The sequence below is a fragment of the Micromonospora sp. WMMD975 genome, assembly GCF_029581215.1.
GTDB lineage: Bacteria > Actinomycetota > Actinomycetes > Mycobacteriales > Micromonosporaceae > Micromonospora.
The window spans coordinates 5,730,757-5,788,427 of sequence record NZ_CP120739.1; the positions used below are offsets into that span (position 1 = coordinate 5,730,757).

General features: G+C 71.4%; 51 protein-coding genes (2 of these 51 only partly in view). 27 read left to right on the plus strand and 24 right to left on the minus strand.

What is annotated here, in order from left to right; genetic code table 11:
* Both O7613_RS25480 and O7613_RS25485 read left to right on the plus strand, forming a co-directional pair.
* Positions 1-59: the 3' portion of a zf-TFIIB domain-containing protein gene (locus O7613_RS25480; RefSeq protein WP_281585834.1), read on the plus strand. Its footprint begins 328 nt before the window's first position; the window shows 59 of its 387 coding nt (coding positions 329-387); its start codon lies beyond the left edge, outside the window; it ends in the stop codon at positions 57-59.
* A 94-nt stretch (positions 60-153) separates the two neighbouring features.
* Positions 154-834: a maleylpyruvate isomerase N-terminal domain-containing protein gene (locus tag O7613_RS25485; protein WP_282290384.1), complete on the plus strand. Its 681-nt coding sequence runs from the start codon at positions 154-156 to the stop codon at positions 832-834.
* Positions 835-845: 11 nt separating this feature from the next.
* Here O7613_RS25485 and O7613_RS25490 read toward each other — a convergent pair whose 3' ends face one another.
* Together O7613_RS25490 and dnaB are read right to left on the minus strand one after the other, a co-directional pair.
* Complete coding sequence (locus tag O7613_RS25490) at positions 846-1,784, minus strand: helix-turn-helix domain-containing protein (protein WP_282290386.1); 939 nt, start codon at positions 1,782-1,784, stop codon at positions 846-848.
* Positions 1,781-3,184: a replicative DNA helicase gene (dnaB, locus tag O7613_RS25495; protein WP_281585831.1), complete on the minus strand. Its 1,404-nt coding sequence runs from the start codon at positions 3,182-3,184 to the stop codon at positions 1,781-1,783. The genes O7613_RS25490 and dnaB overlap by 4 nt, the downstream gene beginning before the upstream one ends.
* A gap of 394 nt (positions 3,185-3,578) precedes the next feature.
* On the opposite strand from dnaB, the gene O7613_RS25500 reads away from it, so the two are divergent.
* Positions 3,579-5,123 (plus strand): hypothetical protein, encoded by a 1,545-nt coding sequence (locus O7613_RS25500; RefSeq protein WP_282290389.1) that lies wholly within the window; start codon positions 3,579-3,581, stop codon positions 5,121-5,123.
* Between the two features lie 130 nt (positions 5,124-5,253).
* On the opposite strand, the gene rplI is transcribed toward O7613_RS25500, so the two are convergent.
* From rplI to rpsF, 4 genes are all read right to left on the minus strand, one after another.
* A complete protein-coding gene (rplI, locus tag O7613_RS25505; protein ID WP_281585829.1) occupies positions 5,254-5,700 on the minus strand; it encodes a 50S ribosomal protein L9 in 447 nt (148 codons plus the stop codon).
* Positions 5,701-5,714: 14 nt separating this feature from the next.
* On the minus strand, positions 5,715-5,954 hold the full coding sequence (gene rpsR, locus O7613_RS25510; RefSeq protein WP_007073789.1) for a 30S ribosomal protein S18: 240 nt from the start codon (positions 5,952-5,954) through the stop codon (positions 5,715-5,717).
* 41 nt (positions 5,955-5,995) lie between these two features.
* Positions 5,996-6,532 carry a single-stranded DNA-binding protein gene (locus tag O7613_RS25515; protein ID WP_175441301.1) on the minus strand — a complete coding sequence of 179 codons (537 nt, stop codon included), beginning with the start codon at positions 6,530-6,532 and terminating at the stop codon, positions 5,996-5,998.
* Positions 6,533-6,613: 81 nt separating this feature from the next.
* On the minus strand, positions 6,614-6,904 hold the full coding sequence (gene rpsF, locus O7613_RS25520) for a 30S ribosomal protein S6 (RefSeq protein WP_088643630.1): 291 nt from the start codon (positions 6,902-6,904) through the stop codon (positions 6,614-6,616).
* A gap of 621 nt (positions 6,905-7,525) precedes the next feature.
* Here rpsF and O7613_RS25525 point away from each other — a divergent pair.
* Positions 7,526-8,305, plus strand: a complete 780-nt coding sequence (locus O7613_RS25525) for a deoxyribonuclease IV (protein ID WP_281585828.1) — start codon at positions 7,526-7,528, stop codon at positions 8,303-8,305.
* Positions 8,306-8,373: 68 nt separating this feature from the next.
* Positions 8,374-10,665 (plus strand): hypothetical protein, encoded by a 2,292-nt coding sequence (locus tag O7613_RS25530; protein ID WP_282290390.1) that lies wholly within the window; start codon positions 8,374-8,376, stop codon positions 10,663-10,665.
* An 83-nt stretch (positions 10,666-10,748) separates the two neighbouring features.
* On the opposite strand, the gene O7613_RS25535 is transcribed toward O7613_RS25530, so the two are convergent.
* The 4 genes from O7613_RS25535 to O7613_RS25550 all read right to left on the minus strand — a co-directional run bounded on the left by O7613_RS25535 (position 10,749) and on the right by O7613_RS25550 (position 16,457).
* Positions 10,749-11,225, minus strand: coding sequence for a hypothetical protein (locus O7613_RS25535; RefSeq protein ID WP_282290391.1), 477 nt, complete (start codon positions 11,223-11,225; stop codon positions 10,749-10,751).
* Positions 11,226-11,284: 59 nt separating this feature from the next.
* Complete coding sequence (locus O7613_RS25540; RefSeq protein ID WP_282290392.1) at positions 11,285-12,847, minus strand: glycosyltransferase 87 family protein; 1,563 nt, start codon at positions 12,845-12,847, stop codon at positions 11,285-11,287.
* 122 nt (positions 12,848-12,969) lie between these two features.
* Entirely contained in the window at positions 12,970-15,816 is a 2,847-nt protein-coding gene (locus tag O7613_RS25545; protein WP_282290394.1) for a transglycosylase domain-containing protein, read from the minus strand.
* Between the two features lie 194 nt (positions 15,817-16,010).
* Complete coding sequence (locus O7613_RS25550) at positions 16,011-16,457, minus strand: DUF5318 domain-containing protein (RefSeq protein WP_282290396.1); 447 nt, start codon at positions 16,455-16,457, stop codon at positions 16,011-16,013.
* A gap of 176 nt (positions 16,458-16,633) precedes the next feature.
* Here O7613_RS25550 and O7613_RS25555 point away from each other — a divergent pair, with 176 nt between their 5' ends.
* A complete protein-coding gene (locus O7613_RS25555; protein ID WP_281585823.1) occupies positions 16,634-17,272 on the plus strand; it encodes a PadR family transcriptional regulator in 639 nt (212 codons plus the stop codon).
* Between the two features lie 23 nt (positions 17,273-17,295).
* A complete protein-coding gene (locus tag O7613_RS25560) occupies positions 17,296-18,375 on the plus strand; it encodes an inositol-3-phosphate synthase (protein WP_281585822.1) in 1,080 nt (359 codons plus the stop codon).
* Between the two features lie 214 nt (positions 18,376-18,589).
* Here O7613_RS25560 and O7613_RS25565 read toward each other — a convergent pair whose 3' ends face one another.
* Positions 18,590-19,069, minus strand: a complete 480-nt coding sequence (locus tag O7613_RS25565; RefSeq protein ID WP_281585821.1) for a methylated-DNA--[protein]-cysteine S-methyltransferase — start codon at positions 19,067-19,069, stop codon at positions 18,590-18,592.
* Positions 19,070-19,136: 67 nt separating this feature from the next.
* Here O7613_RS25565 and O7613_RS25570 point away from each other — a divergent pair, with 67 nt between their 5' ends.
* The 4 genes from O7613_RS25570 to O7613_RS25585 are packed head-to-tail and all read left to right on the plus strand — an operon-like array spanning position 19,137 to position 22,857.
* Positions 19,137-19,646, plus strand: a complete 510-nt coding sequence (locus tag O7613_RS25570) for a SigE family RNA polymerase sigma factor (RefSeq protein ID WP_281585820.1) — start codon at positions 19,137-19,139, stop codon at positions 19,644-19,646.
* Positions 19,643-20,740, plus strand: coding sequence for a hypothetical protein (locus O7613_RS25575; protein ID WP_282290399.1), 1,098 nt, complete (start codon positions 19,643-19,645; stop codon positions 20,738-20,740). The genes O7613_RS25570 and O7613_RS25575 overlap by 4 nt, the downstream gene beginning before the upstream one ends.
* Positions 20,741-20,782: 42 nt before the next feature.
* On the plus strand, positions 20,783-21,325 hold the full coding sequence (locus O7613_RS25580; RefSeq protein ID WP_282290401.1) for a hypothetical protein: 543 nt from the start codon (positions 20,783-20,785) through the stop codon (positions 21,323-21,325).
* A 26-nt stretch (positions 21,326-21,351) separates the two neighbouring features.
* The gene (locus O7613_RS25585) at positions 21,352-22,857 is read left to right on the plus strand and encodes an SPFH domain-containing protein (protein WP_281585817.1); all 1,506 of its coding nucleotides are present in this window, start codon (positions 21,352-21,354) and stop codon (positions 22,855-22,857) included.
* Between the two features lie 59 nt (positions 22,858-22,916).
* Here the strand turns inward: O7613_RS25585 and O7613_RS25590 are convergent, their stop codons facing one another.
* Both O7613_RS25590 and O7613_RS25595 read right to left on the minus strand, forming a co-directional pair.
* On the minus strand, positions 22,917-24,935 hold the full coding sequence (locus O7613_RS25590; protein WP_282290403.1) for a S8 family serine peptidase: 2,019 nt from the start codon (positions 24,933-24,935) through the stop codon (positions 22,917-22,919).
* Positions 24,936-25,096: 161 nt separating this feature from the next.
* Entirely contained in the window at positions 25,097-26,566 is a 1,470-nt protein-coding gene (locus O7613_RS25595) for a CCA tRNA nucleotidyltransferase (RefSeq protein ID WP_281585815.1), read from the minus strand.
* A gap of 132 nt (positions 26,567-26,698) precedes the next feature.
* On the opposite strand from O7613_RS25595, the gene murJ reads away from it, so the two are divergent.
* The 7 genes from murJ (at position 26,699) to O7613_RS25630 (ending at position 34,846) form a co-directional block, all read left to right on the plus strand.
* Entirely contained in the window at positions 26,699-28,444 is a 1,746-nt protein-coding gene (murJ, locus tag O7613_RS25600; RefSeq protein ID WP_282290404.1) for a murein biosynthesis integral membrane protein MurJ, read from the plus strand.
* A gap of 354 nt (positions 28,445-28,798) precedes the next feature.
* Positions 28,799-30,406: a protein kinase family protein gene (locus O7613_RS25605; RefSeq protein ID WP_282290406.1), complete on the plus strand. Its 1,608-nt coding sequence runs from the start codon at positions 28,799-28,801 to the stop codon at positions 30,404-30,406.
* Positions 30,403-31,107, plus strand: a complete 705-nt coding sequence (gene sigM, locus O7613_RS25610; RefSeq protein ID WP_282290408.1) for an RNA polymerase sigma factor SigM — start codon at positions 30,403-30,405, stop codon at positions 31,105-31,107. The genes O7613_RS25605 and sigM overlap by 4 nt, the downstream gene beginning before the upstream one ends.
* On the plus strand, positions 31,104-32,069 hold the full coding sequence (locus O7613_RS25615) for a hypothetical protein (protein WP_282290410.1): 966 nt from the start codon (positions 31,104-31,106) through the stop codon (positions 32,067-32,069). The genes sigM and O7613_RS25615 overlap by 4 nt, the downstream gene beginning before the upstream one ends.
* 144 nt (positions 32,070-32,213) lie before the next feature.
* Positions 32,214-33,167, plus strand: coding sequence for a thioredoxin-disulfide reductase (gene trxB / locus O7613_RS25620; RefSeq protein ID WP_281585810.1), 954 nt, complete (start codon positions 32,214-32,216; stop codon positions 33,165-33,167).
* 29 nt (positions 33,168-33,196) lie between these two features.
* Positions 33,197-33,520: a thioredoxin gene (trxA, locus tag O7613_RS25625; RefSeq protein ID WP_281585809.1), complete on the plus strand. Its 324-nt coding sequence runs from the start codon at positions 33,197-33,199 to the stop codon at positions 33,518-33,520.
* Positions 33,521-33,685: 165 nt separating this feature from the next.
* The gene (locus O7613_RS25630; RefSeq protein WP_282290412.1) at positions 33,686-34,846 is read left to right on the plus strand and encodes an N-acetylmuramoyl-L-alanine amidase; all 1,161 of its coding nucleotides are present in this window, start codon (positions 33,686-33,688) and stop codon (positions 34,844-34,846) included.
* A gap of 6 nt (positions 34,847-34,852) precedes the next feature.
* Here O7613_RS25630 and O7613_RS25635 read toward each other — a convergent pair whose 3' ends face one another.
* The gene (locus O7613_RS25635) at positions 34,853-35,518 is read right to left on the minus strand and encodes a GNAT family N-acetyltransferase (protein ID WP_281585807.1); all 666 of its coding nucleotides are present in this window, start codon (positions 35,516-35,518) and stop codon (positions 34,853-34,855) included.
* A gap of 292 nt (positions 35,519-35,810) precedes the next feature.
* On the opposite strand from O7613_RS25635, the gene O7613_RS25640 reads away from it, so the two are divergent.
* Positions 35,811-37,124 (plus strand): PLP-dependent aminotransferase family protein, encoded by a 1,314-nt coding sequence (locus O7613_RS25640; RefSeq protein WP_281585806.1) that lies wholly within the window; start codon positions 35,811-35,813, stop codon positions 37,122-37,124.
* Between the two features lie 7 nt (positions 37,125-37,131).
* The gene (locus O7613_RS25645) at positions 37,132-38,124 is read left to right on the plus strand and encodes a D-alanine--D-alanine ligase (protein WP_282290416.1); all 993 of its coding nucleotides are present in this window, start codon (positions 37,132-37,134) and stop codon (positions 38,122-38,124) included.
* Between the two features lie 80 nt (positions 38,125-38,204).
* Here O7613_RS25645 and O7613_RS25650 read toward each other — a convergent pair whose 3' ends face one another.
* The 9 genes from O7613_RS25650 to rpmH all read right to left on the minus strand — a co-directional run bounded on the left by O7613_RS25650 (position 38,205) and on the right by rpmH (position 46,669).
* Positions 38,205-39,167 (minus strand): hypothetical protein, encoded by a 963-nt coding sequence (locus O7613_RS25650; protein WP_282290417.1) that lies wholly within the window; start codon positions 39,165-39,167, stop codon positions 38,205-38,207.
* A 1,022-nt stretch (positions 39,168-40,189) separates the two neighbouring features.
* Positions 40,190-41,242 (minus strand): ParB/RepB/Spo0J family partition protein, encoded by a 1,053-nt coding sequence (locus O7613_RS25655; RefSeq protein WP_282290419.1) that lies wholly within the window; start codon positions 41,240-41,242, stop codon positions 40,190-40,192.
* Positions 41,243-41,269: 27 nt separating this feature from the next.
* Positions 41,270-42,616, minus strand: coding sequence for an AAA family ATPase (locus tag O7613_RS25660; RefSeq protein ID WP_282290420.1), 1,347 nt, complete (start codon positions 42,614-42,616; stop codon positions 41,270-41,272).
* Between the two features lie 243 nt (positions 42,617-42,859).
* Positions 42,860-43,636, minus strand: a complete 777-nt coding sequence (rsmG, locus tag O7613_RS25665; RefSeq protein ID WP_282294613.1) for a 16S rRNA (guanine(527)-N(7))-methyltransferase RsmG — start codon at positions 43,634-43,636, stop codon at positions 42,860-42,862.
* Between the two features lie 371 nt (positions 43,637-44,007).
* Positions 44,008-44,601: a R3H domain-containing nucleic acid-binding protein gene (locus tag O7613_RS25670; RefSeq protein WP_282290422.1), complete on the minus strand. Its 594-nt coding sequence runs from the start codon at positions 44,599-44,601 to the stop codon at positions 44,008-44,010.
* Between the two features lie 216 nt (positions 44,602-44,817).
* Positions 44,818-45,807: a membrane protein insertase YidC gene (gene yidC, locus O7613_RS25675; protein WP_281585800.1), complete on the minus strand. Its 990-nt coding sequence runs from the start codon at positions 45,805-45,807 to the stop codon at positions 44,818-44,820.
* 3 nt (positions 45,808-45,810) lie between these two features.
* Positions 45,811-46,050, minus strand: coding sequence for a membrane protein insertion efficiency factor YidD (gene yidD / locus O7613_RS25680; protein WP_091567651.1), 240 nt, complete (start codon positions 46,048-46,050; stop codon positions 45,811-45,813).
* 41 nt (positions 46,051-46,091) lie between these two features.
* Positions 46,092-46,502 (minus strand): ribonuclease P protein component, encoded by a 411-nt coding sequence (rnpA, locus tag O7613_RS25685; RefSeq protein ID WP_281585799.1) that lies wholly within the window; start codon positions 46,500-46,502, stop codon positions 46,092-46,094.
* A 29-nt stretch (positions 46,503-46,531) separates the two neighbouring features.
* A complete protein-coding gene (gene rpmH, locus O7613_RS25690; protein WP_091061882.1) occupies positions 46,532-46,669 on the minus strand; it encodes a 50S ribosomal protein L34 in 138 nt (45 codons plus the stop codon).
* A 576-nt stretch (positions 46,670-47,245) separates the two neighbouring features.
* On the opposite strand from rpmH, the gene dnaA reads away from it, so the two are divergent.
* The 5 genes from dnaA (at position 47,246) to O7613_RS25715 (ending at position 53,695) form a co-directional block, all read left to right on the plus strand.
* A complete protein-coding gene (gene dnaA, locus O7613_RS25695; protein ID WP_281585798.1) occupies positions 47,246-49,060 on the plus strand; it encodes a chromosomal replication initiator protein DnaA in 1,815 nt (604 codons plus the stop codon).
* Between the two features lie 804 nt (positions 49,061-49,864).
* Positions 49,865-50,998: a DNA polymerase III subunit beta gene (gene dnaN, locus O7613_RS25700; RefSeq protein ID WP_281585797.1), complete on the plus strand. Its 1,134-nt coding sequence runs from the start codon at positions 49,865-49,867 to the stop codon at positions 50,996-50,998.
* A 40-nt stretch (positions 50,999-51,038) separates the two neighbouring features.
* Positions 51,039-51,911 carry a phosphogluconate dehydrogenase (NAD(+)-dependent, decarboxylating) gene (gnd, locus tag O7613_RS25705; protein ID WP_281585796.1) on the plus strand — a complete coding sequence of 291 codons (873 nt, stop codon included), beginning with the start codon at positions 51,039-51,041 and terminating at the stop codon, positions 51,909-51,911.
* Between the two features lie 16 nt (positions 51,912-51,927).
* Positions 51,928-53,061 carry a DNA replication/repair protein RecF gene (gene recF / locus O7613_RS25710; RefSeq protein ID WP_282290426.1) on the plus strand — a complete coding sequence of 378 codons (1,134 nt, stop codon included), beginning with the start codon at positions 51,928-51,930 and terminating at the stop codon, positions 53,059-53,061.
* A 124-nt stretch (positions 53,062-53,185) separates the two neighbouring features.
* Positions 53,186-53,695, plus strand: a complete 510-nt coding sequence (locus O7613_RS25715; protein ID WP_282294614.1) for a DciA family protein — start codon at positions 53,186-53,188, stop codon at positions 53,693-53,695.
* A 29-nt stretch (positions 53,696-53,724) separates the two neighbouring features.
* Here O7613_RS25715 and O7613_RS25720 read toward each other — a convergent pair whose 3' ends face one another.
* Positions 53,725-54,297, minus strand: a complete 573-nt coding sequence (locus tag O7613_RS25720) for a hypothetical protein (RefSeq protein WP_281585794.1) — start codon at positions 54,295-54,297, stop codon at positions 53,725-53,727.
* A gap of 548 nt (positions 54,298-54,845) precedes the next feature.
* Here O7613_RS25720 and gyrB point away from each other — a divergent pair.
* Both gyrB and gyrA read left to right on the plus strand, forming a co-directional pair.
* Positions 54,846-56,792 carry a DNA topoisomerase (ATP-hydrolyzing) subunit B gene (gene gyrB, locus O7613_RS25725; RefSeq protein ID WP_281585793.1) on the plus strand — a complete coding sequence of 649 codons (1,947 nt, stop codon included), beginning with the start codon at positions 54,846-54,848 and terminating at the stop codon, positions 56,790-56,792.
* A gap of 130 nt (positions 56,793-56,922) precedes the next feature.
* On the plus strand, positions 56,923-57,671 hold the 5' portion of the coding sequence (gene gyrA / locus O7613_RS25730; RefSeq protein ID WP_281585792.1) for an intein-containing DNA gyrase subunit A. The gene runs 3,031 nt beyond the window's last position; only the first 749 of its 3,780 coding nucleotides appear in the window; the start codon lies at positions 56,923-56,925; the stop codon falls past the right edge of the window.

The window sequence follows — 57,671 nt, forward strand, 5'->3', positions numbered from 1 at the left end:
ATCACGGCCACTACCGCAAGAAGAAGAAGCACGGCTTCCTCGGCGAACTCTTCGACTGATGTGTAAGGAGGGGGCCCTTCTTAACGCCTAGGCGATAGGAAGGGGCCCCGCCTAACCGTGCCGACCACCGCGCGCCGTGGCAGGCTCACCCACATGAGCCCGATCCGGCCGCACGAGGCACTGGCCCAGGCGTACGCCGGCATCACCGCCGCCGTCACCCCGCTCGACGACGCCGGCCTGCAACGACCGACCCGCTGCCGGGGCTGGCTCGTCGCCGATCTGCTCGTCCACGTGCTCGGCGACGCCCAACGCGCGCTCGTGGCGCTGGCCAGCCCGGTGCCCGGCCCGGCCGACGTGGACGATGTCAGCTACTGGCGCGGGTTCACCCCCGGCGACGACGACGCCGGCGCGAAGCACGCCTGGTGGGTCCGCCGTTCGGCCGCCGCCTTCGACCGGCCCAGCGGCGTGGTCCGGATCTGGTCCGACACCGCCCCGGCCGCCGTCCGCGCCGCCGCCGCAGCGGACCCGGAGGGGTACGTGACCACCCAGGGGCACGTGCTGCGCGTACCCGATCTGCTTGCGACCCTGACCACCGAGGCGGTCGTGCACCACCTCGACCTGGTGCTGGACCTGCCGGACGCGCCGCTCCCGGCGGCCGACCCGACCCGGGTGGCGGTGACCACGATGGACGGCCTGCTCTGCGACGACGCGGTGCGACCGGCCGGCTGGGACGACCACGAATATCTGCTCAAGGCCACCGGGCGGGTGCCGCTGACCGACCGGGACCGGTTCGAGTTGGGCGAGGCGGCGGGCTGGTTCCCCCTCCTGGGCTGACCGGGCTCAGATCAAGCTCTTCCGCACTGCCGTGTGATCATTCGGGCTGCGATTTCCGCCTTACGGGCCAGCGCCGTGCCGGCGTCCTCATACAACAACTTGGCTATTCGCTCGGCCGGTCCGCACGTAGTCCCCACGCTGAAGATGCTCTGGTGCGGTCGCACCGAGAGTCCGACGATTCCTTCACACTCGAGGAATGCCACGAACGACTCCAGCAGGTGCCGCCGTCCCACGACCCTGAGTTGAGCAAGCGAGGCAGTGCTCGGGGCAGGCCGCTGATAGATGCCAAGCGAGCCGTCGCCATCGACAACGCCGCGCCAGAAGTCCCGTGAGGCCACCAGCCGTTCATCGAGCGTCTGCTGATACCGACCCAACTCGATGAGCCGGTCCGCCAGCCGCTGGGAGCGCACGGAGAACTGGCACGAGCCGTGAGTTGGACTCGTCGGCGAGATGCTGTTCTGACATCCGAGATAGTTCCGGAGCGCGACCAGGTGTTCCCGGTCCCGTGCGGCTAGACCGACCGAGATTTGCGGCAGGTGACCCGCCCGGTAGCTGACGCACCCATCGGCGAACAGGAACCCGAGCCAGTAGCAGGTATCTGGCTCGAAGCTGTCGAAGGCGTCGTGCCGCAAGCCGTGCGACACGGACTGGATCTCCACGCCCCTGCGCAAGAGCAGGCCACGCACCGACGGTGCCGTCACACCGAACTCAGCAGCGATTCGGCTGAGTGAGGCTCCACCGACGAACCTGCTCACGACCTCGTTTCGCTGGGCGTCCGTCAGCTTGCCCGTGCGACGCCCCGCTACTCCGTTGGCGCGGAGCACCGCCCGAACCGCCTGCCTTGTGACGCCAAAATGCAGGCCGATAGCTGTGAGGCTTTCACCACTGGCCGCGCGGCTGATGATCTCCTTCCGCTCGATAGGAGTCAGCCGGTGACCAACGTTGGTCATACGATCGCCATGTCCACGAATCGCGACAGGTGTAGCTGGGCAGCGACCGTCACCGTGTCGGTCGGACCGTTCCTGTGTTTGGCGATTATGAAGTCCGCCTCCCCCGCCCGGGGCGACTCCTTGTCGTAGTAGTCGTCACGGTGCAAAAGTATTACAACGTCTGCATCTTGCTCAATAGATCCCGATTCACGCAAATCGGACAACTGAGGGCGCTTGTCGGTGCGCTGCTCCGGACCACGGTTCAGCTGACTCACCGCGATCACCGGGCACTCGACCTCCTTGGCCAGTAGCTTCAGGCCACGGGAGAGGTCCGCGACCTCCTGCTGCCGACTCTCGGTGCGCTTCGGTGAGGTCATCAGCTGGAGGTAGTCGACGACGATCAGCTTCAGGTCGTGCTTCTGCTTGAGCCGGCGCGCCTTCGCCCGGATCTCCATCAGGTTCATGCTCGGCGTGTCGTCGACGAAGAGCGGCGCCTCGCTGATCTCGCCCATGCAGCGCGCCAGCTTGGTCCAGTCGTCGTCGGAGAGCTGCCCGCTGCGCAGCACGTGCAGTGGCACGCGAGCCTCGGCCGAGAGCAGTCGCATGACGATCTCGACCTTGCTCATCTCCAGCGAGAAGATGGCGGCGGCCTGGTTGGCGCGAATGGCGGCATTTCGGGCAAAATCCATTGATGCGGTCGATTTGCCCAGACCAGGCCGGCCGGCCACGATGATCAACTGCCCCGCGTGCAGGCCGTTGAGCAGGCGGTCGAGGTCGGTGAAGCCGGTCGGCACACCGGTCATCACGCCGCCCTGGGCACCGACCGCCTCGATCTCGTCAAGCGTCGGCTGGAGCATGTCGGCCAGGATGGCGAAGTCCTCGCTCACCCGCTTCTCGGTGATCTCGTAGACGGCCTGCTGGGCGAGGTCGACGATGTCGTCGACGTCGCGGCTGCCGCCCTGGCCGGTGCCGTAGCCGAGCTGCACGATCCGGGTGCCGGCCTCGACCAGCCGGCGGAGCACGGCCCGCTCGCCGACGATGCGGGCGTAGTAGGCCGCGTTGGCGGCGGTGGGCACGCTGGCGATCAGGGTGTGCAGGTAGGGCGCGCCGCCGATCCGGGCGAGGTCGCCGGCGTCGGCGAGCGCCGCCGCGACCGTGATCGGGTCGGCGGGCTCGCCGCGGCCGTAGATGTCGAGGATCGCGTCGAAGATGGTGGCGTGCACCGGGCGGTAGAAGTCGTTGGTCTTGAGGATCTCCACGACGTCCGCGATGGCGTCCTTGGAGAGCAGCATGCCGCCGAGGACACACTGCTCGGCGGCCACGTCCTGGGGTGGTGTCTTCTCGAAGGACGCATCCCGCCGTGGCGGCTCGGACGGTTGCCCCCCGGTCCGGTCCGCGCGCGTCTCGTCGGTGACCGACACGGGTTCCCCCCTTGCTGCGTCGGATCGTGTCCAGCTCTATCGCCGGGGTATGACAACTTCCGCCGACCCTCCGGTCGATCGGGGGTCATCGCCCGGCGGTCGCTGGCTACGATACGGAACCCGAGGTCAGCCACCAACAGGGCCGGTGGACGAGCCTCGGGACAACCTGTGGACGCAGGGGGGTCGGCATGTGCGCAGGGTGTGCACAGGGTGTGGAAAAGTGATGGGGAATTCCGGGCCAATCGCTTCTGAGCTGGGCCTTTCCCGTCCCCACCCTGTGGACGGAAGATTTCAGGTCGAGCCTTTGCGCCGTTCGTCCCGTACTATCGCTGCGAACGGCTGCACCTTGACAGCGGATTGCACTTTTCGGGTTGAGAGAGGTCACGCTCCGGCCGTGAGACACCGGGACTGGGGAAGCGGGGAGGACAGCCCGCGCGAGCGCCGGCCGAGCGGTTCCTGGGACGATTCCGCCGGTCCGCGCCGGGTCGACTCGTACGTGCCGGAGCGCCAGCGCACCCCGAGCCGACGGCGGGCGATCGAGCGTGGCCAGGACGAGCCGGTCGACGCCTATCTTCCGCGTTGGGCGGTGGAGTCGGGGATCAGCCGGGCGGACGGCGGCGGGCGCCACGCCGCGCCGGACGACGACGAGACCGACGTCGAGGCGGAGTCGCCGTCCTCGGGCGGCGGTTGGCGGGGTGACGTCGGGTGGCGTCGGGACGAGGGCCGGCGCGAGCTGCGGGCCATCGGCGCCGGGCCGGTGTCGGACCACACCGCCGAGTGGACCATCGACGCCCCGCACGAGCGGGGGTACGTCGGGAGCCGGCGGGCCGAGTCGGAGGACGAGCCGGTGTCGGGGACGGCGCCGCGGAGCCGTCCCCGTCGGGCGGCCACCCGGCGACCGCAGGTGACCTGGTCGGGGCTGCCGGAGGAGGCGGGCTCGGATGGTGACACCGGCGGGTGGGCGGCCGAGCAGCCGACCCGGCGGAGCCCGCGGTCGACGACGGGTTCGTCCTGGCCGCCGCCGGCGGTGGACCCGTGGGATCGGGGCCGTTCGGCCGAGCCGGATCCGTGGGACCGGAGTCGGGCCGTCGAGCCGCCGCCGGCGGAGCAGCCGGCGGTCGATCCGTGGGACGCGTCGGGCGTGCACGCGTGGGGTCGGACGTCCACCGGCAACCGGTGGGAGCAGGCGGAGCGCGGGTGGGACCGGACGGAGCACACCGGCGAGTGGGACCGGTTCACCGACACCGGGCACCTGGACCGGGTGCGCGACACCGGCGACCGGCATCCGGCGGTCGACCCGTGGGAGCGTACGTCGCCACCGGTGCGGGAGGGCTGGGCGTCGCCGGAGCAGGTCGAGGAGTTCTGGTCGGGCACCCGGTTGGCGGGGGACGACCCGCGGTGGATGGAGACGCCGACGTCGGCGCCGCGGTCGCCGATGGTCGCGTACTCCGCTCCGCGTCCGCAGAGCGCGCCTCGGCGTCGGTCGGCGGAGCCGGTCGGGTCCGGTGGTTCGGCCGGCCGGTGGGGGGCGGGTACGGTCGGCGGCGGTTCGTGGAGCCGGCGGATCGAGGACGACCTGCTGGATCCGGATCCGGGTGGGCCGTTGCGGCCGTTGGTCTACACGGCCGCCTGCTATCTGGTGCCGGCGGTGCTGCTCTTCTTCGGTCTGGTGTTTCTGGACGGGGCGGCCCCGCCGGGGTGTGTGACGGACATCAGCGGTGGTGGCTGCGACTCGCCCCGGGCGCACGCGTTCGCGTCGTTGTCGGCGGCGGTGCCGCGGTTCGGGCTGGCGTTGGTGAGCAGCCTCGTGGTGGCGGTGCTGTTGCGTCAGGTCGGGACGACGTGGCGGTCGGCGACGGTGGCGTTGGCGGCGGCCGTGGTGGGTGGTGGACTGTCCACGGTGGTGATCAGCGCGGTGACCGGTCAGGCGATCGGCTGACGCGGGACGCGGCGGCCTCTGACGCGGGACGCGGCGGTCCCTGACGCGGGACGCGGCGTTCGTCGTCGAGAGCGGAAACGGCCCGCGCCGGTTGTCCGGTGCGGGCCGTTCCGTGGTGCGGTGTGTCGCGTCAGTCCTTGACCACGTGCAGGTCGAACTTGGCGGTCACCTCGGGGTGCAGCCGGATGCTGACCGGGTAGGCGCCGAGCGACTTGATGTGGCCGGGCGTCTCCAGCCGGCGACGGTCCAGGGTCGGACCGCCGGCGGCCTTCACGGCGTCGACGATCTCGGCCGGCGTGACCGAGCCGAAGAGTCGACCGCCGTCGCCGGCACGGGCCTTCAGGTTGACCTTCAGGCCCTCGAGCTGGCCCTTGATCTCGTTGGCGTGGTCGAGGTCGCGGACGTCCCGGGCCGAGCGAGCCCGCTTGATGACCGTGACCTGCTTCTCGGCGCCCTTGGTCCAGCCGATCGCGAAGCCCTGCGGCAGCAGGTAGTTACGGCCGAAGCCGTCCTTGACCTCGACGATGTCGCCCGGAGAGCCGAGGCCGGACACCTCCTGAGTGAGGATGATCTTCATGTCCGTCCCCCCTCTCAGCGGGCCGTGGCCGTGTACGGCAGGAGCGCCATCTCGCGGGCGTTCTTGACCGCACGGGCGATCTGCCGCTGCTGCTGCGAGGTAACGCCGGTCACCCGCCGAGCGCGGATCTTGCCGCGGTCGGAGATGAACTTGCGCAGCAGCGCGGTGTCCTTGTAATCGATATAGGTGATCCCGTCCTTGTCGAGCGGGTTCACCTTCTTCTTCGGCTTGCGCAGTGCCGCAGCCTTCGCCATTGCTCTTGCTCCTGGTTTGCGATCGCGGGCGCTCGGCGCCATCAGAACGGGGGCTCCTCGTCGAAGTTTCCGCCGCCCGAACCGGCGCGGGAGGGGGCCGGTGCAGCCGAGGCCCAGGGGTCGTCGAAGTTGCCTCCGCCGCCACCCTGGCCACCACCGCCACCACCGCCGAAGCCGCCGCCTCCGCCACCGGAGCGGGACATCTTCTGCACCTTCGCCGTGGCGTAGCGCAGGGACGGGCCGATCTCGTCGACCTCCAGCTCGATGACGGTGCGCTTCTCGCCCTCGCGGGTCTCGTACGACCGCTGACGCAGCCGGCCGGACACGATCACCCGGGCGCCGCGTTGCAGCGACTCGGCGACGTTCTCGGCGGCCTGGCGCCAGACCGTGCACGAGAGGAACAGCGGCTCGCCGTCCTTCCACTCGCCGGACGCCTTGTCCATGAACCGGGGCGTGGAAGCGACCCGGAACTTGGCGACCGCCGCGCCGGAGGGGGTGAACCGCAACTCGGGGTCATCGGTCAGGTTGCCGATGACCGTGATGGTGGTGTCTCCTGCCATGACCATCTCCTCGCGCACTCATCGTTGTGTCGTACAGGCTCTCAGAGCCCTCCGACATCGCGGATGAGGCTTGATCCGGACGTGTCGGGTCCTAGATGCTCAGCGCATCTCCGGGCGAATGACCTTGGTGCGCAGCACCGACTCGTTGAGTCGGAGCTGACGGTCCAGCTCAGCCACGGCCTCCGGCGTCGCCTGGAGGTCCACGACGGCGTAGATGCCCTCGGCCTTCTTGTTGATCTCGTACGCGAGGCGCCGGCGGCCCCACACGTCGGTCTTCTCCACCGAGCCACCCGCGGTCCGGATCACGTTCAGGTACGTGTCGAGAGACGGGGCGACGGTGCGCTCCTCGAGGCTGGGATCGAGGATCACCATGACTTCATAGTGACGCAAGACGTGCTCACCTCCTGTGGGCTAGGCGGCCACGGTCCTTCCGTGGCAGGAGGTCGTGCGTCGTGGCCCGCCCGACGCCGGGGGAACCCGGCCGGACGCGGACAACCGCACCAGGATAGCCGGTCCGGACGATCATGCCCGGGCCGGTGGTCCGGACGGCCCGGGACGCGGCGACAGGGGCCCACCGCCGGCATGGCGCCGGGCAGGTGGGCCCCTGTCCACGGGGCCGCGGGGCGTCCCGTCCGCATTCCTTGGGTGGGACCTGGGGAGGAACGACCACACCGATGAGGTTGGATCGAGGACGCCCCGCGGAGCTTTATCATGCTGTCACCTGGTCTGACCATACAACGGCTCTCGTCACCACTTGGGGTAAATGCAGGAATTCGTCCAACTGGCGCGCCGAGCCTGGATGACGGGAGATCCCGCCCCGTCGTGCCGGGCCGCACGGCGGGGCGTCCCGTCGCCGGGGGCCCGCCTCACCCGTCCCGTGCTGTGGACCACGTCCGGGTGAAGCGTCGACCATCGATCCCACCTCGGACAACGACCGCCGGGCCGGGTGGTGACGCGGCCGTCCCGCGCGCGGCGCGGCGGGTGTCACCGTCGCGACGTAGGCTGCCCTGCATGCGAATCGGAGCCCACGTCGATCCGACCGACCCGCTGGCCGAGGCGAACGCCCGGGGTGCGGAGGCGGCGCAGTTCTTCCTCGCCGACCCGCAGGGCTGGAAGGCCCCGAAGCCGCGGGCGGACGCCGAGCGCCTGCGCGCCGCCGACGTCGACCTCTACGTCCACGCGCCCTACGTGATCAATGTGGCCACGCTCAACAACCGGATCCGCATCCCCAGCCGCAAGCTGCTCCTCGGCCACGCCACCGCCGCGGCGGCCGTCGGGGCCAAGGGGTTGATCGTGCACGGCGGCCACGTCAACGCCGGGGACGACCGCGCCGTCGGCTTCGACAACTGGCGCAAGACATTCGCGTACGCGGCGGACGCCGGCGGCTTCCCGCTGCCGGTCCTGATCGAGAACACCGCCGGCGGTGACAACGCCTGCGCCCGGCACCTGGACGCGCTGGCCCGGCTCTGGGACGCGCTCGACGGCCACGAGGTCGGATTCTGCCTCGACACCTGCCACGCGTACGCCGGCGGTGAGGAACTGCTGGGCCTGGTCGACCGGGTGAAGGCGATCACCGGGCGGATCGACCTGATCCACGCGAACAACTCCAAGGGCGCCTTCAACTCGGGTCAGGACCGGCACGACAATCTCACCGGCGGCACGATCGACCCGGATCTGCTGGTGGCCGTGATCCGGGCGGCCGGCGCGCCGGTGATCGTCGAGACGCCCGGCGGCGTCGAGGGCCAGAGCGCCGACATCTCGTTCCTGCGCGGCCAGTTGGGCACGGCGTGAGCATGGAGCACTCCGGCACGACCGACCGGTCCGACGCCGCTTCGCGATCGACGTCCGGGGGCACCCCGGTGGGCGAGCAGAAGCCGACGCCGGGCGGGGCGGACGACAAGCCGCAGGAGACCCGCGCGGACGGCCCACCGGCCGACGCCGGAAAGACCACGCCGGCCGCTCCCGCGCGGACCGACGCCGGGAAGAACGACCGCGCCGGAAAGAGCCGCGACGCCGGGAAGAACGGCCGCGCCGGAAAGGGCAACGAGGCCGGGAGGAACGGCCGCGCCGGGAGGAGCCGCGACGCCGGGAAGAACGGCAAGGTCGGAGCCGGCGACAGGGCCGTCGCGGCGGCCGACGCCACCGGCGACGCCGACGGGGACGAGGCCGACCACGCGACCGCCGCGAACGGCCGGAGCAAGACCAACAGCGACCGCGACGAGGGCAAGCCCGCCAGCACGACCGACGACGAGAGCAAGCCCGCCGGCGACCGCGACAAGAGCAAAGCCGACGGTACGGACGGCGACCGCGACGAGAGCACGGCCGACGGTACGGACGGCGGGCGCGACAAGAGCACGGCCGAGGGTACGGACGACGAGCAGCCGGCGGATCCGTGGACCGCGTTCGGGCCGGCGCCCGAGCCGGTGCTGGGCCGGGCCCGCCGGGCGGTCCGCGCGGTGGGCCGGTTCCTGGCGCACGAGTGGACGCTCGCCGCCGTCGCCGCGCTGGCGGTGGCCGCGGCGATGACCTGGCCCACGCTGCGCTACCCGCGTTACACCCTGCCGCAGGACTACTGGGACCCGAGCCTTCAGGCGTGGCAGATGGCGTGGTCCGGGCACATCCTGCGGACCGACCCGGCGATGCTCTGGCACTCCAACACGTTCTTCCCGGAGAACTGGAGTTTCGCCTTCTCGGACACGCTGCTCGGTTACGCCCCGGCCGGCCTGATCGGTGTCGGCCCGGAGCACGCCGTGCTGCGCTACAACATCATGTTCGTGCTGGCCCACGCGCTCGCCGCGTTCGGGGCGTACGCGCTGGCCCGGCAGCTCGGCGCGGGCCGGATCGGCGGCGCGGTGGCCGGCGCGAGCTTCGCGTACGCGCCGTGGCTGCTGGCCCAGGCCGGGCACCTGCACATCATCTCCAACGGCGGCATCCCGCTGGCGCTTGCCATGCTCGCCCGCGGTCACGGCTGGTCGCTGCGGTACGGCTACCGTCCGCGGCGGCGGCACGCGGGCTGGGCGCTTGCCGGTTGGCTGGTGGCCACGTGGCAGCTCAGTCTCGGCTTCGGCATCGGGCTGCCGTTCGTCTACCTGCTGGCCGGCGTCGGGCTGGTCGCGGTGGTGGTGTGGTTCGTGCGGCGGCGCTCGGTGAAGCGTCCGTTCGGCCGGCGGCTGCTCCTGGCCGACCTGGCCGGTGGGCTCGTCTTCGCCGCGGTGGGCGTGCTGCTGGCGATTCCGTTCTTCACGGTCGCCGAGGCGCATCCGAACGCGGCGCGCTCGCTCGCCGAGGTCCAGCTCTACTCGCCGCCGGCCAGCGGCTTCTTCACCGCGCCGGCCGAGTCCCGGGTGTGGGGCGAGCTGCACGAGGGTGCGCGGGCCGTGTTGCCCTGGTCGCCGGAGATGACGCTGCTGCCGGGCTTCGCGCTGTACGCGCTCGCCGCCGGCGGGTTGTTCTTCTCCGTCTGGCGGGTCCGCCACCGGCTCTTCCTGCTCGCCGGGGTGCTGGTGACCATGGCGCTGGCCATGGGCACCCGGTTCTTCGATGGCCGGTTCACCTACGTGCCGCTCTTCGACTACCTGCCGGGCTGGAACGGTCTGCGTACGCCGGGTCGGACGATGCTGTGGACCACGCTGCTGCTCGGGCTGCTCGCGGCCGGCGCGGTCACCGCGTTCTGCGCCCGGGTGCGCGAGCTCGCCGCGGAGCGGGTTCCGCCGTGGCCCGGCCCGTGGTTGCGGCTGGCCACGTTGTTGCCGCTGCTGCTGGTGCTCGTGGAGGGGTTGAACGTCACCCCGCACCCGGTGGTGCCGCAGCAGCCGGCGGTGATGCGTACCGTCGACGGGCCGATGCTGGTGCTGCCCAGCAGCCCGAATCTGGACCAGCCGGTGATGCTCTGGTCCACCGACCGGTTCCAGCCGATGGTGAACGGCGGCAGTGGCTTCACCCCGGACTCGCAGGCCCGGACCCGTGACGCCACGGTCAGCTTTCCCGACTACGCCAGCATCGACTACCTGCGGCGGATCGGGGTCAAGACCGTGGTGGTGCTCCCCGAACAGCTCGGCGGCACCCCGTGGGAGGGGATGCTCGACCGGCCGGTGGACGGGCTGGGCGTGACCCGGGAGCAGGTCGACGGCTCGGTGGTCTACCGGTTGTGACGCCTGCGCCTCACGGCTGCGCGTTGCGGTCACGCGAAGGGACCGGGCGTCCCTGGCCGGCAGGAGCGGGGAGGCGCGTCGACTCAGTCGCTCAGACGGACGACCTTGTCGATTCGTCCCGGCCGCCGGTCCAGTTCCGCGCCGCAGGTCACGTCGACCATCGTGACGCCGGGGTTCGGGTCCACCGCGCCGGCCAGCCGTACGCAGAGCCGGATGTGCACCTCGGCCGCGACGAATCCGCCGCCGCTGCCGACGCCGTCGTACGCGACGTCCACCTCGTACCGGCCGTCCGGGGTGGCCCGGCGGGCGAAGACCGTTCCGTCGCGGCCGGCGGACGCGGCGGCTTCGGCGAGCGCGTCCAGTCGCCCTTCCGGGCCGAGTGCCGCCGTGTCCGCGTCGGCAAGCACGGCGTCGGCGGCGCGGCGGGCGAGTGCCGCCCGGGAGCGGACCGCTTCGGTCGCGACCTCCGTGGCGGTCCCGTGGGAGTCGACCACGGAGCATCCGGCCAGGCAGAACAGGGCAACGCCCACGAGGATCGACGTGCTCCTCGTGGGCGTCATCCGGATGTCTCCGGTCACAGGCCCATCACCACTCCCCCGGATGGCGGGCCGACGTCAACTCAGGCGGTCGCGTCGGCCGGGGTGGCCGCCGCAGGTGCGGCCCGCTGCCGCCTCCGCGTCAACCAGGGCGCGTCGGGCGCGCCGTCGAGCACCCCGCCGTCGGGGTCGTCGGCGTAGGTCTGCCGGACGGCGTCCTCCTCCGGTCGCAGGATGTCCCGGATGATGAAGCCGCAGAGCACCGCCACGGTGATCAGGCGCAGGCTGGAGGCGAGCACGAACACGCCCTCGGGGAAGATCGGCCGGGAGGTGGCGGTGCCGAGCAGTTCGCCGTAGAAGGCGGCGAAGTAGCAGACCTCGGCGAACTGCCAGGCCAGGAACGCGCCCCAGCGGGGTCGGGCGAGCACCGCGAGCGGCAGCAGCCAGAGCACGAACTGCTGCGACCAGACCTTGCTGAAGATCAGGAAGGCGGCGACCACCAGGAAGGCGAGCGGGGCCAGCCGAGGTCGGCGCGGGGCGAGCAGCGCGAGTGCGGCCACGCCGAGACAGGCCAGCCCGAACAACAGGTACGACACCCAGTTGAGGGTGGCGATGTTCGCGTTCAGCCATTCGAACGGGCCGAGTTCGCCTGGCGCGGACGGGCTGATCCGGCCGTCCAGGTAGCGGCCGATGTACCAGAGCGTGCCCCAGTCGATGGGGCGGGTGGTGTTCAAATCGAAGAAGCGGCCCCAACTTTCCCGGTAGGGGATGGCGACCGGCAGGTTGACCGCGACCAGCGCCACCAGGGCGGTGGCGGTGGCGGTGAGCCCGGCCCGCAGTCGACCGGCGCGCAGCGTGAGGACCAGGATGGGGCCGAGCAGGAACAGCGGCCACATCTTCGCCGCGCCGCCGAGCCCGAGCAGCGCGCCCGCCGCGCCGGCCATGAGCAGCTCACGCCGGTCGGATCGGGTGCGCGCCCAGGCCAGCAGCCCGAACGCGGTGAGGCCGACGGCGAGCAGGTCCCAGTTGACGGTGGCGGTGAGCACCAGCGCCGGGGCGAGGGCGAAAAGCGCCGCGTCCCATGGTCGTCGGCGGCGCAGGTTGAGGATGACCGCGACGGTGGCGACCGCGAGCGCGCCCAGGACCAGCGCGTTGAGGTTGTAGAACCACTGCCCCTGGTTGATGGTCGGCTTGTCGACGCCGAGGGAGTGCACCGGCAGGCCGAGCGCCCCCATGAAGTATCCGGTCAGCACCGGGTATTCCACCGGGTGGTCGGCGTAGGGCACCTTGCCCTCGTTGAGCCCTTCGGCGTAATAGAGCGCCAGCACGTCCGTGTAGCACATCCGGGTGTACTGGACGTTGTTCTGCCAGGCGCCGTCCTGGCAGGGCGACTTCTGCACCCAGTGCAGGGCGAGCGTGAGGCAGACCAGGGCCAGCACGATCCGCGCGGCGGTCCAGAACCGGCCCTCGCGATCGGCCGGCCGGTCCAGGGCGACGGCGTGGTCACCGAGCGGCCCGCCGATCAGGCCGGACGTGCCTCGCACGAACCAGTCCGAACGGGACGGGTGGTCGGCGGTCGCTCCGGGTCGGGGCGCCTCCCCGGACGCGCCGGGCTCATCGATGCCTGCGGTCGACTGGGTGCTCATGGAGACGCATCCTGCCGTACCCGAGGGCTCGGCGTCCCGCCGCGTGCGGGAAAATTCCGGTACGCGAAACGCGGCGGCGGCCGGACCACTCGGGTCCGGCCGCCGCCGTCAGGTCGTACGCGTCAGTTCGTCTGTCGTGTCGGTGGTGTGCTCGGCAGGATTCCGCCGCCTCGGCCACCGCCGCCGGGGCCGTTGGGCGGACCGTCACCCTGGTTGCCACCCTGGTTTCCACCTTGATTGCCACCCTGGTTACCGCCCTGGTTACCGTCGGGGCAGAACAGGCCCAGCGGGTCGCAGTTCTGACCGCCGGGTCCCGGCGGCGGGGGCGGAGGTGCCGGCATCTCACCGTTGCCGGCGTCGTCCTTGCCGATGTTCGCCGCCGGCGGGAAGTCTTCCTTGTCCTTGCCCTTGAGCGCGTCGTTCATGAAGCGCTGGAAGATCTCACCCGGCATCCGGGCGCCGCTGATGTCCGCGCCGCCCTTGGTCTTGATCGCCTTGCGGTCGCCCAGGTTGCCGACCCAGACCGCGGTGGCGAGCTGCGGCGTGTAGCCGATCATCCAGGCGTCGCCGTTGCGGGTGCTGCCGTCGCCGAGTTCCCAGGTGCCGGTCTTCTCGGCGGCCTTGCGACCGTCGTCGAGCCGGCGGTTCACGTGGGCCGGGTACTGCTCCAGCACGGAGGTGACGTCGGCGACGATGTCCTTGTCGATCCGCGGCTGGGGCTTGAGCTTCTCGCCGCCGACCGTGTCCCACTTGCCGGTCTGCGGGTTCTGCTTCTGGACCTTCTTGATGAAGTGCGCCTTGTTGTAGACGCCCTGGTTGGCGAAGGTGGCGACACCGTTGGCGTGGTCGAGCACGGTGATCGGGTACTGGCCGTAGCCGATCACGTTGAAGAACGGCGACGGGGCCAGGTCCTTCGGGTCGGCCTTGGTCAGGTCGTACGCCTTGGCCGGGTTGGTGTCGGTGCGCCACATGGTGGTGACGCCGGCCTGCTTGGCCATGTCGAGCACCTTGTCCGGGCCGATCTCCTCGGTGATGTAGTAGAACGGCACGTTGAGCGACTTGAGCGTCGACGCTTCGAGTGTGCAGGAGTCGCCGCAGGAGACCTTGTCGGCGCCGGCGTTGCTCACCTTGAACTTGGTGTCCTTCGGCGTGAACGCCGTGCCCTTCCAGCGTGACTTGATCGAGATGCCGGCCTTGAGTGCCGCCGCCAGCGTGTAGATCTTGAAGCTCGAACCCGGCGAGTGGCCGCCGCTGAGCACGCCGTTGTCGACGTTCTTGCCGGCGTAGTCAGTGCCGGTGCCGTTGTCGCCGCCGTAGTAGGCGCGCACGCCGCCGGTCTTCGGGTCGATGGACACCACGGCGGCCATCAGGTTCTTCGGCTCCCCGTCGAGCGCGGAGCCCTTCTTGGCCCGCTGGGCCGCGTCGAGCACCGCGTCCTGCATCTTCTTGTCGATGGTGGTGGTGATCTTGTAGCCGCCACGGCTCAGCGCCTTCGCGCAGAGCGGGGTGTCGTTCGTCACCTTGGCCTCGTCGTCGGTGCAGAGGTTCATCTCGCGCAGTTCCTGCGAGACGTAGTTGACGACGTTGCCGTACGGGGTGTCGATGCCGAAGCCGCCGGCGCTGTTCTTCGACGGCTTCGCGATGTTCTTCGGGTATTCGGTGGGGTGCGCCGGCATGTTCGGCGCGTCCAGCCACTTCTCGCTGATCATGCCGTTGACGACGTAGTTCCACCGGTCCAGCGCGTCCGTCGGGTTGACCGCCGGGTCGTAGCCCTGGTGCGTGGCGCTCGGCTCGGGCTGCTTGATCAGCGCGGCCAGCACGGCGGCCTCGGCGACGGTCAGCTTGTCGACGTTCTTCTTGAAGTAGGTCTGCGCCGCCGCCTGGATGCCGTACGCGCCGCGCCCGAAGTAGATCACGTTCAGGTAGTGCTGCATGATCGCTTGCTTGTCGTAGCGGTCGTTCAGCTTCGAGGCGAGGATCGCCTCCTTCACCTTGCGGCCGTACGAGTCCTCGTTCAGGTTGTCGAACGCGTTGCGGGCGTACTGCTGGGTGATCGTCGAGGCACCCTGCTTGTCGCCGCCGCTGAGGTTGTTCCACGCGGCCCGCGCGATGCCCTTGTAGTCGACGCCGGAGTGGCGGTAGAAGTTTCGGTCCTCCGCCGCCGCGACCGCGTGCTGGACGTGCTCCGGGATCTGGTCGATGGTGACCAACTGCCGGTTCTGGTCGCCGATCCGGGCGATGGCGGTCTTGCCGGTCGAGTCGTAGACGGTGGTGGACAGCGGCGGAATGGTGTCCTCCGGAAGCACCACCTTCGTGGAATACCAGGTGAAGGTGACCACGCCCATGCCAGCGAGCATGATGAACACGGCGAAGCCGGCGATCAGCATGTTGAGCCGCCGGCGCTTCTTCGCCCGCGCCGAGTCCTCGCCGCGACCGCCTCGACCACCGCGGCCGGGGCCGGTCGGGCCACCGGGGCCACCGGGGCCACCCGGCCCGCCGCCGGAGTAGCCGGGCACGCCGGCCCGGGCCACCGCGGCACGACCGCCCACCGGCGCGGCGCCGACGCTCGCCCGCCCGGCGCCGCCCGCGCCGACCCGGGCCGCGCCCACGCTCGCCGCGCCCACCGAGGCGCGTCCGGCCGGTCCGGCCGGGGAGACCGGGACCGACGCCCGGCCGGCGCCGGCACGCCCGGCGGCACCGGGCGCCGGCGAGACCGGCACCGAGGCGCGGCCGGCTCCGGCGCGGCCCACCGAGGCCGAACCCGCGGCTCCGCGCGGCGCCGGAGCGGCACCGCCGACCGAGGCCCGGCCGCCGGCGCCGCGCGGTGTGACCGAGGCGCGTGCCGCGGCGCCGCCCTCCGGCGCGCCGGACCAGCCGTTCCCTCGCGGGCTCCGCTCGGAGCCCGGGTCGCCGTTCGGGCCCGGGATCTGGGCCCGCCCACGCGAAGAACTGGAATCGCCGTAGTTCATTCCTCACACCCTGCCGGTCGCGGTGGGACGCGGGGGCGTCGCCACCGGGTTGCCGTGAGCTGGAACACGGGACGCTACCTGCCGGCCGTGCCGGCGCGCACCCGTCAAATCCGACCTATTCGGATCAATTACGCTTAATGACTGTCGGCCGTGCCGCCCGGGGATCGGGCCGGCGACGATCGGGACAGCCGCGTTCACCGTTGCGCCTCTCGCCTTCGCCGAGGGGTGGAGCCGTCGACGACGGCCGATCCGGTCGCGTCCGGCGCCTCGCCCGCGAGCCCGTCCCGCCCGAGCAGGAACTGCTCGACGAGGTGGTTCCAGTCGCAGCCGGGGCAGACCTCCACCACGAACACCTGAAACTCACGCAGCGTCATGGCCAGGACGGGCAACTCCGCCCGGGTACGCGCCTGACCGGCCGACTGCTTGAGTTCGTCACAGTAAATGTAGTGGACGTGGATCAGGTTCTCGCTGCGGCAGATGGGGCAGCGGCGGTCGGTCGGCTCACCGTGGAAGCGGGCGGCATTCTTCAGGTACGGCGAGGCGTCGCAGACGTCGTACGTGCCGATCCGCCCGGCGAGGAGTTCACGCAGCACCGCTCGCTTCTGGAGCGAGTAGTCGACCACCTGGCGCTGCGTACGCATGCCGAGAAGGGTACGCGCTCCGTCGGACCGGGGCGACCATGGTCACGATCGGTGATGATCGCGTCGCGTAACCGGGGGTTTGCCCTGGCCACCCGTCTCCGCTACGGTTCGATGTATCGGCCCGATACATCGCGGTGGTTAGCGCTCCGCGCAGGGGGAAAGAAGGGACGGCGCCCGTGCTCGAGTTCGCCATCCTGGGCCTCCTGCAGGAGGCTCCGATGCACGGCTACGAGCTGCGCAAGGAGTTGACCGCCAAGCTCGGCGCCATACGGGCGGCGATCAGCTACGGCTCGCTCTACCCGACCCTGCGCCGGTTGCAGGCGGCGGGATGGATCACCGAGGCCGCCGAGACACCCGCGACCGCCGAGGAGGTTCCCGCGTTGACCAGCCGACGTGGTCGGGTGGTCTACACCATCACCGCGGAGGGCAAGGAACGCTTCGCCCAGCTCATAGCGCAGGCTGGACCCGAGACGTACGACGACACGGGCTTCGGCGTGCACTTCGCGTTCTTCGCCCGGACCGACCAGGCCACCCGGCTCCGGATCCTGGAAGGTCGCCGTCGCAAGATCGAGGAACGTCGCGAAGGTCTTCGGGACGTGCTCGGCCGGGCAGCCGAGCGCCTCGACGCGTACACCCTGGAACTGCAGCGCCACGGGCTCGACGCCTGCGAGCGCGAGGTCCGCTGGCTGGAGGAGCTCATCGCCAACGAGCGCTCCGGCCGGGCCCCGACCACCCCGGAACCCCGGACGGCCGGCGGCCGAGGAGACAACGACAGCCCGCCCACGCCTGGAACGTCCAGGTCAGAGCGGCCGTGATGAAGAAGAAGGAGGCAGACGCTATGGGCTCCGTCCGCGTCGCCATCGTCGGTGTGGGTAACTGCGCCTCGTCCCTCGTGCAGGGCGTGGAGTACTACCGGAACGCCGACCCGACCGACCGCGTCCCGGGTCTCATGCACGTCACCTTCGGCGACTACCACGTATCGGACGTGGAGTTTGTCGCGGCGTTCGACGTGGACGCCAAGAAGGTGGGCATGGACCTCGCGGAGGCGATCGTCGCCAGCGAGAACAACACCATCAAGCTCTGCGACGTGCCGCCCACCGGCGTCAGCGTCCAGCGCGGTCCGACCTTCGACGGTCTGGGCCAGTACTACCGCGAGATCGTCGAGGAGTCGGACGCCGAGCCGGTCGACGTGGCGCAGGCGCTGCGCGACGCGCAGGTCGACGTGGTCGTCTCCTACCTGCCGGTCGGCTCCGAGCAGGCCGACAAGTTCTACGCCCAGGCCGCGATCGACGCCGGTTGCGCGTTCGTCAACGCCCTGCCGGTGTTCATCGCCTCCGACCCGGAGTGGGCGCAGAAGTTCACCGACGCCGGCCTGCCGATCGTCGGCGACGACATCAAGAGCCAGGTCGGCGCCACCATCGTGCACCGCGCGCTGGCGAAGCTCTTCGAGGACCGTGGGGTCGAGCTGCTGCGCACGTACCAGCTCAACTTCGGCGGCAACATGGACTTCATGAACATGCTGGAGCGCAACCGCCTGGTCTCGAAGAAGATCTCGAAGACCCAGTCGGTGACGTCCCAGATCCCGCACGAGATGCAGAAGAGCGACGTGCACATCGGCCCGTCCGACCACGTGCCGTGGCTGGACGACCGCAAGTGGGCGTACATCCGTCTGGAGGGCCGTTCCTTCGGTGACACCCCGCTGAACGCGGAGCTGAAGCTCGAGGTGTGGGACTCGCCGAACTCGGCCGGCGTCATCATCGACGCCGTCCGGGCCGCGAAGATCGCCCTGGACCGGAAGATCGGTGGCCCGATTCTCTCCGCCTCGTCCTACTTCATGAAGTCCCCGCCGGAGCAGTACGCCGACCACGACGCGCACGCCGCCGTCGAGTCCTTCATCAAGGGCGAGGTCGAGCGCTGACGCGCTGACGCGCTGACGCCAGCACATCGGAGGGCCGGGTCCGTCGGGACCCGGCCCTCGCTGGTTCTGGTGAGCCCTTCCGGGCGTACGAAGGTCGTCCCGCCGGAGAAGCGGTGATCATGAGGTTGGCGGCGACAAATCGGACGGCGGGGCGCCGCCAACCTCATGATCACCGCGCTGAGGGCCGGCGGAGGTGGGTAGGTGGGAAGGACGGTCAGGACCAGGCGTGCCGCAGCGCGACTCCGGCCTCCAGCTCCAGCAGGGTCACCTTGCGGGGCAGCCCGCCGCCGAAGCCGACCAGCTTGCCGCCCGCGCCGACGATCCGATGGCAGGGCACGATCACCGGCACCGGGTTGCGATTGCACGCCACCCCGACCGCGCGGGCCGCGCCCGGGTCACCGAGCGCCCGCGCCACCTCGCCGTAGGTGGTCGTCTCCCCATACGGGATGCGGGTCATCTCCCGCCACACCGCCCGCTCGAACTCGGAGCCGCGCGGCGCCGACACCGGCACGGTGAACGCGGTCAGCTCACCGGCGAAGTAGGCCCGCAGCTCGGTCACGGCCAGCCGGGACGCGTCGTCGCCGGGCTCGTCGGCTGCGGAGGGCACCCGGCCGAAGTGCGCGCCGCGCACCGCGTCGGCGTCGGTGCCGACGGAGAACTCCCCGATCGGCGAGTCGAGCACGGTCCAGCGCATGCCGCCCATTGTCGCGCGGCGGGCAACGTTTCTCGCGCACCGGGCGTCTGAGAGACGGAGGTGGACGGTGGCCGAGGTCGACGGGGAGTTCACCGCGTTCGTCAACGAGCGGGGAGCGGCCCTGCTGCGGGTCGCGTACGCGCTGGCCGGCAACCAGCACGCGGCGGAGGACCTGCTGCAGAACGCGCTGGCCAAGACGTACGCCCGGTGGTCCCGGATCCACGGCGACGCGGAGCCGTACGTGAAACGGATCCTCTACCACGACCAGGTCTCCGGCTGGCGGCGGCGGGCGCGGCGCGCGGAGGTGCCGGTGGCTGACCTGCCGGAGCGGCCGGCCGCCGGTGACGACAGTGACCTGCGGCTGCTGCTGCGGGACGCGCTGCGCGCGCTGCCGCCCCGCCAGCGGGCGGTGCTGACGCTGCGCTACCTGGAGGATCTCAGCGTCGAGCAGACCGCCGCGCTGCTCGGCTGCCGCCCCGGCACCGTGGCCAGCCAGAGCGCCAAGGCGCTGGCCCGGCTCCGGCAACTCGTGCCGGCGCTCGACGAGCTGACCACCCCGGCGGAGGTGACCCGATGAGCACGTCCCTGGACGAGACGCTGCGGACGGCCGTACGCGACCTGGCCGCCGACGCGGCGCCCGCGCCGGACCTGGCGTGGCGGGCGATCGGCCGGGGTCGCCGGTTGCGTCGCCGGCGGCGGGTCGCCACGGCCGCCGCCGTGCTTGTCGCGGTGGTCGCGGTGACCCTGCCGTTCGTGCTGCTCCGGCCCGCCCCCACCCCGCCGCCGACCACGCCGCCGGTCACCGTCACCCCGTCGCCGGTGCTCCGGACCGAACCCGGCGCGGACTGGGCGGACAGCCCGCTGGTGCTACCCGGCGAGTGGGTGGTCACCCGGGCGCAGGTGACCGGCGGTTCCGGCAGCGGGTTCCTGCTCGACCGCGGACGCGGGCGATACTTCGCCACCGACCGCTACGACGGCATCTACCCGGCGCCGACCGGCTCCCTCGTCGCGGTCCGGGACGACGACCGCCCCCGGGAGATCGGCCTGTTCGACCTCACCACCGGAAAGACCCGGTGGTACGAGGTGGGCCGCGCGCTGTCGGCGCCGAGCTGGTCGCCGGACGGCCGGCGGCTGCTGTTCACCACCGACCAACTCGACCGCTTCGGCTTCATCGTGCTCGGCACCGACGGCGCGAAGCGCTACCACTTCGTCGACAGTCAGCGGTTCCTCTGCACCGACTACTGCTTCTTCCTCTGGAGCCCGGACGGTCGGGAGGTGCTGCTCCAGCAGACCGATCCGAGTCGCCCCCGGTCCGAGGCGGTCCGGCATCCCCGGCGGGGAGTCCAGTTCTTCTCCGCCGACACCGGCCGCCCGACCCGCTTCGAGCCGCTGCCCGGAGACCCGGCCGGGCCGTGGTCCTGGTCGCCGGACGCAAAGCTGGCGGTCGTGCAGGGCCAGCAGGAGCCGCTGCTGGTGGAGACGGCGACCGGCCGGGTGGTGAACCCGCTTCCGAGCGCCGACGTCGTCTGGGTCACCGGCGATCGACTGCTCTACCGCCTGCCGTACGGGTCGGGTGACTTCGCGCTCGCCGACACCACCGGCCGGGTACTGGTCCGCCAGCCGCTGCCGAGACAACTTGTCGACCTGGCGGTGACGATCGCGCCGCGCTGAGCGCACGCTCAGCCGAAGCTGAACGGCCGCTGGACGCAGTGGATGTTGCACAACCCGGCTACCGTGCAGGTCGTGGCCACAGGGACGCTCATCTTCCTGATCATCGGCGGAGCCGGGGTCGGCGTGCTGACGCTCGCTCTGCTCGGCTCGGGAGTGCTGCACCTCGGCCAGCCGGACGTGGACGGGCCGGTGTCGCTGGAGGCGGTCGCCGGGTTCACCGGAGCGTTCGGGTTCGGCGCCGCGATCGTCAACGAGCTGCTCGGGGCGCGTACCCCCGGAATGATCGCGGCGGCGGTGGCCGGCGGCGCGCTCGCCGCCGTGCCCACCGCCTGGCTGGCGGCCCGACTGAGCCGCGCGGCCCGCAACATGCGCACCGATCCCACCCCCACCCGGGACCATCTGGCCGGCGCGGTCGGCCTGGTCGTGACCCCGATCCCCGCCAGCGGCTACGGCGAGGTCCGGGTGCGGCTCGCCGGCCAGCCGGTCAAACTCAACGCCCGTGCCGACCGGCCGCTCGCGGTCGGCGCCCGGATCTTCGTGGTCGAAGCACTGAGCGAAACCAGCGTGCACGTCGAGACCTACTGAAACCCTCAGCACAGACGGGAACCCCCATGCCCCTGCTCGTCGCCATCGGCGGCGCGGTCCTCCTCGCCGTCCTGCTCATCTTCTTCGTGCTCTCCCGGATCAAGGTGGCCGGGCCGAACGAGGCGTTCATCGTCACCGGCCGCAAGGGCCGGACCACCCAGACCGCCGAGGGCATCCGATCCACCGACATGTCCGGGCAGAAGGTCGTGCTCGGCGCCTCGGTGTTCGTGCTGCCGGTGGTCCAGAAGCTCCAGTCCCTCGACCTGTCCAGCCGGCGCATCGACGTCGGCATCCGGGGCGCGGTGAGCAAGCAGGGCATCCGCGCCGACCTGCACGGCGTCGCGATCGTCAAGGTCGGCGGCACCGAGGACGCGATCCGGGCCGCCGCCCAGCGCTTCCTGCACCAGCAGGACGAGATCGACAACTTCACCCGGGAGGTGCTGGCCGGCGCGCTGCGCTCGATCGTCGGCCGGCTCACCGTCGAGGAGGTCATCCGGGACCGGGCCGCGTTCGCCAGCGCGGTCGCCGAGGAGGCCGAGCACTCGATGACCAACCAGGGTCTGGTGCTGGACACGTTCCAGCTCCAGGACATCCTGGCCGAAGGGTCGTACCTGGCCGACCTGGGTCGGCCCGAGGCCGCCCGGGTGCTCAAGGACGCGGCCATCGCCGAGGCCCGCGCCCGGCAGGCCGCCGAGCAGGAACGGCTGCTCGCCGAGGAGGCGATCGCCGAGGCGAACCGCAACCTGTCGCTCAAGCAGGCCGGCATCCAGGCCGAGATCGACGCGGCGAAGGCGAAGTCGGCGGCGGCCGGTCCGCTCGCCCAGGCCGAGCGGGACCAGGCCATCCTCTCCGAGCAGCAGAAGGTGGCCGAGCGCAACGCCGAGCTGAAGCAGCGTCAGCTCGACACCGAGGTGCGCAAGCCCGCCGACGCGCAGCGGTACAAGGTGGAGCAGGAGGCCGAGGCCAACCGCAACGCGGCGGTGCTGCGCGCCGACGCGGAGCGGCAGGCCACCATCGCCGCCGCCCAGGCCGTCGCCGAGCAGTCCCGGCTCACCGGTGAGGGTGAGCGGGCCCGCCGCGCCGCGCTGGCCGAGGCGAACGCGATCGAGGGCGCCAAGGAGGGTGAGGCGGAGCAGCGCCGGCGTTCCGCGATCGCCGAGGCGGTCGAGCGGGAGGGCCAGGCCGAGGCCGCGGCCATCCTGGCGAAGGGCCAGGCGGAGGCCGACGCGATGGCCCGCAAGGCCGAGGCGTTCGCCGCGTACGGCGAGGCCGCGGTGCTGGACCTGCTGGTCAAGGTGCTGCCCGAGGTGGTCGGCGCGGCCAGCGCCCCGATCGGCGCGATCGACAAGATGACGGTCATCTCCACCGACGGCGCCTCGTCGCTCACCAAGTCGGTGGCCGGCAACGTCGCCCAGGGCCTCCAGCTCGGCAGCGACCTGACCGGCATCGACCTGGCCGGGCTGCTCGCCCGGCTGGGCAGCGCGCACACCAACGGCAAGACCACGGTGGACGGCAGCACGGTCAACCCGTGACGTACGACGGCGCCCGCCGGTTCCCGAGGGGAGCCGGCGGGCGCCGTGCGTGGTACGGGTCAGAGCGCGGCGAAGATGAACTTCTCGTCGGCGCCCAGGCCCAGGGTCTCGCTGTCCCAGTCGATGGTGCGGCTGGCGATCAGCTCGCCGCCGCCGGTGACCGCCTTGCCGTTGGCGTTCGCCCGCAGGTAGACCGAGCCGTCGGCGTTGTAGTCGAGGAAGTCGTAGACCTCCCAGTTGCCGATCTCCGTGCCCCGGGCGATAAGCGGCTTGTTGCCGGCGCTGTCCGCGGTCACGAACTTGTTGTTGACGAGCGCCCGCAGGCTGAAGAAGCCGTCACCGACGCTCACCACCTCGAACTTCTCCCAGGCGCCGACCGTGGCGCTGCGGGCGATCAGCGGTTTGCTGCCGGCGCTCTCCGCCGTCACGTAGCTGCCATTGGCCACCGCCTTGATGCCGACGACCGGGGCGGGCGCGTCGAAGTCGAACTTCTCGGCGGTGCCGATGGCCGCCTTGCTGGCGATCAGCGGTGAGGTGGCGCTCGGCGCGGTGACGTACTTGCCGTTGACCGCCGCCTTGAGGCTGACGCTGCCGTCGTTGTTGTCGGCGATCTGGAACTTCTCCCAGGCGCCGATGGTGTCGGCGCGGGCGATCAGCGGCTTGTTGCCGGCGCTGTCCGCGGTCACGAACTTGTTGTTGACGGTGGCGCGCAGCCCGTACAGGCCGTCGCCGGCGTCGACCACGTCGTACTTCTCCCAGGCGCCGACCGAGGTGCCGCGCGCGACGAGCGCCTTGTTGCCGGCGCTGTCCGCGGTGACGTGCAGGCCGTTGATCCGGGCCTTGAGCCCGTACGCGGACCGGACCGTGGCCGGGGTACCGACGTGCAGGAGCCGGTCGAGCGAGCCCATGGTGTCGTGCACCGCGCCGCTGACGCCGGTGGTGACGAGCGAGTTGCGCACCTGCTGCGGGGTCCAGGTCGGGTGTGCTTCAAGCGCCAGCGCGGCGGCGCCCGCGACGTGCGGAGAGGCCATCGACGTGCCGCTGAACGAGACCGACCCGTTCGTGGTGCCGGCCTTCGCCGACTCGATGGCCGCGCCCGGGGCGAACGTGTCCAGGCAGGGTCCCCAGTTGGAGAACCAGGCCCGGTAGTCGAGCCGGTCGGTGGCGCCGACCGTGATCGCAGCCGAGACGTTCGCCGGCGAGGCTGCGCAGGCGTCGCTCCAACTGTTGCCGGCTGCGATCGCGTAGGTGATGCCGGAAGCGATGGAGCGGGCCACCGCCTCGTTGAGCGCCGGGTCGTTGTCCCCGCCGAGGCTCATGTTGGCCACGGCCGGGCCGCTGGCGCGCCCGGTGACCCAGTCGACACCGGCGATCACGTCCTCACTGTCGCCCTCGCCCTCGCAGTTCAGCACCCGGACCGCGACCAGTTTGACGTCCTTGGCGACGCCGTACTTCGTGCCGCCGAGGGTGCCGGCCACGTGCGTGCCGTGCCCGTCGCAGTCCTGCGCGACGTCGTCGTCGATGGCGTCGTAGCCGTAGCTGGCCCGCCCGCCGAAGTCCTGGTGGTCGATGTCGATGCCGCTGTCGATGACGTAGGCGGTCACCCCGGCGCCCGTCGCCGAAAAGGTGTACGTGCCGTCGGTCTTCGGGCTCAGCTCGTCGATCCGGTCCAGCCCCCAGGGCGGGTTGGTCTGGGTGCCGGTGGCCGAGTAGCGCTGGACCTGCTGGACGAACTCGACGTCCGGGTCCGCGGCCAGGCGCTCGGCCTGCCGGCTGTTCATGCTGGCGGAGTAGCCGTTCAAGGCCTTGCCGAAGACCCGGCGGACGGTGCCGCCGTGCTCACCGGCCAGGGCCGACGCGGCGGACTTCACCCTGGCCGGGCTGACCTTGCCGTCCTTGAGGACGACGATGTAGCGGCCGGGCACCGCCCCGGCCGTGTCGGTGCCCCGGACCGGAGCCCGCTTCGGACCCGGGTCGGCCGAGGCGGCGCCGCCCGAGGCGGCGCAGATGATGGAGGTGGCGGAGGTGAGAGCGAGCCCCACCAGCGCGGAGCGGCGCAGCACGCCGTGACGTGACACTGAATAGTCTCCCCGTGTCCAGCGACCGTCCGATGCGGACGGGCGGGTGCGATCAGGACAGCCGCACCGTCGATCCGGGTGGGCTGGTGATGACCTTCATCATGCGGGAGACATCGACCGACACGCGTCAACCTTTCGGTCGACACGCCGCCGTATCGTCGTCACTCTCGGTCGAGGATGCCCTCGACGCGCGCCCAACGCAGCAACTCCGCCTCGGCCTCGTCGCGGTCCAGCGGCCCGCGCTCCAGGCGCAACTCCTTGAGGTGCTGCCAGGCGCGGCCGACCACCGGCCCCGGCGGTACGCCGAGCAGCTCCATGATCGCGTTGCCGTCCAGGTCGGGGCGGACCCGGGCCAGGTCCTCCTCGGCCGCGATCCGGGCGATCCGCTCCTCCAGCGCGTCGTAGTCGGCGGCGAGCTGGGCCGCCTTGCGACGGTTGCGGGTGGTGCAGTCGGAACGGGTCAGCTTGTGCAGCCGGGACAACAGGTCACCGGCGTCGGTGACGTACCGCCGCACCGCCGAGTCGGTCCACTCGCCCCGGCCGTACCCGTAGAAGCGCAGGTGCAGCCCGACCAGCTTGACCACCTGGGAGGTGACGTCCTTGGGATAGCGCAGCGCCTTCATCCGGGCCTTGGTGAGCCGGGCGCCGACCACCTCGTGGTGGTGGAAGCTGACCCGGCCGTCCGAGCCGACCGCCTTGGTGCCGGGCTTGCCGACGTCGTGCATCAGCGCGGCCATCCGCAGCACGAAGTCGCAGCCTTCGGACTCCATCGACATGGCGTTGGTGACCACGGTCAGCGTGTGCTCGTAGACGTCCTTGTGCTGGGCGTGCTCGTCGATGGTGAGCTTGAGACCGGTCAGCTCCGGCAGGAAACGCTCGGCCAGGCCGGTGTCGACGAGCAGGCGCAGCCCGGTCACCGGATCGGCTCCGCACAGCAGCTTGGTGAACTCGTCCCGGATCCGCTCGGCGGTGATCCGGTCGAGGTCGCCGGCCATCCGGGCCATCGCGGCGCGGACGTCGGGGTGGACGGCGAAGCGGAGCTGGGCGGCGAACCGGGCCGCGCGCAGCATCCGCAACGGGTCGTCGCGGAACGATTCCTCAGGCGTGCCCGGGGTACGGATGATCTTCGCGGCGAGGTCGGCCAGGCCGCCGTACGGGTCGGTGAACCGGTGCTCCGGGAGGCTCACCGCCATCGCGTTGACGGTGAAGTCGCGGCGCTTCAGGTCCTCGGTCAGGCTGGTGCCGTACCGCACCACCGGGTTGCGGCTCACCTGGTCGTAGACCTCTGCCCGGAAGGTGGTGATCTCCAGGTTGAGGCCGTCGCGCTGGCAGGCGATGGTGCCGAACTCGCGGCCGGTCTCCCAGATCGACTCGGCCCAGCCCCGGATGACCTTCACGGTGTCGTCCGGGTGGGCGTCGGTGCAGAAGTCCAGGTCGTTGCCGAGCCGGCCGAGCAACGCGTCCCGGACCGAACCGCCTACCAGGTGCAGTTCGTGACCGGCTCGGGCGAAACGCCGGCCCAACTCGTCGGCGACCGGGGAGACGCGGAGCAGTTCGGCGACGGCGTTGCGCTGCGCGGCGGTCAGCTCGGGGCGAGCGGCGGCGGAAGCGGCGGCGGAGGCTTCGGACATGGGATCGCCAGCCTATCGGTCGCGGGGTGGATCGACCGCGCCGGGCGTGGGTAACGGGCCGAGGTTGACTAAGGTTCCGGTTGTGCGGGGTCGGCGGGGCCGGGCTCCGACGTACCCCTTGGAGGCTGGGAGATGAGCGGCGGCGGGCTCTACCGCAGCGCGAACGCGCACGACGGCGGCCTGCCGCCGGACGACGGCGCCACCTTCATCTCGGCGGAGCCGCTGAACCAGCCGGGCGTCGAGGCGGTCGCGCCGCCCCAGGAGGTGGTCGCCGAGACCAGCGCCGCCGCGAACAGCGCGGTGATGGCGGTCGGCAGCCTGGTCAGCCGGGGTACGGGGTTCATCCGCAACCTGATGATCGGGGCCGCGCTCGGTGGCGCGCTCGTCGGCGACGCCTACACCACCGCGATCTTCCTGCCGAACCAGGTCTACGAGTTCCTGCTCGGCGGCGTGCTCACCAGCGTGTTGATCCCGGTGCTGGTCCGGAGGCGCAAGTCCGACCCGGACCGGGGCGAGGCGTACTCGCAGCGGTTGCTCACGCTCGCCGTGCTGGCGCTGGCGGCCGTCGCGCTGATCGCCATGGCCGGGGCCTCGGTGCTCACCGCCATCTACGCGGGCGGCAAGGACCAGGACTACCAGGGCCTGGTCACCGGACTGTCGTACCTGATGCTGCCGATGCTGTTTTTCACCGGCGTGAGCGCGCTTATCGCCGCGGTGCTGAACACCCGCGGGCACTTCGCCGCGCCGATGTGGGCACCAATCCTGAACAACCTGGTGGTCATCGCCGTCTGCGGGATCTACATCGCGGTCTTCGGCGCCAAGATCATCCAACCCGGCGAGATGAGCTGGGAACGCGTCCTGCTGATCGGCGGCGGCACGCTGCTCGGCGTCGCGGTCCAGACCGCCGGGCTGCTGCCCGCGCTGCGCAAGGTCGACTTCCGGTGGAAGTGGCGGTTCGACTTCCGCGCGCTCGGCCTGGCGGAGCTGGCCCGGCTCGGCGGCTGGATGTTCTGCTACGTCGGGGTCAACCAGCTCGGTCTCTTCGTCGTGGTCAACCTGCTCACCCGCGCCGCCGGGGGCAAGAACGCCGGTCTGCTGATCTACAACAACGTGTTCCTGCTGCTGATGATGGCGCACGGCATCATCGCGGTCTCGATCATCACGGCGCTGATGCCCCGGATGAGCGCGTCCGCCGCCGAGGGCCGGTTCGCCGACGTCACCGCCGACCTGTCCCGCGGCACCCGGATGGTCACCGCGGTGCTGGCCCCGATCGCGGTCTGCTACGCCGTGCTGGCCGGGCCGATCTCCGTGATGGTGTTCCGCTACGGCGCCTTCGACGGCGACAACGCGGTGGCCACGTCGACGGTCCTGCTGGTGGCGGCGCTCGGGCTGGTGCCGTTCGCGGTCAGCCAGCTCTTCACGTTCGCCTTCTACGCGCTGCCGGACACCCGCACCCCCGCGCTGATCAACATCCCGGTGGTGATCCTGCGGGTGCTGCTCCAGGTGGGCCTCTTCCTGATCTTCTCGAACACGTTCGCGGCGGCCGGGATGATGCTCGGTAACGCCGTGTCGTACCTGGCCGCGGCGATCATCTCGGCCATGCTGCTGCGGCCCCGGGTGGGCCGGATCGGGCTGGGCCGGATCATGAAGACCCTCGGTCGGGTGGTGGTGGCCGCGCTGGGCGCCGCACTGGTCGGGGTGCTCGTGGTCGCGGTGCTCCCCGGCGACCCGGAGGGCCTGAGCCGGCTGGCCGCGGCGGTCCAACTGGTGATCGGCGGCGCGGTGATCGGCGGTACCTACCTCGGGCTGGCCATGCTGCTGCGGATCGGTGAGATCACCGAAGTGGTGGGGATGGTGCGGCGGCGACTCGGGCGCTGAAACCATCGGTGACCGACGGTGAACGAGGATCACCAGGTTGGGGATACGGCTGTGGATAACTCGGAATTCCGCCGTCCAGTGGACCCCTCGGCCTGTGGATAACCAACCGTACGGACGAGGGTGCCCCGGCTGAGAGGGGGAAACCACGGGCACGCCACACCGGTACGCCCCTACGTCGATCACTTGCCGTCAACCTCTAGATTGGCGGTGCGTGTCCGCGTGACTGGCTTGTCGCCGGCCGCAGCGGGAAGATGACATGTCGGAGAACCGGGCATCCCGGGTAAGGTCGCTCTCGACGGGTACGTCCGGCGTCGCCGACCGTGCCGGTTCCACCGAAGCCAGAGCGGGAAACACATGCCCAGCAGCACGGGTCCATCGATCGACACGATCACCGAGGGAGGACGGGTGACCCAGGTCGGCGAGGGTCAGGAAGCGGAGGAGACCTCTCCCGCGGTCGTGACCCTCGGTGCTCCCACCGTCGGTGAGCTGCTCGCCGAGCGCTACGAGCTGGTCGAGCACATCAACAACGACAGTGCCGGCCGGCTGGTCTGGCGCGGGGTCGACGTGGTGCTGCGCCGTCCCGTCGCGGTGGTCCTCCGCTACCCGGGCGGTGACTCCGCCACCGAGATGCTCCAGGCCGCCGTCGCGGCGAGCCGGGTCATCCACCCCAACCTGGTCGGCGTCTACGACGCGATCGACGAGGACGACCGGGCGTACGTGGTCCGCGAGTGGGTGGACGGCCAGTCGCTGCGCGAGATGGTGGCCGCCGACGGCCCGCTGGACCCGGCCCGCGCGACCGCGATCGGCAACGCCGTCGCCAGCGCGCTCGCCGCGGTGCACGCCACCGGCATGGTGCACGGCAACCTCCACCCCGGCACCGTCATGATCAGCGACGACGGCCGGGTGGTGCTGGCCGACGCACGCACCGACGGGGCGGACAGCCAGGAGAACGACCTGCGGGCCGTGGGCGGCGTGCTCTACTTCGCCCTGACCGGCCACTGGCCGCACGGCGAGGCGCCGTTGCACGGCGCCACCGCGGGCCACGGCCGGGCCGCTCTCCCCGACGCGGTCCGGGACGCCGGCGGTGGCATCGCCGCGCCGCGGCAGGTGCGCGCCGGCGTGCCCGCGTACCTCGACGACCTCACCATGGACCTGCTCGACCCGGAGATCGCCCCGCCCTCGTCGGACGTGCTGTCGGCGGAGCTGAGCCGGCTGGACATCCCGGCCGACGAGCAGTTCCTGGAGCAGGCCGGTCCGCTGCGTTTCACGGCCGAACCCGGCGAGGAGCCGTCGCCGCTGGCCGCGGCCGGTGGCCGCAAGGTCGCGCTGGGCATCGCCGGCCTGCTGGCGGTGGCCCTGGTCGGGCTGCTGGTCGGCATCAGCGTGCTCGGTGGTGGCGACAGTGACAAGGAGCCGGTGGGCCAGCCGTCCAGCAGCGCTCCCGCCGAAGGCGGCAACAGCGAGCCCGCGACGCCGGCCGCCCGCAAGCTCGTCATCCAGGACGTCCGGATCATCGACCCGGACAGCAGCAAACGGGACGAGCTGAACGACGTCGAGAAGGTGATCGACGGCGACTCCGACAAGGGCTGGGAGACCGACACCTACACGGCGGCCAAGTTCGGCAACTTCAAGAAGGGCATGGGCGTCTGGGTCGACCTGGGCGCGCCCCGCACGGTCAAGTCGCTCCAGGCCACCCTGTCGACCTCCGGCGCCTCGGCCGAGCTACGCGCCGGCGCCAAGGACTTCCCGTCCACCTCGCAGGGCGACAAGGACCTCGTCGCGGCCTACTCCACCGTGATCGGGCAGCCGTTCGAGGACTCCGGCACCACCATGATCTTCAACGGGTTCGACCCGGCCCAGAAATACCAGTACCTCCTCCTCTGGATCACCGAGCTGCCGAAGAAGGACGACGGCAGCGGCTGGAAGGTAGGGGTCCAGGAGATCACGGTCCAGGGCTCGTGAGCCGTACGCCGGCGATCCACGACGGCCCGCCGGCCGGTTCCGACCTGGAACTGCTCCGGGCCCACGTCGCGGGCGACCGGGACGCCTTCACCGAGCTGTTCCACAGGCACCGCGACCGGCTCTGGGCGGTGGCCCTGCGGACGATCGGTGACCGCGAGGAGGCGGCCGACGCGCTCCAGGACGCGATGCTGTCGGCGCACCGCGCCGCGGCCCGGTTCCGGGGCGACTCGGCGGTGACCACCTGGCTGCACCGGATCGTGGTCAACGCGTGCCTGGACCGGATGCGGCGGCGGCAGACCCACGCCACCGTCCCGCTGCCGGACGGCGCGCACGGCGACGGGGGACGACACACAGGTGGCGTGGAACCGGCCGCGCCGGTCCCGGACCACGACACCGCGCTCGTGGTCCGGCAGGCGCTCGCGGCCCTGCCGGCGGAGCAGCGGGCCGCGCTGGTCCTGGTCGACGTGCAGGGCTATCCGGTGGCCGAGGTGGCCCGGATCCTCGGTGTCGCCGAGGGGACGGTGAAGAGCCGGTGCGCCCGCGGCCGTGCTCGGCTCGCCGTGCTCCTGGGGCACCTGCGCACCGGGTCCGACGACGCCCCGGACGTGCCCCGCGTCACCGCGGGGAACCACCGGCCGTCCCAGGGCGTCGGATCCTCGTCGGGACGTGCCCGGCCGGACGCCAGCCAGGAGGAGCCGTGAGTTCCCGGGAGTTCAGCGAGGTCGACCACGACCTGCTCGCCGACTATCTCGGCGGGGCGCTGGAGGGCACCCCCGAGCAGGCGACGGTGGCCCGGCTGGTCGAGCGGGACCGGGCCTGGGGAGCCGCGTACGCGGACCTGACCCGCGCACTCGACCTGGTGCACGCCGACCTGGCCGGCCTCGCCGGGGCGCCCGCGCCGGAACTGCCGGCGACGGTTGCCGAGCGGATCACGGCCGCGCTCGCCGGCGCCGGCCCGGCCGCCGACCACAGGCCCACCCCGGTGGACCGGGACGGAACGCGGGTCGTCGTACCGGCGCAACCGGGCCGGGCCACCCGCCCGCCCGGGGCGGCGACCCAACCCGAGGGGCACACCGGGCCGGGGCGACGCTCGCGGCGCTGGGCCCGGCTCGCCGGGCCGGTGGCGCTGGCCGCGGCCTCGGTCGCCGCCGTGGGTCTCGGCGTCGGCCGGCTGGTCGACTCGGGCGGCGACAGCGGTACGGCGGACCGGACGGCCGGCGAGGCGGCGCCGATGGCCGCCGCGCCGTACCGGACCACCGGACCGGCCCTACACAGTGGCGCCGACTGGACCCCGGAACGCCTCGCCGGCGGCAACTCGCCGAAGGCGAACCGGCCGGAGGTCGCCGGCCCCTCGGATGCCTCGGCGGCCGGCGGCGCGGACGCGCCCCGGACGAACCAGAAATACCGCCTCGGTGAGGTCGGCGGACTGGACCGGCTCGACCGGCCCGAGGCGCTGGCCGCCTGCCTGACCGCGATCGGCGTCGAGCACGGCGGCGCTCCGCTCACCGTCGACCTGGTCGACTACGCCCGGTTCCAGGGCCGCCCGGCGCTCGTGGTCACGTTCTCCGACGCCGGTGGCACCCGCTGGGGGTGGGTGAGCGGCCCGGAATGCGGTGTACCCGGGTCCGGCGCGGACACCCGCTTCCGTACGCGGGTAGGGTGAAACCGCGGTCACCGGCTTGTCCCGCGACGTGACGTGACCCACCGGATGACCGGCTCGGGAATCCCCCCTTCGTACGATGACGTTCTGCAAGTCAGTTGTCGGCGTCGCTGAGTCGCCGGCGAACACACACTTCGGGAGACGGCAGTGGACGAGGTCCGCAACCTGATCATCATCGGCTCCGGCCCGGCCGGCTACACCGCGGCGGTCTACGCCGCGCGCGCCAACCTCAAGCCGCTGGTGATCGAGGGCGTGCAGTCCGGTGGCGCGCTGATGACCACCACCGAGGTGGAAAACTTCCCCGGCTTCGCGGACGGCATCCTCGGCCCCGAGCTGATGGACAACATGCGCAAGCAGGCCGAGCGGTTCGGTGCCGAGTTCCTCACCGACGACGTGACCCGGGTCGAGCTGAAGGACACCGGCGAGATCGGTTCCGACGCGGTGAGCACCGTCTGGGTGGGCGAGACCGCCTACCGGGCGCGGGCGGTCATCCTCTCCACCGGCTCGGCCTGGCGCCCGCTGGGCGTGCCGGGCGAGCAGGAATACCTCGGCCACGGCGTGTCGTCCTGTGCCACCTGTGACGGCTTCTTCTTCCGCAACCAGCACATCGTGGTGGTCGGCGGCGGCGACTCGGCAATGGAGGAGGCGAGCTTCCTCACCCGCTTCGCCGAGTCGGTGACGATCATCCACCGCCGCGACTCGTTCCGGGCCAGCAAGATCATGGCCGAGCGGGCGCTCGGCAACGAGAAGATCAAGGTCGAGTGGAACACCACGGTCGAGGAGATCCTCGGCGACGACGGCAAGGTCAGCGGCGTACGCGTGCGCGACGTGCACACCGGCGAGACCAAGGTGCTCGACGTCACGGGTGTCTTCGTGGCGATCGGCCACGACCCGCGCAGCGAGCTGTTCCGCGGTCAGGTGGCACTCGACGACGAGGGGTACGTGCAGGTGCAGGCGCCGAGCACCCGCACCAGCCTGCCCGGCGTCTTCGCCGCCGGCGACGTGGTCGACCACACCTACCGGCAGGCCATCACGGCGGCCGGCACCGGCTGTGCCGCCGCGCTCGACGCCGAGCGTTTCATCGCCACCCTGCAAGACTGAAATTTTTCCGGTTCGGAGGAGGGTTCATAGTGGGAGCAACCAAGGCGGTCACGGACGCGAGCTTCGCGGCCGACGTGCTGAAGTCCGACAAGCCGGTTCTGGTCGACTTCTGGGCGGAATGGTGCGGTCCGTGCCGCAAGGTCTCGCCGCTGCTGGAGGAGATCGCGGGCGAGATGAGTGACCAGGTCACCATCGTCAAGCTCAACATCGACGAGAACCCCGAGACGGCCCGCACCTACCGGGTGATGTCCGTGCCGACGCTCACCATCTTCAAGGACGGTGAGCCGGTGCAGTCGATCGCCGGCGCCAAGCCGAAGGGTGAGCTGGTCAAGCTCATCGAGTCGGCGCTCTGAGCCGCACCCGACACCGCCGGAGCCCTCGTCACCCCACCCGGGTGACGAGGGCTTCGGCGTCCTGACCTGCGCGAAGACGAACCCTGAGGGTAACCGGCCACGGTACGCTCCGTAGGCGTCCGCCGGAGCTCCGCCTCCGCCGACGCCCGTACAGAGGGGGTCGTCGTGCGTCCGATCCGACCCGGTGACCGAGGCCCCGCGGTGGCCGAGGTCCGCACCGTCCTCGCCGGCCTGGAACTCCTCCCCGCGGACGGCCGGGCCGACGCCTACGACGCCGAGACGGAACGCGCGGTCCGCGCCTTCCAGCAGTCCCGCGGCCTCAGCGTCGACGGGCGCGTCGGCGCGGAGACCTGGCGGGCGCTCGACGCGGCCCGCTGGCGGTTCGGCGCCCGCGCCCTCTACCACGCCGTGCCCGAGCCGCTCACCGGCGAGGACGTCCGGTCCCTCCAGGAACGCCTGCTGGAAATGGGGTACGACGTGGGCCGCGCCGACGCCATCTACGGCCTGCGCACCTCCCGCGCGGTGGCCCAGTTCCAGCGCGAGATGGGCCTGAAACCGGACGGCGCGTGCGGCCCGCACACCGTCAACGCGCTGCGCCGCCTCGGCCGCAAGGTGGTCGGCGGCCGGCCGCAGTGGCTCCGCGAGTCCGACGCCATCCGCCAGGCCGGACCGACGCTCGTCGGCCGGACCGTGGTGATCGACCCGGGCCACGGCGGCACCGACCCCGGCGTGGTGGTGCCCGACGGGGCGCTGCGCTGGAGCGAGGCCGACCTCGTGCACGACCTGGCCAGCCGACTGGAGGGCCGGCTCGCGGCGGCCGGCGTACGGGTGCAGCTGACCCGGGGGCCCGCGCCCCGGACCTGCCTGCCGGACGCGGACCGCGCCCAACTCGCCAACTCGCTCAGCGCCGACGTGTTCATCTCCCTGCACACCGACGGGCACGCCAACCCGGAGGCCGACGGGGTCGCCACCTACCACTACGGCACCGACAACGGCGTCACCTCGGCCACCGGGGAACGCCTGGCCGGGCTGGTGCAGCGGGAAATCGTGGCCCGCACCGGGCTGCGCGACTGCCGCACCCACGCCAAGGCGTGGGACCTGCTCCGGCTCACCCGGATGCCGGCGGTCCGCGTCGAGGTGGGTTACCTGACCTCACCGGACGACCGGAGCCGGCTCGTCGACCCCCGGTTCCGGGACCGGGTCGTCGAGGCCATCGTGGCCGGGGTGCAGCGGATGTACCTGCCGATCGAGCGGGACGTGCCGACCGGCTCGATCGACGTGAGCGAGCTGCGGGCGGCCGTGGCCGCCGGCACCGTGGTCGACTGAGCCGGGTCAGCTCATCGAGCGGGTGGCGGGCGCCGGACGGACCGGCCGCAGCAACGTTTCCGGGCTCATCGACCCGAGGAGCTTCTCCAGCGCGTACTCCACGTCGGACTTCCAGCTCAACGCGGTACGCAACTCCAGCCGCAGGCGCGGGTAGCGCGGATGCGGGCGGACCGTCTTGAAGCCCACCGACAGGAAGAAGTCGGCCGGCGCGACGCAGGCCCGGACCGGCCCGTCCCCGTCGTCGCCGAACTTCGCGTCGCCGAACGCCTCGATCGCCTTGATGCCGCGCTTGGTGAGATCCCGGGCCACGCCCTGCACCAGCATCCGGCCCAGGCCGCCGTCGGCGAAGGCGGGGACCACGTGCGCCGTCATCAGCAACGCCGCGTCCGCGGAGACCGGCGACGTGGGAAAGGCCATCGAACGCGGAACGTACGCGGGCGGCGCGTACATGACGAAACCGGCAGGCATGCCGTCGACGTAGACCAGCTTGCCGCAGGAACCCCACTCCAGCAGCGTCTGGGAGACCCAGGCCTCCTTCTCCAGCCCGGGGTCACCGGCCGCGCAGGCCCGCTCCGCGGAGACCGGATCCAGCTCCCAGTAGACGCACCGCCGGCAGGATCCGGGAAGGTCCTCCAGGGTGTCCAGGGTCAGGCTGACCAGACGTCGCGACATGAGCGCACCCCACCCAACAGTATCGGAGCGCCGGCCACCGCGGTGTCCCGCCGCCCTCGTGCTCCCGACGAGCGATCGTACGCCCCCGCCCGGCGCTACGGGAGTGGAACGCGCGGACACCCACGCCACCGGCGGACCGCGGTCCGGGATGTGGACGTGTCCGGATGGTGGGGTTCCACCCCGGTCACCTGCGACTACGATCGACCAATCGGCCGCGCGCCGCCATTGGACGCCGGCATCGCGGGTACCACACCGGGCGGCAGCCCCGCCGACACCCGACCGAGGTGATGTCATGACCGGCACGACGCTCGACGACTACACCGACCGGTACGCACGGCGCGTCCGGGGGATGACCGCCTCCGAGATCCGGGCCCTGTTCGCCGTCGCCAGCCGGCCGGAAGTCGTCTCCCTCGCCGGCGGCGCCCCCTACATCGCCGCGCTGCCGCTCGACGCGGTGGGCGAGATGCTCGGTCGGCTCGGCGCCGAACACGGCACCACCACCCTCCAGTACGGCATCGGTCAGGGCACCCTCGAGCTGCGCGAGCGGATCTGCGAGGTGATGTCCCTCTCCGGAATCGACGCGTCCTGCGGCGCCTCCCCGGAGGACGTGGTGGTGACCGTCGGCGGCCAGCAGGCGCTCGACCTGGTCGCCCGGCTCTTCCTCGACCCGGGCGACGTGGTGCTCGCCGAGGGCCCGACGTACGTCGGCGCGCTCGGGGTGTTCCAGGCCGCCCAGGCCCAGGTGGCACACGTGCCGATGGACGACGAGGGCCTCATCCCGGAGGCACTTGAGGTGGCCATCGCCGACCTGGCCCGCGCCGGCCGGCGGGTGAAGTTCCTCTACACCATCCCGACCTACCAGAACCCCACCGGCGTGACGTTGAGCGAGGAGCGGCGGGAACGGGTGCTCGACATCTGCGAACGCGCCGGCCTGCTCGTGGTGGAGGACGACCCGTACGGTCAGCTCGGATTCGAGGGCGAGGCGCCCGCGCCGCTGCGGGCCCGGCGGCGCGACGGCGTCTTCTACCTGGGCACGTTCTCCAAGACCTTCGCCCCGGGCCTGCGGGTGGGCTGGATCCTCGCCCCGCACGCGGTCCGCGACAAGCTGGTCATCGCCAGCGAGGCGCAGATCCTCTGCCCGAGCGGTTTCGCGCAGGCCGCCGTCTCCACCTACCTGGGCACCATGCCCTGGCGGGAGCAGCTCAAGATCTACCGGGAGGTCTACCGCGAGCGCCGGGACGCGCTGCTCGACGCGATGGCCGACCTGATGCCGTCCGGCACCACCTGGACCACGCCCGGCGGCGGCCTCTTCGTCTGGGCGACCCTGCCCGACGGACTCGACGCCAAGGCAATGATGCCGCGGGCCGTCGCCGCCCGGGTCGCGTACGTGCCGGGCACCGGCTTCTACGCCGACGGCACGGGCACCGGCAACATGCGGCTCAACTTCTCCTTCCCGCCGCCCGAGCGGATCCGGGAGGGCGTCCGCCGGCTGTCCGGGGTGATGGAACAGGAGATCGCCATGCGGAAGGTCTTCGGGGCGGTCGCCGGCACCGGACCGCGCCGGCGGCAGGGCGGCTCCGACGCGCCCGGTCCCGACTTGGCATGATGCCCGCATGGCCGTCAGCCCTGCCACACCCGTGACCGATCCCGCCGCCGACGAGCTGCACGTGCTGGTACTCGCCGGCGGCCTCTCCTATGAGCGGGACGTGTCGCTCCGCTCCGGCCGCCGCGTACTCGACGCGCTGCGCACGGTAGGTGTGGAAGCGGAGCTGCGCGACGCCGACATCGCGCTGCTGCCCGCACTGACCGCCGACCCACCGGACGCGGTGGTGATCGCCCTGCACGGCGCCACCGGCGAGGACGGCTCGCTGCGGGGTGTGCTCGACCTCTGGGACGCGCCCTACGTCGGCTGCGACGCCCGTTCCTCCCGGCTGGCCTGGGACAAACCGTCGGCCAAGGCCGTGCTGCGCGAGGCCGGCATCCCCACGCCCGACTGGGTGGCGCTGCCGCACGACCGCTTCTCCGAGCTGGGCGCGGTCGCCGTCCTGGACCGGATCGTCGACCGCCTCGGCCTGCCGTTGATGGTCAAGCCGGCGCAGGGCGGTTCCGGCCTGGGCGCCGCCGTGGTCCGGGAGGCCGCGTCCCTGCCGGCCGCCATGGTCGGCTGTTTCGCGTACGACCAGACGGCGCTTGTGGAACGCTACGTGCCCGGGATGGACGTGGCGGTCTCGGTGCTCGACCTGGGCGAGGGCCCCCGGGCCCTGCCCCCGGTCGAGATCGTGCCCCGCAACGGCGTCTACGACTACGCCGCCCGCTACACGGCCGGCCGCACCACCTGGCACGCGCCTGCCCGGCTCGACGACGCGACCACCACGCGGCTGACCGAGGTGGCGCTCGCCGCGCACACCGCGCTCGGCCTGCGCGATGTCTCCCGCGTCGACCTGATCGTCGACGCGGAGGGCCAGCCGCACGTGCTGGAGGTGAACGTCTCTCCCGGCATGACGGAGACGTCGCTGCTGCCGCTGGCCATCCAGGCGGCCGGGCTCGACTTCGGCCGGGTCCTCGGCACCTTGGTGAACCGGGCCGCCGCCCGCCGCTCGGCCTGACTCTGCCGGGTCGCCCGCCCTCAGCCGGGTCGCCCGCCCTCTAGCCGGAAGCGGCCGCCCTCAGCCGGAAGCGGCCGCCCTCAGCCGGCGCTGCCTGGCCCGGACGCCGTGGGGCGCCCGACGGCGTTGGGCGTCGTCCCGTCGTCCTCGCCGGTGGCGCGCTCCGCGCTCGTGTTCGCGTCCTCGGACGCGGACTCGTCGTGCCGCGCGCGCCCGCCACGGTCGTCCGGGTCCGGGACGTCCTCTCCGCTGGCGTCCTCGGCGTCTTCCTCCGCCCGAGCGCGGCCGTCGTCGGACGGGTCGTCGTCGGTAGTCGACCCGTTCTCCGTGTCCCCTACGGTCTCCACCGCTTCGGCCGGATCGGATTCCGGAATCTCGTCCGCTGCCTCGATCACCGAGGCGGCTTCCTCCTCGGGCTCCTCGGCCGCGCTCTCTGACGACGGCGAGGAAAGGCTCGACGGCGCCTGCCACTGGATGCGCGGCGGTTCCGCGAGCGGGCGACCACCGAACTCGGCGAGCCACGCGGCCACCATGGCGAGGTTCTCCCGCCACCGTTCCTCGGAGATCGGCGGCAGGATCGAGTCCCACAGCGACAGGAACGTGCCCCGCAGCTGCAACCGCCCGTAGGGCCGGGCCAGGAACCACATGTGCAGGTGCGCGGAGCCGTCGCCCCACCGGTTCACGTGTACGCGGGCCACTCCGTCCAACGAGCGGATCGCCCGCTCCAGGCGGACCGTCATCACGCCCAGCTCGGCGGCCAGCAGATTCGGCAGGTCGCCGAGGTCGAGGTGGGAGCGGGACTCCAGGATCAGGACCATCGGTAGCCCGGTGGGCCGGTCCATGGTGCGGACCCGCCAGCGCTCACCGACCCAGATGTACGCCTCGTCGGGCGCATTGCAGGCGGTGCACTCCCGGTCCGCCTCGCCCCGGCGAGGAGGTTCGACAGGTACGGGGTCGTCGAGCTGCTTGACGCGGATATCGCCCTCGAACGGGAAGGAGGGCCACTGGGTGAAGTCCGGGACTGAGGGAGGGGTGTCCTGCACGACGCTGACCCTAACCGAGTTGGCGACGCCTGTCCCTACCCGCACCCGCTGCGGATCGGCTCGGGGCCAGACAAATCCACAGCGGTTGTCCACCGAGTTGTCCACAGGGTGCCGAGATCACCACCACAGCGCGTCATCCACAGCTCAGCAAGGGTTTCCGCGAGTTGTTTCACGTGAAACGACGCGGCCCTGTGGACAACCGCTGTGGATAACTTCCCGGGCTTCCCCGGTGCTGGCTCTTCTGTCCAACGACTGAGCCGCCGATCCGCATCGGGGCGGCCCCGACTTTGTTTCACGTGAAACGCGCGGCGCTCCAGGCTCGTGTTCACGCCTCCCACTCGCTCAGCAACCGGAGGACAGGTGCGGAAAGCTGAGCCTTGATCCACTCCACCACGCCGAAGTCGTTGCATCCTGGGGGATCGGGGTGCAGCCACTTCCCGAGCCGGTGTGGATCACCTGGCGGGAGTGTCGGTTCCGAACGGCAGGCCCCACATAGCTGCCGGCCGGATGGCGTCCATGCCGATGCGGCCCTGAGCCATACCCCTATCCAGGACGGTGGGCACTCCTTCGCTCGTCGGTCACAAGCACCGGGCGGGGCAGGCCCCGACTCGACGGCTCGCTGATCCGCCCTACGACGGCTGGACACGCATCCTCACGCCTCGCCGGCCCGGCCGCGCGAGAGCTGGGCCGGCTCCCCGCAGCGGCCCGCCCACGCCCCTTTGACTGCACCTGCCGTCGCCCCCGGCAACCCCAGCGGCACTCCGCATGTCCCCGCCCGGCCACACCAGTGGCTCGGATACCGCCGATGCGCGAGGCCGCTGGCGACGGCGACGGCGCGTCGCTGAGAGTAGGAGAAGACCCACGACACCCGCACGGCTCGCCTTCGTTTCACGTGAAACGAAGGCGCCCCCGCCCGGTATGCGGTCGAGCCATCGAACCGGCAGGTACCGGGGCATCGGACCGGAACGGCACCGGCCGCACCCCCTTGCGGGCGGCGCGGCCGGGACGGCGGTGCGGGACAACTAGCCCTCGGGTTGTTCCTCCTGGCCCACCCCGATGATGCCGACGATCCGCTCCAGGTCGTCGACGGTCGCGAACTCGATCGTGATCTTTCCCTTGCTCCGGCCGATGTCGACCTTCACCCGGGTGTCGAACCGGTCGGAGAGCCGGTCCGCGAGATCGGAGAGTGCCGGGGCGTGGGCCTTGGTCCGACGTTGGGCGGCAGGCGCCTTTGCCGGCCCCTCAGCGAGCGCCAGAGCCACCAACTCCTCGGTCCCGCGTACCGATATGCCCTCGGCGACGATCCGCGTGGCGAGCTTCTCCTGGGACTCGGAGTCGTCGAGGCTGAGCAACGCCCGGGCGTGACCGGCGGAGAGCACCCCGGCGGCGACCCGGCGCTGCACGGCGCCGGGGAGGTTCATCAGCCGGATCGTGTTGGAGATCTGCGGCCGGCTGCGGCCGATGCGCCGCGCCAGCTCCTCGTGTGTGGCCCCGAACTCCTCCAGGAGCTGCTGGTAGGCCGCCGCCTCTTCGAGCGGGTTCAGGTTGGCGCGGTGGATGTTCTCCAGCAGGGCGTCCCGGAGCATCGCGTCGTCCTTGGTGTCCCGGACGATGGCGGGAATGTTCTCCCGGCCGACCGCCTGGGCGGCACGCCAGCGCCGCTCGCCCATGACGAGTTCGTACTTCTCCTCGTCGAGCTGCCGGACGACGATCGGCTGGAGGAAGCCGACCTCCTGGATCGAGGTCTTCAACTCCTCCAGCGCCTCTTCGTCGAAGACGTGTCGGGGCTGCTTCGGGTTCGGCACGATGGCGTCGACCGGGATCTCGGCGAAGCGGGCGCCGGGCACCGGGCTCAGCTCGTACCCGGACGCGGGCTCGGGCTCGGCGGCCGGGGCCGTCCCGCCGCCTCCGACCGCACCGGTCACGGCGGCGGTCGCGCCGGCGACCGCAGGAGCCGGAACGGTCGTACGAGCGGTTTCCCCCTCGCCGGTCGCCGGATCGGTGCCCGGTGCCGGCCCGGTGGGGATCAGGGCGCCGAGCCCTCGGCCCAGACCGCCCCGAGGACGGTTCTTCATGCGACGCCTCCCAGCGACTTCTGCGCACTACGCATTCCGGCTCACCGGCTCCTTGACCCCTCGCTCAGCGATCTCCTGGGCGGCCTCGAAGTAGCTCGTGGCACCCCGCGAACCGGGATCGTAGGTCATCACCGACTGGCCGTAGCTGGGTGCCTCGGAGACCCGCACGTTGCGGGGGATCACGGCCTGGAGCACCTTGTCGCCGAAGTGGTTCCGGACGTCCTGCTCCACCGCGTCGGCCAGCCGGGTACGCCTGTCGTACATGGTCAGGAGGATGGTGGACACCTCGAGCTTCGGGTTCAGGTGCTGGCGTACCAGGTTGATGTTGTTTATCAACTGGTTGAGGCCCTCAAGCGCGTAGTACTCGCACTGGATCGGGATCAGCACCTCCTGCGCGGCCACGAGCGCGTTGACGGTCAGCAGGCCGAGCGAGGGCGGGCAGTCGATGAAGACGTAGTCGAAGTGGCCCGGGTACGCCTCGATGGCGCGCGACAGGCGCGACTCCCGGGCGACCACCGAGACCAACTCGATCTCGGCGCCGGCCAGATCTATGGTCGCCGGCACACACCACAGGTTGGGGATGCCCTCGACGGTCTGGGCCACCTCTTCGAGTGGCACGCTGTCGATCAGGCAGTCATAGACGTCCGGCACGCCGGTGTGGTGCGGCACGTTCAGACCTGTGGACGCGTTCCCCTGCGGATCGAGGTCGACCACGAGCACGCGGTTGCCGTGCAGCGCGAGCGCCACCGCCAGGTTCACGGTGGTGGTGGTCTTGCCCACGCCACCCTTCTGGTTGGCGACGCACATCACCCGGGTCCGATCGGGGCGGGGCATGGAAACCTCGCCACTGGGATTCAGGATCTGCACGGCGCGCATCGCCTCCATAGCCAACGGTGGGTCATCCTCTTCGCGCGTCGGGGTTTCACGTGAAACGTACGTGCTGGCGGGGTTTTCTTCCCCGTACCCGTCGGTCGGTGGCGTGTCGGACGGCGGTGCCGTCGTCTCGCCGGTGTCGGGGGCGGCCTGGTGCGGTACGGCGGAGACCGGCGGCTGCGGTTCGTAACGAGCGGGGACCGCGACGTTCGCGCGGGCCGCCGGGGGCCGGGGAGTCGGGGCGTTCACCGGGCCGTCGCTCGGATCGCGCGGTTCGCGGGCCGGCGGCACGTTGGCCGGCACGGACGAGGTCGGCCGCAGGGCACCCGCCGGTAGCGCCTCCGGCCGGCGAGCCGGCTCGGTGGGGCGGTGCGAGGACTCGTCACGGGGATGATTCACCGCCCACTCCTGGTAGCTGGTTTCACGTGAAACGGAATCGTCGGGTGAACGCCCGTCGGCTCCGGTCAGCCGTGGATCGTCGTACCTGCCGTCGTCATGCACCTGTCATCCCTACCCGCTCCGGATGGTCGGTCCGCACCCGTCAATCGGCCTCCGCGCGGTGCGCGGTGTCATCGGCCCGGCGGGAACGATCGGGTCGGGTGCCGCCCGGCACCGCCGCTCCACACTATCGACGCGCGGTCAGCCTACGGCCGACGGGCGCGGCGGGTCCATGTCGGGTTGTGATCGATCCGGTCACGTCCCACCGGTCCAACGACCGGATGGGCCTTCGGGCGGCGTGGCCGGTCAGCGATCCCGGTTGCGACCGCCGCGGTTGCGACCGCCGCGCGAACGCTTCGGCTTCTTCGGCTTGCGTGGGTTGACCACCCGCTCCCGCACCACCTCGATCACCGTCGCGGCGGGCTCGATCACCCCGACGCCGCAGCGGTGCAGTTCGGGCTCGCCACCGCCGAGCCGGAGCACGGCCTCGGCGTGCTCGGTCATCTCCTCGGCCGCGGAGGCGCCCTTGAGCGCCACCAACCGACCGCCGGGCACCGTCAGCGGCAGGCACCAGGCGGCGAGCCGGTCCAGCGCGGCCACGGCGCGCGCGGTGACGATGTCGGCGGACAGCGGCTCGCGGTCCCGCGAGCCGGCCGCGGCTTCATCGGCCCGCCCACGGAACACCCGGACGGTACGGGTCAGCCCGAGCTGCTGCACCGCCTCGACCAGGAAGGAGACCCGTCGGGCGAGCGGTTCGACGAGCGTCACGGTGAGATCGGGTCGGGCGATCGCCAACACCAGGCCGGGCAGCCCGGCCCCGGAGCCGACATCGATCACGCTGGCCCCCTCCGGGATACGCTCCGCCATCACCGCGCAGTTGAGCAGGTGCCGGTCCCAGAGCCGGGGCGTCTCGCGGGGTCCGATCAGGCCCCGGAGCACGCCCTCCGTGGCAAGCAGTTCGGCGTACGCGGCGGCGAGGTCGATCCGGTCGCCGAAGAGCGCGCGGGCGGCCTCCGCCAACTCGGGCGGCAGGGACGCGGCAGCCGGATCGACCGGACCGGAGGAGGTGGCCGCACCATCCATCGTGGACACCTCAACGACCGCCTCCGGCCCGGCGAAGGACGGCTCGGTCACGGCGTCCGGCTCGGCGAACACCGGGTCGACCGCACCGGCAGGTATCTCCGGTCCGGCGGCTTCCGCCGCCACCGGTTCGCCGGAGAAGGCCGGCGCCACCACGGCAGCCCCGGCGGGCTCCGCGCCGGGCACCTCCGCCGGTTCGCCGGAAAAGTCAGGGTCGGCCGGGGTCCCGGGCGGATACGGCGTACCGTCCGGGGAGTCCTCGTCGGAGAAGACCGGTTCGGGAGTCGCGTCGGGCCGTACAGCCGACGGCCCGGGCGGCGTACCACCCGGGCCGGCCACGGCGTCCGCCGTCGTGTCGTCGGAGACCACTGACCTCAGTCCACCGGCCGGACGACGATACGACGGTTCGGCTCCACGCCCTCGGACTCGCTCTCCACGCCGCTCATCGCGTTGACCACGTCGTGCACGCACTTGCGCTCGAACGCGGACATCGGCTCGAGGCGTACCGCCTCGCCGTGTTCCTTGACCTTCTCGACCGCGTTCTTGGCGACCGCGGCCAGCTCCTTGCGGCGCGCGGCCCGGTAGCCGCCGACATCGAGCAGCAGACGGCTCGGCGTGCCGGTCTGCCGGAACACCGCGAGGCGGGTCAGCTCCTGGAGCGCCTCCAGGGTGGCGCCGCGCTGGCCGACCAGGCTCTGGAGGCGACCGCCGACCACCTCGACGACCGGCCGGCCGCCGGAGACCAACTCGTCGATGTCGCCGTCGTAGTCGAGGATGTCCAGCAGGCCCTCGACGTAGTCGGCGGCGATCTCGCTCTGCCGGAACAGGTCGCTGTCGGCCGGGGCCTTCTTCTGCCGGGTCTCGGTCGCGTCCTCCTCGGACACGTCCTCCTCGGTCCCGGTGGAGGTCGCCTCGACGGTCTCCTCGTCCACGGGCTGGTCAGCGCTGGGGATGCTGGTGTCGGTCACGGTCTCATCTCCGTACTCGCTCGGCCGGACCGTCGAGGGTCCGCTGGTCTCCCGAGGGCCGGCGGGACGTTCGCCGGATGCCCCTCGGGCACGTCCTACGGGCGTTCCGCCCCTGACCGCGCGGTGCGCGGCGGTTCCGGCCCGGCGCCGACTCTCGGTCGCAGCTCGGGGACCGGACGGGCCACCGCCGTTCGCGGCGGTGGCCCGGGAGGGTGTTCAGCCCTGTCGCTTGGCGGGGCGCCCACCACTCTTCTTCGGGTTGACCGGCTTGGCGCCCGGCTTCGGCCCGGCCACCTTCGGCGCGGCGGCCGGGGCCTTCGCCGCCGGCTGCGCGGTCTTGCGGCCGAGCAGTCCACCGGTCTTGGCCGGCTGCACCGGGCTCTTGCCGCCGGTGGTGGTGTTCTTCTTCGGCGGCACCAGCGGCGGGAACTTCCGCAGCACCCACTGCTGCTGGCCGAGCGTGAAGAGGTTGTTGGTGACCCAGTAGATGATCACACCGATCGGGAAGATCGAACCCGAGACCAGCAGCGAGACCGGGATGCCGTAGAGCATCAGCCGCTGCACCATGCGCTGCTGCGGGTCCTCGGCCCAGCCGGTCTTCAGGATCATCTGACGGCTCGTCAGGTAGGTCGTGGCGATCATGATGAGCACCAGGACGCCGGCGATCAGCTTGACCGTGTTGGTGTTCGCGCCCAGCGGCGCCAGGTCGGCGGCGGTGGAGCCGAACCGGCCGGAGATCGGAGCGGTGAAGAGCTTCGCGCTGGAGGCGCTGTTGAACTGGTCGACGGTCCAGCCGTAGAGCGTCTTGCCCTGGTTCTCCGGGTTGAGCCGCTTGAGCGTGTGGAACAGGCCCAGGAAGACGGGGATCTGGAGGAACATCGGAAGGCAGCCCATCAGGGGGTTGGCCTTTTCCTTCCGGTAGAGCTCCATCATCTCCTTCTGGAGCGTCTCCCGATCACCCTTGTGCTTCTCCTGGAGCTCCTTGACCTTCGGCTGGAGCGCCTGCATGGCACGCTGCGACTTGATCTGCTTGACGAAGACCGGGAACAGGATCACCCGGACCGTCACCACCAGGAAGATGATGGCGAGGATCCAGGCCCAGTTCGTGCCGATGACCGCGCCGACCGGCACCCCGATGGCGTCCCAGGCCGAGTGCCAGGTCAGCAGGATCCACGAGATCGCGTAGTAGATCCAGTCGAGACTCAATTCTCAGGCTCCAGTCACGTCGGCACGGCGGCGATCGCCCGGCTCCGGCACCGGGTCGTGACCACCTGGGTGAAAGGGGTGGCAGCGCGACAGCCGCCGGACCGTCAGCCAGGCTCCCCGCAACGCGCCGTGCCGAGACACCGCCTCCACGGCGTAGGCACTGCACGACGGGTAGAACCGGCAGCGGGCCGGCAACGCCGGACTTATCCACCGACGGTACGCGATGATGGGCGCCAGCAGCATGCGGGCACCGGTAGTCGGCGACGGAGTCGAGGTCCGCCCGCTCATCGCGACCGACGTCCCCGGGCCGCCCGCGCGGCGGCGAGGGCGGCGTCCAGGTCGGTCCCGAGCCGCGCGTACGTCGCGTCGGCGGCCGGGGGCAGGGCGCGTACGACCAGGGTGGTGCCCGCGGGCAGCTCGGTCAGCCGGTCCCGGACCAGGTGTCGGAGCCGGCGGCGGACCTTGTTGCGGACCACCGCGCCGCCGACGGCCTTGGACACGACGAAGCCGGCGCGGCTCGGCGCGGGTGTTTCCGCGCCGCTGCTCCGCGCCGGCTCCGGCGAGGTCGTTCCGGCGGTGGCCGGCTCGGGAAGCGTCAGGTGGACCACGACGGCACCGCGGCCGACACGTCGGCCACCACGAACCGCTGCGGCGAAGTCGCTACTGCGCCGCAGTCGCTGTGCGGCGGCCAGCACGACAGCTCACGTCCCCGGACCGGACGGCCTCAGGCCGCCAGGCGGGTGCGGCCCTTGGCGCGACGGGTCGAAAGGATGGCGCGGCCGGCACGGGTGCGCATGCGCAGCCGGAAGCCGTGGGTCTTCGCGCGCCGGCGGTTGTTCGGCTGGTAGGTGCGCTTGCTCACGTCAGGCTCTCCGTTGTCGTACGCCCCGCGCGGCGGATCGCCCGGGGTCCTGTGCTGGTCCAGATCACCTCGGCGGTGACCGCTGATCGACGCCGCCCGTGTGACCCGGCCCCGGCGGTGCGGGGAGGTGGTCACGAGGCAGCGAGCATCCATCACCCTAGCAGAGGGCGAGAGAGCATCCGCTCCAGCCTACGCAGGGGCACAATGACCGTCAAACCTCGCACTCCCGCCCCCGACCTGCGCCGCAGCGGTGACCGGAGGGGTGTTTCCGCTGCTGTGTCGGACACCCGGAGGGTGTCGGCGGTTGATGGCGCGGGGTCCCCGCTGTTAGCGTGCGCGATTGCGGTCGGTGTCGGTGGTCCAGGTTTGTCGCCGACCGGCAAGACCGGACAAGCTGTTGAATCGTTCGGCACGGTGAACCCGCTTCAGCGCCTCCGCGAATCAGGGGCAGGTCCGACCCACGTCCGGTGGGCGGCCACAATCGGTCCGTACACACAGGCTGTGGATAACTTGTGGATGACGCGACCGGTCAGCCGTCCGGGCGGGCGTGAGGATCAGGCGAGGGGGTGGCACGACGTGACCGGAGAGACAGACCTTGCCGCGGTGTGGGCGGCGGCCACCGAGGAACTCGCCGACGAGATCATCTCCGCGCAGCAACGGGCCTACCTCCGACTCACCCGGTTGCGGGCGATCGTCGAGGACACCGCGCTGCTCTCCGTGCCGGACGCCTTCACCCGGGACGTGATCGAGTCCCGGCTCCGCCCGGCCATCACCGAGGCGTTGAGCCGTCGGCTCGGCCGGCCGATCCAGGTGGCCGTCACCGTGCGGGTCGCCGAGGACCCGGGCGGGCGCCCGGCCGGCACGGTCTACCGCAGCAGCCCGGAACCGCTCCCCGAGCCGGACGGCCCGGCGGATCCGCTCCCCGGGTTCGACCGGCTCGGCCCACCGCCGGCGCAGCCGACCTTTCCCGTCCCCCGCCCGAACCCGGGGTACGCCGAGACGCGGCCGGACCCGTCGACGGAGGAGCACCCGCCGCGGCAGCGGAACGCGGACGGCGGCCGGCCGCAGTTGATCCCGGCCGGTCGGGACGGTCAGGACACGCTCTTCGGCGCCGCGTTCGCCGAGCCGCTGCGCGCCCCCGAGCGCCGGTCCTTCGACGAGCGTCCCGGCGCCGAGCCGTCCACCGACCCGCTCGGATACGAGCCGCGCTACCGGGAGGCCCCGGGTCCGGCCGACGCCCCGCCGTTACGGGGCCTGCCACGCGACGGCGCCACCGACAACGGGCCCGGCCGGGGTGCTCCCGACCTCCACCGCCCGGGTGGCCAGCCCGATCGCCGGCTGCCGGGCGGGGCGGAGAGCGGGGGCAACCGCCTCAACCCGAAGTACATGTTCGAGACGTTCGTTATCGGCTCGTCCAACCGGTTCGCCCACGCGGCGAGCGTGGCCGTGGCCGAGTCGCCGGCCAAGGCGTACAACCCACTGTTCATCTACGGTCACTCCGGACTGGGCAAGACCCATCTGCTGCACGCCATCGGGCACTACGCCACCACGCTCGGTAACGCCCGCTCGGTCCGGTACGTCTCGACCGAGGAGTTCACCAACGACTTCATCAACTCGTTGCGGGACGACAAGACAAGCGCGTTCCAGCGCCGCTACCGCGACGTGGACATCCTCCTGATCGACGACATCCAGTTCCTGGAGAACCGGGAGCGGACCCAGGAGGAGTTCTTCCACACGTTCAACACGCTGCACAACGCCAACAAGCAGATCGTGATCACCTCCGACCGGTCGCCGCGGCAGCTCGCCACGCTCGAGGACCGGATGCGGACCCGGTTCGAGTGGGGACTGCTCGCCGACATCCAGCCGCCGGACCTGGAGACCCGGATCGCGATCCTGCAGAAGAAGGCGGCGCAGGAGCGGATGTACGCCCCACCGGACGTGCTGGAGTTCATCGCCTCCCGGGTGTCGAACTCGATCCGGGAGCTGGAGGGCGCGCTGATCCGGGTCACCGCGTTCGCCAGTCTCACCCGCTCCTCGGTCGAGCTGTCACTGGCCGAGGAGGTGCTGCGGGATTTCATGCCCGACGGCGCCGGCCCGGAGATCAACGCCGACCAGATCATGGCGTCCACCTCTGAATACTTCGGGGTGAGCCTGGAGGACCTGCGCGGCCACTCCCGGTCCCGGGTGCTGGTGAACGCCCGCCAGGTGGCGATGTACCTGTGTCGCGAGCTGACCGACCTGTCGCTGCCACGGATCGGCCAGGCGTTCGGTGGCCGTGACCACACCACGGTGATGCACGCCGATCGCAAGATCCGTCAGCAGATGGCGGAGCGGCGCTCGCTCTACAACCAGATCGCCGAGCTGACGAACCGGATCAAGCAGAACACCTGAGACGCACGTCTCGTACCCCGTCATGACAGCCCGGTCGGATCCCCGGCCGGGCTTCTTCGTGGCCGGATCCGGGTGCCCCGTCCCGCGCCGACCGACCGCCGTGGACGCCGTCGCTTGACCCTCGACCCGGTCGAGGGGGCAGGATCGGTGCCGTGCTCGTCCACAAGCCGCACCGGTTGTCCACACCCCCTGTGTCACAGGCGGTGGATAACGACCCTCTGCATATGGCCGGTTACCCACAGACTGTGGACAAGTCCTGGGGACGAGCCTGTGGACGCCTGGGGACAACCCTCGCGTTGTCCACCGATGACGATCTACCTGTGGACCGCCTGTTGAAGGTTCTGGGGATGACGACGGTCGGAGCCGTCCGCGTCGTCCACAGAGCTGGGGAGAAAACCGGTGGATTACCGGTGGACAACCTGTGAACAACGGTGGATAACCCGGCGGCTGGCGACGGCTGTGGATCGGGACGCGAGTTGTACCCCGGGTTCTCCACAGCGAAACCACCGGTGGATAACGTGTCTGAGCTGCGCAGACGTAAGTTCTCCACAGTTTGCACAGGTGCGATGAAGACGATGAGTTATCTCTTCTAAACAACAAAAACCAATCATCACCGTTGGGCTTTCTGTGGATCGGGCCGCGGCGCTGCCGTCAGCAGTCGCCCGGGCACCTGGATCCACGGGGTCGGGCGCACAGCCGATGCCCACGCGCCCTAAGGTGCGATGGGAACCCGCACGGTCGGGCGGGACGGGTGGCAGCGGTCGGCATGAGAGAGTTGTCGCTGACGTCGACGCGGAGGCATTGATGAAGTTCCGAGTGGAGCGCGACGCGCTCGCCGAGGCCGTGGCGTGGACCGCCAAGAGCCTGCCCAACCGACCCTCCGTGCCGGTGCTGGCCGGGGTGATGCTGCGGGTGACCGACGGCAACCTGCATGTCTCCGGCTTCGACTACGAGGTCTCCAGCCAGGTGACCGTCGAGGTGCAGGGGGACGCGGACGGCGCCGCCCTGGTCTCCGGCCGCCTGCTCGCCGAGATCACCAAGGCGTTGCCGGCCAAGCCGGTGGACATCGCGGCCGTCGGCGCCCACCTGGAGCTGGTCTGCGGCAGTGCCCGGTTCACCCTGCCCACCATGCCGGTGGAGGACTACCCGACCCTGCCGGAGATGCCGGAGAGCGCCGGCACCGTCGACGCCGCTTCCTTCGCCGCGGCGGTGGCCCAGGTCGCCGTGGCCGCCGGCCGCGACGAGACGCTGCCGATGATGACCGGCGTCCGGCTCGAACTGTCCGGCGGCACCATGGCCATGCTCGCCACCGACCGCTACCGCCTCGCGCTGCGGGAGATGGAGTGGAACCCGGACGACCCGGAGATCAGCCTCAACGCGCTGGTGCCGGCCCGCACGCTCAACGACACCGCCAAGGCGCTCGGTCCGCTCGGCGGGCACGTCACCATGGCGCTCTCGGCCGGCGGCGCCGGCGAAGGCATGATCGGCTTCTCCGGCGGCACCCGCCGGACCACCAGCCGCCTGCTCGACGGCGCCAACTACCCGCCGGTGCGATCGCTGTTCCCGGCCGACCACAACGCCGAGGCACGGGTCGCGGTCGCCACCCTCATCGAGGTGGTCAAGCGGGTGGCCCTGGTCGCCGAGCGCACCACCCCGGTGCTGCTCAGCTTCAGCTCCGACGGCCTCGTGGTGGAGGCCGGCGGCACCGAGGAGGCCCGGGCCAGCGAAGCCATGGAGGCCACCTTCAGCGGCGACCCGCTCACCATCGGCTTCAACCCGCAATATCTGATCGACGGCCTGGCCAACCTGGGCTCCCAGCACGCCCTGCTGCGCTTCGTCGACGCCTTCAAACCCGCGGTCCTTTCTCCGGCCGGCGAGGATGGCGAGGTCATTCCGGGGTACCGGTACCTCATCATGCCGATCCGCGTGTCGCGCTGATCGCGGGCGGCACCACCCTGACGTACGGAGGTAGGAGCAGATGCAGCTCGGCCTGGTAGGACTCGGCCGGATGGGCGGCAACATGCGCGAACGACTGCGCGCCGCCGGGCACGAGGTGGTCGGCTACGACCGCAACCCGGAGCTCAGCGACGCCGCGAGCCTCGCGGAGCTGGCCGAGAAGCTCGACGCGCCCCGCGCCGTCTGGGTCATGGTCCCCGCCGGCGTCACCGACGCCACCATCGACGACCTCGTCGGCGTGCTCGGCTCCGGCGACATCATCATCGACGGCGGCAACTCCCGGTTCACCGACGACGCCCCGCGCGCCGAGCGCCTCAACGAGCACGGGATCGGCTATGTCGACGTCGGTGTCTCCGGCGGCGTCTGGGGCCGGCAGAACGGGTACGCGCTGATGGTCGGTGGCGCCGAGCAACACGTGGCGCGGCTCATGCCGATCTTCGACGCGCTCCGGCCGGAGGGCGACTTCGGCTTCGTGCACGCCGGCCCGGTCGGCGCCGGCCACTACGCCAAGATGGTGCACAACGGCATCGAGTACGGCCTGATGCACGCCTACGCCGAGGGCTTCGAGCTGCTCTCCGCGTCCGAGCTCGTGACGAACGTCCCCGGGGTGGTCAAGTCCTGGCGCAAGGGCACCGTGGTGCAGTCCTGGCTGCTCGACCTGCTCGACCGGGCGCTCGACGAGGATCCGGAGCTGGCCGACCTGAGCGACTACACCGAGGACACCGGCGAGGGCCGCTGGACGGTCGACGAGGCGATCCGCCTCGCCGTGCCGCTCAACGTCATCACCGCCGCGCTCTTCGCCCGGTTCGCCTCCCGGCAGGACGAGTCGCCCGCCCTGAAGGCCGTCGCCGCGCTGCGCCAGCAGTTCGGTGGCCACGCCGTCCACAAGCGCTGACCGGTATCCACAGGCTGTGTACGTCCGCCGGCTCGAACTCGTCGACTTCCGCTCGTACGAGCGGGTCGGCGTCGACCTGGAGCCGGGCCCGAACGTGCTCGTCGGCGCGAACGGCGTCGGCAAGACCAACCTGGTCGAGGCGCTCGGCTACGTGGCGACCCTGGACTCGCACCGGGTCGCCACGGACGCCCCCCTGGTCCGGATGGGCGCCACCTCGGCGGTGATCCGCTGCGCCGTGGTGCACGAGGGCCGGGAGCTGCTCGTCGAGCTGGAGATCCTCCCGGGCAAGGCGAACCGGGCCCGGCTCGGCCGCTCCCCGGCCCGCCGCGCCCGGGACGTCCTCGGCGCGCTGCGGCTGGTGCTGTTCGCGCCGGAGGACCTGGAACTCGTCCGCGGCGACCCGGCCGAACGCCGCCGCTACCTGGACGACCTGCTCGTCAACCGCCAGCCCCGCTACGCGGGCGTCCGCGCCGACTACGAACGGGTGGTCAAGCAACGCAACGCGCTGCTGCGCACCGCGTACCTCGCCCGCAAGACCGGCGGTTCGCGCGGCGGCGACCTGTCCACGCTCGCCGTCTGGGACACCCACCTGGCCCAGCACGGGGCCGACCTGCTCGCCGGCCGGCTGGAGCTGGTCGCCGCGCTCACCCCGCACGTGGCGAAGGCGTACGACGCGGTGGCGGCCGGCCGTGGCGCGGCCGGCATCACCTACCGGCCGTCGGTCGACCTGCCCGAGCCGACCGCCGACCGGGCGACGCTTGCCGAGGCGCTGAGCGCCGCCCTGGCCGCGAACCGCACCGCCGAGATCGAACGCGGCACCACGCTCGTCGGCCCGCACCGCGACGACCTGGCCCTCACCCTCGGCCCGCTGCCCGCCAAGGGGTACGCCAGCCACGGCGAGTCCTGGTCGTACGCGCTGGCGCTGCGACTGGCCGGGTACGACCTGCTGCGCGCCGACGGGATCGAGCCGGTGCTGGTGCTCGACGACGTCTTCGCCGAGCTGGACGTCGGCCGGCGGGAACGGCTGGCCGAGCTGGTCGGCGGCGCCAGCCAGCTCCTGGTCACCTGTGCGGTGGACGAGGACGTGCCGGCGACCCTGCGCGGCACCCGCTACACGGTCGGTGAGGGGACGGTGCGACGTGCCGGATGACGAGGAGGTGCGGCTCCCGCCCGCACGGCTGGGCCCGGGACGCGACGGCGGACCGACCGCACGGGCCGACCGGGGCGCGCCCGCCGCGCGTACCCCCGGAAAGCCGGCGGACGGCGAGCCAGGCGTGGCGGAAGGCCCGGCCGGGCCGGAGCTGGCCCGGGCGGTGCTGGACGCGGCGAAGGCCCGGCGCCAGGCCGCGGCCGGCGCGCGACGGCGCTCCGCGGTCCGCGGTGACGGCGAGAAGCGGCTGCGCGGCTACTCCGGGGCCGGCCCGGACCCTCGCGACCCGCAGCCGCTCGGCGCGGTGCTCGACAAGCTGGTCAAGGCGCGTGGCTGGCAGCAGCCGGCCGCCGAGGCGACCGTCTTCGGCGCCTGGGAGAAGGTGGTCGGGCCGGACGTCGCGCAGCACAGCCGCCCGGTGAAGCTGGAGAACGGCGAGCTGACCGTCGAGGCCCGCTCGACCGCCTGGGCCACCCAGTTGCGGCTGCTGGCCGGCTCGCTGCTCAAGCAGATCGCCAGCGAGGTCGGCCACAACGTGGTGCGCAAGCTGCACATCCACGGCCCGGCCGCGCCGTCGTGGTCGCGCGGTCCGCGCCGGGTGCGCGGCCGTGGCCCGCGCGACACCTACGGGTGAGCATGGCCGCCCAGACGTGGCGGGTCGGCTCAGACGTGGCGGGTCGGCTCCACGTCGGCGTAGACGGCGAAGCCGCGCTCGGCGCAACGCCGGTAGAACGCGGCGAGCACGCTCAGCTCGGCGCAGGTGAAGTTCCACTGCGGCGGGTCGCCGTTCTCGTCCCGCAGCTTGTCCAGCCGGCTGTCGAGCCAGCGGAGCTGCTGTTCGGCCAGCCGGCCGTCGCCGAGGAGCGCGCGCAGGACCTCACTCACCGACTCGAACGTCACGGCCTCGCCGTGCGGCCGGTGCCGGGCGATGAACTTCTCCACCCCCTCGGCGATCCACGAGCAGCCGTCCGGGTCGATCACCGGATCTTCGTCCTCGGCCGCGTTCTCCGTGGCGTAGAGCACATTTTCCAGCCCGAGGATCAGGTCGACCAGTTCCGTGTACGCGGTGGCCCGCACCGTGCCGGTCTTCGCGATCAGCTCGGCCAGCGCGGCGGTCGGCGCCGAGATGCGTGGTACGTCCACGATGTCGCCGAAGTCCACGAACTCGGCCGGTGCGACCGGATCGTAGAAGCGGCCGGTCCGCGGCCAGTGCACCGCGACGTTGTCCAGCCCCATCTGGTGTCACCTCTCACCAAGCGATTGTCGGACTTCCCCGGCGATGGTCCCCGTTGTGGGCGCGAAAGATCAAGACCGCAACGGCGGCGCCGCCAAAAGGTACGGCACGTCGGGTTCCACCGCGACCCCCGGGCGGCCGGACGCCGGTGATCGAGCCCGGAGGCGCCCACCGCTCACGCGGGCCGGTGGCGCGGCAAGGTGTCGTTGGCGTGTAGGGGGAGTCGCGGGCAGCGATATTCGTCCGGCTACGGCATTCTCAGCCGCCTTCAGGGGGTGCCGAGTGGCGGTTTGGTCGGCTGCGCACAGTAAGATTGGAGACGAGACGAAAGACCCGGCACGGAGCGACGGACACGGGCCCCCAGGGCCCTTGATCATTGTCCCGCATCGGGTCCGAGCCGATCGCGATCCGCGGGCAACCGCGGCGCCTGGCGTACACGATCCGTGACCTGGCGATCCCGGGGGCGGCCTGCGTGCGCCGACGTCGTGTCCTGTCCGCCGAACCCGCGCCCCCGCGCCCACGCGCGGTCGGCGCGAGAAAGTGGCCGAGCGTGGCAGCGGAGGACAACAAGAAGTACGGTGCCGAGTCCATCACCGTGCTCGAGGGCCTGGAAGCGGTCCGGAAGCGGCCCGGTATGTACATCGGGTCCACCGGCGAGCGCGGCCTGCACCATCTGGTGTGGGAGGTCGTCGACAACGCGGTGGACGAGGCGATGGCCGGCTACTGCGACACCATCGACGTGGTCCTGCTCGCCGACGGGGGCGTCCGGGTCACCGACAACGGCCGTGGCTTCCCGGTCGACCTGCACCCCAAGCTGAAGAAGCCGGGTGTCGAGGTCGCGCTGACCGTGCTGCACGCGGGCGGCAAGTTCGACGGCAAGGCGTACGCGGTCTCCGGCGGCCTGCACGGCGTCGGCGTCTCCGTGGTCAACGCGCTCTCCACCCGGATGGCCGTGGAGATCCACAAGGACGGCTTCGTCTGGCGGCAGCGCTACGACCACTCCAAGCCGACCCCGTTGGAGAAGGGCGAGCCGACCGACCGGACCGGTTCCGCGGTCTCCTTCTGGCCCGACCCGGACGTCTTCGAGACCGTCGACTTCGATCTCCACACGATCTACCGGCGTCTCCAGGAGATGGCCTTCCTCACCCGTGGCCTCACCATCCACCTGCTGGACGAGCGGGTGGCGGAGGACGAGGACGGCAAGCTCCGCGAGGTCACCTTCCACTACGACGGCGGCATCGCCGACTTCGTCCGGCACCTCAACGCCTCGAAGAGCCCGATCCACAAGACGGTGGTCGAGTTCGGCGCCGAGGAGACCGGCATGTCGGCCGAGATCGCCATGCAGTGGAACGAGTCGTACGGCGAGTCGGTCTACACCTTCGCCAACAACATCAACACCCACGAGGGCGGCACCCACGAGGAGGGCTTCCGGGCCGCGTTGACGAGCGTGGTCAACCGCTACGGCACGGAGCGCAAGCTGCTCAAGGGCGACGAGCGGCTCTCCGGGGAGGACATCCGCGAGGGCCTGGCCGCGATCATCTCGGTCAAGCTGACCGACCCGCAGTTCGAGGGGCAGACCAAGACCAAGCTGGGCAACACCCCGGTGAAGGGCTTCGTCCAGCGGGTCTGCAACGAGTCGCTCGTCGACTGGTTCGACCGCAACCCGGCCGAGGCGAAGACCATCATCACCAAGGCGTCCCAGGCCGCCCGGGCCCGCATCGCCGCCCAGCAGGCGCGCAAGCTGGCCCGGCGCAAGTCGCTGCTGGAGTCCGGCTCGATGCCGGGCAAGCTGGCCGACTGCCAGTCCACCGACCCGCGCGAGTCCGAGGTCTTCATCGTCGAGGGCGACTCGGCCGGCGGCTCGGCCAAGCAGGGCCGTGACCCCCGGGTCCAGGCGATCCTGCCGATCCGCGGCAAGATCCTCAACGTGGAAAAGGCCCGGATCGACCGGGTGCTGAAGAACAACGAGGTGCAGGCGCTGATCACCGCGCTCGGCACCGGCATCCACGACGACTTCGACATCGAGAAGCTGCGTTACCACAAGATCGTGCTGATGGCCGACGCCGACGTCGACGGCCAGCACATCCAGACGCTGCTGCTCACCCTGCTGTTCCGCTTCATGCGGCCGCTCGTCGAGCTGGGTCACGTCTACCTGGCCGCCCCGCCGCTCTACAAGATCAAGTGGAACAAGAAGGGCGACGACGCCCAGTACGCCTACTCGGACCGGGAACGGGACGGGCTGATCTTGCTGCGCCAGCAGAAGAAGGCCAACGCCAAGCCGGACGACATCCAGCGGTTCAAGGGTCTCGGCGAGATGAACTACCCCGAGCTGTGGGAGACCACGATGAACCCGGCCACCCGCACCCTGCGCCAGGTCACGCTCGACGACGCCGCCACCGCGGACGAGTTGTTCAGCGTCCTGATGGGTGAGGACGTCGAGGCGCGCCGGTCGTTCATCCAGCGCAACGCCAAGGACGTGCGGTTCCTGGACATCTGACGGACGTGCCCGGGTCGGCCGGAGATCCACCGGCCGACCCGGCCATCCACAGAGTTATCCACAGTCGGGCCGCTTTCCACAGCGGTTATCCACAGCTAGATCACGACTCTGAGTCTGATAAGGGTTAACAGTGACGGATACTCCCGAGTCCACCCCGAACGAGCCGGAGACGCCGGAGACACTCGCCGCGGTCGTCCAGCACGACCGTATCGAGCCGGTCGGCCTCGAGGTCGAGATGCAGCGCTCGTACCTCGACTACGCGATGAGCGTCATCGTCGGGCGGGCCCTGCCGGACGTGCGGGACGGGCTCAAGCCGGTCCACCGCAAGATCCTCTACGCCATGTTCGACTCCGGCTACCGGCCGGACCGCGGCTACGTGAAGTGCTCCCGGGTCGTCGGCGACGTGATGGGCCAGTTCCACCCGCACGGCGACTCGGCCATCTACGACGCGCTGGTCCGGATGGCGCAGTCCTGGGCGCTGCGCTACCCGCTGGTCGACGGCAACGGCAACTTCGGCTCGCCCGGAAACGATCCGGCTGCGGCCATGAGATACTGCATTACGGCAGATGTCCGTATTCGCACCTTTAACGGTAGCGTCCGGATCGGCGATGTCGTGCTGGACGCGGCGCCGAGCAGCGAGACCGACGTCGATCTCAAGGTCCGCGACCGCAACGGCGACCTGGTCCGCGCCAGCAAGTTCTTCCACTCCGGCGAGCACCCCACGCTGCGGCTGCGCACCCGCGAGGGGTACGAGCTGACCGGCACCCACAACCACCCGGTGCTCTGCCTGGTGAACGTGGCCAGCGTGCCGACCCTGCTCTGGAAGCTGCTCGCCGAGGTCTCTCCCGGTGACCGGGTGGTCCTCCAGCGCAGCGTGCC

Excerpts from the sequence above, each read along its gene's own strand:
- O7613_RS25485 (WP_282290384.1), top strand. The coding sequence starts at position 154 with ATGAGCCCGATCCGGCCGCACGAGGCACTGGCCCAGGCGTACGCCGGC.
- O7613_RS25490 (WP_282290386.1), bottom strand. The coding sequence starts at position 1,784 with ATGACCAACGTTGGTCACCGGCTGACTCCTATCGAGCGGAAGGAGATC.
- rplI (WP_281585829.1), bottom strand. The coding sequence starts at position 5,700 with ATGAAGATCATCCTCACTCAGGAGGTGTCCGGCCTCGGCTCTCCGGGC.
- rpsR (WP_007073789.1), bottom strand. The coding sequence starts at position 5,954 with ATGGCGAAGGCTGCGGCACTGCGCAAGCCGAAGAAGAAGGTGAACCCG.
- O7613_RS25525 (WP_281585828.1), top strand. The coding sequence starts at position 7,526 with ATGCGAATCGGAGCCCACGTCGATCCGACCGACCCGCTGGCCGAGGCG.
- O7613_RS25535 (WP_282290391.1), bottom strand. The coding sequence starts at position 11,225 with ATGACGCCCACGAGGAGCACGTCGATCCTCGTGGGCGTTGCCCTGTTC.
- O7613_RS25540 (WP_282290392.1), bottom strand. The coding sequence starts at position 12,847 with ATGAGCACCCAGTCGACCGCAGGCATCGATGAGCCCGGCGCGTCCGGG.
- O7613_RS25545 (WP_282290394.1), bottom strand. The coding sequence starts at position 15,816 with ATGAACTACGGCGATTCCAGTTCTTCGCGTGGGCGGGCCCAGATCCCG.
- O7613_RS25550 (WP_282290396.1), bottom strand. The coding sequence starts at position 16,457 with ATGCGTACGCAGCGCCAGGTGGTCGACTACTCGCTCCAGAAGCGAGCG.
- O7613_RS25560 (WP_281585822.1), top strand. The coding sequence starts at position 17,296 with ATGGGCTCCGTCCGCGTCGCCATCGTCGGTGTGGGTAACTGCGCCTCG.
- O7613_RS25565 (WP_281585821.1), bottom strand. The coding sequence starts at position 19,069 with ATGCGCTGGACCGTGCTCGACTCGCCGATCGGGGAGTTCTCCGTCGGC.
- O7613_RS25575 (WP_282290399.1), top strand. The coding sequence starts at position 19,643 with ATGAGCACGTCCCTGGACGAGACGCTGCGGACGGCCGTACGCGACCTG.
- O7613_RS25580 (WP_282290401.1), top strand. The coding sequence starts at position 20,783 with ATGTTGCACAACCCGGCTACCGTGCAGGTCGTGGCCACAGGGACGCTC.
- O7613_RS25585 (WP_281585817.1), top strand. The coding sequence starts at position 21,352 with ATGCCCCTGCTCGTCGCCATCGGCGGCGCGGTCCTCCTCGCCGTCCTG.
- O7613_RS25595 (WP_281585815.1), bottom strand. The coding sequence starts at position 26,566 with ATGTCCGAAGCCTCCGCCGCCGCTTCCGCCGCCGCTCGCCCCGAGCTG.
- murJ (WP_282290404.1), top strand. The coding sequence starts at position 26,699 with ATGAGCGGCGGCGGGCTCTACCGCAGCGCGAACGCGCACGACGGCGGC.
- O7613_RS25605 (WP_282290406.1), top strand. The coding sequence starts at position 28,799 with ATGCCCAGCAGCACGGGTCCATCGATCGACACGATCACCGAGGGAGGA.
- O7613_RS25635 (WP_281585807.1), bottom strand. The coding sequence starts at position 35,518 with ATGTCGCGACGTCTGGTCAGCCTGACCCTGGACACCCTGGAGGACCTT.
- O7613_RS25640 (WP_281585806.1), top strand. The coding sequence starts at position 35,811 with ATGACCGGCACGACGCTCGACGACTACACCGACCGGTACGCACGGCGC.
- O7613_RS25645 (WP_282290416.1), top strand. The coding sequence starts at position 37,132 with ATGGCCGTCAGCCCTGCCACACCCGTGACCGATCCCGCCGCCGACGAG.
- O7613_RS25655 (WP_282290419.1), bottom strand. The coding sequence starts at position 41,242 with ATGAAGAACCGTCCTCGGGGCGGTCTGGGCCGAGGGCTCGGCGCCCTG.
- rsmG (WP_282294613.1), bottom strand. The coding sequence starts at position 43,636 with ATGGATGGTGCGGCCACCTCCTCCGGTCCGGTCGATCCGGCTGCCGCG.
- yidD (WP_091567651.1), bottom strand. The coding sequence starts at position 46,050 with ATGCTGCTGGCGCCCATCATCGCGTACCGTCGGTGGATAAGTCCGGCG.
- dnaN (WP_281585797.1), top strand. The coding sequence starts at position 49,865 with ATGAAGTTCCGAGTGGAGCGCGACGCGCTCGCCGAGGCCGTGGCGTGG.
- gnd (WP_281585796.1), top strand. The coding sequence starts at position 51,039 with ATGCAGCTCGGCCTGGTAGGACTCGGCCGGATGGGCGGCAACATGCGC.
- O7613_RS25720 (WP_281585794.1), bottom strand. The coding sequence starts at position 54,297 with ATGGGGCTGGACAACGTCGCGGTGCACTGGCCGCGGACCGGCCGCTTC.